The organism is Burkholderia sp. Bp9012 (genome assembly GCF_003853825.1).
In the GTDB taxonomy this organism is placed as follows: domain Bacteria; phylum Pseudomonadota; class Gammaproteobacteria; order Burkholderiales; family Burkholderiaceae; genus Burkholderia; species Burkholderia diffusa.
The window spans coordinates 226,534-282,250 of record NZ_QTQA01000006.1 but is presented as its reverse complement, the minus strand read 5'-3'; the positions used below and the strand labels follow the sequence as shown (position 1 = coordinate 282,250).

Annotated in this window: 50 protein-coding genes, 4 tRNA genes, 1 other RNA gene and 1 riboswitch (2 of these 56 running past the window's edge); of the genes, 20 read left to right on the top strand and 35 right to left on the bottom strand. The window is 66.7% G+C overall.

The genetic code is table 11. From position 1 onward, the window contains the following. The 3 genes in view from hemW to rph are tightly spaced (at most 34 nt apart) and all read right to left on the bottom strand, a layout consistent with a single transcriptional unit that may run on beyond the window. Nucleotides 1–335, bottom strand: partial view of a radical SAM family heme chaperone HemW gene (gene hemW / locus DIE11_RS10995; RefSeq protein WP_124623497.1) — the beginning only. 880 nt of this gene lie to the left of the window's left edge; only the first 335 of its 1,215 coding nucleotides appear in the window; it begins with the start codon at nucleotides 333–335; its stop codon lies beyond the left edge, outside the window. A 34-nt stretch (nucleotides 336–369) separates the two neighbouring features. Next, entirely contained in the window at nucleotides 370–999 is a 630-nt protein-coding gene (gene rdgB, locus DIE11_RS10990) for an RdgB/HAM1 family non-canonical purine NTP pyrophosphatase (protein ID WP_124623494.1), read from the bottom strand. Next, complete coding sequence (gene rph / locus DIE11_RS10985) at nucleotides 992–1,732, bottom strand: ribonuclease PH (RefSeq protein WP_059530129.1); 741 nt, start codon at nucleotides 1,730–1,732, stop codon at nucleotides 992–994. The genes rdgB and rph overlap by 8 nt, the downstream gene beginning before the upstream one ends. 175 nt (nucleotides 1,733–1,907) lie before the next feature. On the opposite strand from rph, the gene DIE11_RS10980 reads away from it, so the two are divergent. The 4 genes from DIE11_RS10980 (at nucleotide 1,908) to DIE11_RS10965 (ending at nucleotide 6,213) form a co-directional block, all read left to right on the top strand. Next, a complete protein-coding gene (locus DIE11_RS10980) occupies nucleotides 1,908–2,831 on the top strand; it encodes a YicC/YloC family endoribonuclease (protein ID WP_059598967.1) in 924 nt (307 codons plus the stop codon). A gap of 6 nt (nucleotides 2,832–2,837) precedes the next feature. Further along, nucleotides 2,838–3,521, top strand: coding sequence for a guanylate kinase (gene gmk, locus DIE11_RS10975; RefSeq protein ID WP_059598968.1), 684 nt, complete (start codon nucleotides 2,838–2,840; stop codon nucleotides 3,519–3,521). A 58-nt stretch (nucleotides 3,522–3,579) separates the two neighbouring features. Next, complete coding sequence (rpoZ, locus tag DIE11_RS10970) at nucleotides 3,580–3,783, top strand: DNA-directed RNA polymerase subunit omega (protein ID WP_006025620.1); 204 nt, start codon at nucleotides 3,580–3,582, stop codon at nucleotides 3,781–3,783. Nucleotides 3,784–3,846: 63 nt separating this feature from the next. Next, nucleotides 3,847–6,213: a bifunctional (p)ppGpp synthetase/guanosine-3',5'-bis(diphosphate) 3'-pyrophosphohydrolase gene (locus DIE11_RS10965; RefSeq protein ID WP_059598969.1), complete on the top strand. Its 2,367-nt coding sequence runs from the start codon at nucleotides 3,847–3,849 to the stop codon at nucleotides 6,211–6,213. A gap of 175 nt (nucleotides 6,214–6,388) precedes the next feature. Here the strand turns inward: DIE11_RS10965 and DIE11_RS10960 are convergent. The 3 genes from DIE11_RS10960 to DIE11_RS10950 all read right to left on the bottom strand — a co-directional run bounded on the left by DIE11_RS10960 (nucleotide 6,389) and on the right by DIE11_RS10950 (nucleotide 6,753). Beyond that, nucleotides 6,389–6,465 (bottom strand) — tRNA-Arg (locus tag DIE11_RS10960). A 67-nt stretch (nucleotides 6,466–6,532) separates the two neighbouring features. After that, nucleotides 6,533–6,609 (bottom strand) — tRNA-Arg (locus DIE11_RS10955). Between the two features lie 67 nt (nucleotides 6,610–6,676). Continuing rightward, nucleotides 6,677–6,753 (bottom strand) — tRNA-Arg (locus tag DIE11_RS10950). Nucleotides 6,754–6,883: 130 nt separating this feature from the next. Between DIE11_RS10950 and greB the strand changes: the two genes are divergently transcribed. Beyond that, nucleotides 6,884–7,447 carry a transcription elongation factor GreB gene (gene greB / locus DIE11_RS10945; RefSeq protein ID WP_059530120.1) on the top strand — a complete coding sequence of 188 codons (564 nt, stop codon included), beginning with the start codon at nucleotides 6,884–6,886 and terminating at the stop codon, nucleotides 7,445–7,447. A 101-nt stretch (nucleotides 7,448–7,548) separates the two neighbouring features. On the opposite strand, the gene DIE11_RS10940 is transcribed toward greB, so the two are convergent. Together DIE11_RS10940 and DIE11_RS10935 are read right to left on the bottom strand one after the other, a co-directional pair. Then, entirely contained in the window at nucleotides 7,549–8,691 is a 1,143-nt protein-coding gene (locus DIE11_RS10940; RefSeq protein WP_059598970.1) for a porin, read from the bottom strand. A gap of 506 nt (nucleotides 8,692–9,197) precedes the next feature. Further along, nucleotides 9,198–9,461, bottom strand: a complete 264-nt coding sequence (locus tag DIE11_RS10935; RefSeq protein ID WP_059680768.1) for a hypothetical protein — start codon at nucleotides 9,459–9,461, stop codon at nucleotides 9,198–9,200. A 393-nt stretch (nucleotides 9,462–9,854) separates the two neighbouring features. Here DIE11_RS10935 and DIE11_RS10930 point away from each other — a divergent pair, with 393 nt between their 5' ends. After that, the gene (locus DIE11_RS10930; RefSeq protein WP_006476615.1) at nucleotides 9,855–10,058 is read left to right on the top strand and encodes a cold-shock protein; all 204 of its coding nucleotides are present in this window, start codon (nucleotides 9,855–9,857) and stop codon (nucleotides 10,056–10,058) included. A gap of 161 nt (nucleotides 10,059–10,219) precedes the next feature. After that, nucleotides 10,220–11,347: an exonuclease domain-containing protein gene (locus DIE11_RS10925; protein ID WP_124623491.1), complete on the top strand. Its 1,128-nt coding sequence runs from the start codon at nucleotides 10,220–10,222 to the stop codon at nucleotides 11,345–11,347. Between the two features lie 36 nt (nucleotides 11,348–11,383). Here DIE11_RS10925 and DIE11_RS10920 read toward each other — a convergent pair whose 3' ends face one another. Next, a complete protein-coding gene (locus DIE11_RS10920; protein WP_124623488.1) occupies nucleotides 11,384–11,977 on the bottom strand; it encodes a chorismate mutase in 594 nt (197 codons plus the stop codon). 220 nt (nucleotides 11,978–12,197) lie between these two features. Then, nucleotides 12,198–12,344 (bottom strand): hypothetical protein, encoded by a 147-nt coding sequence (locus tag DIE11_RS36255; protein WP_009690993.1) that lies wholly within the window; start codon nucleotides 12,342–12,344, stop codon nucleotides 12,198–12,200. 197 nt (nucleotides 12,345–12,541) lie between these two features. Here DIE11_RS36255 and DIE11_RS10915 point away from each other — a divergent pair, with 197 nt between their 5' ends. From DIE11_RS10915 to DIE11_RS10900, 4 genes are all read left to right on the top strand, one after another. After that, nucleotides 12,542–12,931 (top strand): DUF2946 domain-containing protein, encoded by a 390-nt coding sequence (locus tag DIE11_RS10915; protein WP_124623485.1) that lies wholly within the window; start codon nucleotides 12,542–12,544, stop codon nucleotides 12,929–12,931. A gap of 127 nt (nucleotides 12,932–13,058) precedes the next feature. Continuing rightward, nucleotides 13,059–15,407, top strand: a complete 2,349-nt coding sequence (locus DIE11_RS10910) for a TonB-dependent receptor (protein ID WP_124623482.1) — start codon at nucleotides 13,059–13,061, stop codon at nucleotides 15,405–15,407. After that, entirely contained in the window at nucleotides 15,395–16,654 is a 1,260-nt protein-coding gene (locus DIE11_RS10905; protein WP_124623479.1) for a sialidase family protein, read from the top strand. The genes DIE11_RS10910 and DIE11_RS10905 overlap by 13 nt, the downstream gene beginning before the upstream one ends. Then, entirely contained in the window at nucleotides 16,651–17,133 is a 483-nt protein-coding gene (locus DIE11_RS10900; RefSeq protein WP_124623476.1) for a TlpA disulfide reductase family protein, read from the top strand. Before DIE11_RS10905 ends, DIE11_RS10900 begins: the two co-directional genes overlap by 4 nt. 88 nt (nucleotides 17,134–17,221) lie before the next feature. Here the strand turns inward: DIE11_RS10900 and DIE11_RS10895 are convergent, their stop codons facing one another. From DIE11_RS10895 to pepN, 7 genes are all read right to left on the bottom strand, one after another. Continuing rightward, entirely contained in the window at nucleotides 17,222–17,476 is a 255-nt protein-coding gene (locus tag DIE11_RS10895; RefSeq protein WP_059530096.1) for a GlsB/YeaQ/YmgE family stress response membrane protein, read from the bottom strand. Between the two features lie 225 nt (nucleotides 17,477–17,701). After that, nucleotides 17,702–17,923, bottom strand: coding sequence for a hypothetical protein (locus DIE11_RS10890; RefSeq protein WP_124623473.1), 222 nt, complete (start codon nucleotides 17,921–17,923; stop codon nucleotides 17,702–17,704). Further along, a complete protein-coding gene (locus DIE11_RS10885; RefSeq protein WP_124623471.1) occupies nucleotides 17,920–19,665 on the bottom strand; it encodes an FAD-dependent oxidoreductase in 1,746 nt (581 codons plus the stop codon). Before DIE11_RS10885 ends, DIE11_RS10890 begins: the two co-directional genes overlap by 4 nt. 175 nt (nucleotides 19,666–19,840) lie before the next feature. Continuing rightward, nucleotides 19,841–20,650, bottom strand: a complete 810-nt coding sequence (locus tag DIE11_RS10880) for a LuxR C-terminal-related transcriptional regulator (protein ID WP_124623468.1) — start codon at nucleotides 20,648–20,650, stop codon at nucleotides 19,841–19,843. 167 nt (nucleotides 20,651–20,817) lie between these two features. Further along, nucleotides 20,818–20,893 (bottom strand) — tRNA-Thr (locus tag DIE11_RS10875). 208 nt (nucleotides 20,894–21,101) lie between these two features. Next, a complete protein-coding gene (locus tag DIE11_RS10870; protein ID WP_059598981.1) occupies nucleotides 21,102–22,121 on the bottom strand; it encodes a class 1 fructose-bisphosphatase in 1,020 nt (339 codons plus the stop codon). A 282-nt stretch (nucleotides 22,122–22,403) separates the two neighbouring features. Continuing rightward, the gene (gene pepN, locus DIE11_RS10865) at nucleotides 22,404–25,097 is read right to left on the bottom strand and encodes an aminopeptidase N (protein ID WP_124623465.1); all 2,694 of its coding nucleotides are present in this window, start codon (nucleotides 25,095–25,097) and stop codon (nucleotides 22,404–22,406) included. A gap of 186 nt (nucleotides 25,098–25,283) precedes the next feature. Between pepN and DIE11_RS10855 the strand changes: the two genes are divergently transcribed. Next, nucleotides 25,284–25,985 (top strand): DUF4136 domain-containing protein, encoded by a 702-nt coding sequence (locus DIE11_RS10855; protein WP_059598983.1) that lies wholly within the window; start codon nucleotides 25,284–25,286, stop codon nucleotides 25,983–25,985. Nucleotides 25,986–26,036: 51 nt separating this feature from the next. Here DIE11_RS10855 and DIE11_RS10850 read toward each other — a convergent pair whose 3' ends face one another. From DIE11_RS10850 to DIE11_RS10805, 8 genes are all read right to left on the bottom strand, one after another. Then, nucleotides 26,037–26,609, bottom strand: coding sequence for a TMEM165/GDT1 family protein (locus DIE11_RS10850; protein ID WP_059448199.1), 573 nt, complete (start codon nucleotides 26,607–26,609; stop codon nucleotides 26,037–26,039). Between the two features lie 78 nt (nucleotides 26,610–26,687). Further along, a riboswitch (yybP-ykoY riboswitch) is annotated at nucleotides 26,688–26,825 on the bottom strand. Between the two features lie 96 nt (nucleotides 26,826–26,921). Beyond that, nucleotides 26,922–28,241, bottom strand: coding sequence for a guanine deaminase (gene guaD / locus DIE11_RS10840; RefSeq protein ID WP_124623462.1), 1,320 nt, complete (start codon nucleotides 28,239–28,241; stop codon nucleotides 26,922–26,924). Beyond that, the gene (locus DIE11_RS10835) at nucleotides 28,238–28,576 is read right to left on the bottom strand and encodes a hypothetical protein (RefSeq protein WP_124623459.1); all 339 of its coding nucleotides are present in this window, start codon (nucleotides 28,574–28,576) and stop codon (nucleotides 28,238–28,240) included. Before DIE11_RS10835 ends, guaD begins: the two co-directional genes overlap by 4 nt. Before the next feature lie 27 nt (nucleotides 28,577–28,603). Beyond that, the gene (locus DIE11_RS10830; RefSeq protein WP_124623455.1) at nucleotides 28,604–29,629 is read right to left on the bottom strand and encodes an adenosine deaminase; all 1,026 of its coding nucleotides are present in this window, start codon (nucleotides 29,627–29,629) and stop codon (nucleotides 28,604–28,606) included. Between the two features lie 18 nt (nucleotides 29,630–29,647). Then, complete coding sequence (gene xdhC / locus DIE11_RS10825; RefSeq protein ID WP_124623452.1) at nucleotides 29,648–30,652, bottom strand: xanthine dehydrogenase accessory protein XdhC; 1,005 nt, start codon at nucleotides 30,650–30,652, stop codon at nucleotides 29,648–29,650. 612 nt (nucleotides 30,653–31,264) lie between these two features. Continuing rightward, nucleotides 31,265–31,777 (bottom strand): disulfide bond formation protein B, encoded by a 513-nt coding sequence (locus DIE11_RS10815; RefSeq protein ID WP_124623446.1) that lies wholly within the window; start codon nucleotides 31,775–31,777, stop codon nucleotides 31,265–31,267. 149 nt (nucleotides 31,778–31,926) lie between these two features. Then, complete coding sequence (locus DIE11_RS10810) at nucleotides 31,927–33,303, bottom strand: amidase (protein ID WP_059598989.1); 1,377 nt, start codon at nucleotides 33,301–33,303, stop codon at nucleotides 31,927–31,929. A gap of 7 nt (nucleotides 33,304–33,310) precedes the next feature. Beyond that, entirely contained in the window at nucleotides 33,311–33,991 is a 681-nt protein-coding gene (locus DIE11_RS10805) for a GntR family transcriptional regulator (protein ID WP_124623444.1), read from the bottom strand. 277 nt (nucleotides 33,992–34,268) lie between these two features. Between DIE11_RS10805 and DIE11_RS10800 the strand changes: the two genes are divergently transcribed. Then, nucleotides 34,269–35,456, top strand: coding sequence for a gamma-glutamyl-gamma-aminobutyrate hydrolase family protein (locus DIE11_RS10800; RefSeq protein ID WP_124623441.1), 1,188 nt, complete (start codon nucleotides 34,269–34,271; stop codon nucleotides 35,454–35,456). Between the two features lie 114 nt (nucleotides 35,457–35,570). Continuing rightward, entirely contained in the window at nucleotides 35,571–36,272 is a 702-nt protein-coding gene (locus DIE11_RS10795) for a DUF2968 domain-containing protein (RefSeq protein ID WP_124623437.1), read from the top strand. 81 nt (nucleotides 36,273–36,353) lie between these two features. On the opposite strand, the gene DIE11_RS10790 is transcribed toward DIE11_RS10795, so the two are convergent. Continuing rightward, on the bottom strand, nucleotides 36,354–37,304 hold the full coding sequence (locus DIE11_RS10790; protein WP_185633740.1) for a hypothetical protein: 951 nt from the start codon (nucleotides 37,302–37,304) through the stop codon (nucleotides 36,354–36,356). Between the two features lie 350 nt (nucleotides 37,305–37,654). Between DIE11_RS10790 and DIE11_RS10785 the strand changes: the two genes are divergently transcribed. Beyond that, nucleotides 37,655–38,950 carry an MFS transporter gene (locus DIE11_RS10785; protein ID WP_124623434.1) on the top strand — a complete coding sequence of 432 codons (1,296 nt, stop codon included), beginning with the start codon at nucleotides 37,655–37,657 and terminating at the stop codon, nucleotides 38,948–38,950. Nucleotides 38,951–39,022: 72 nt separating this feature from the next. On the opposite strand, the gene DIE11_RS10780 is transcribed toward DIE11_RS10785, so the two are convergent. Then, nucleotides 39,023–40,861, bottom strand: a complete 1,839-nt coding sequence (locus DIE11_RS10780; protein ID WP_409364567.1) for a tetratricopeptide repeat protein — start codon at nucleotides 40,859–40,861, stop codon at nucleotides 39,023–39,025. A gap of 130 nt (nucleotides 40,862–40,991) precedes the next feature. Between DIE11_RS10780 and DIE11_RS10775 the strand changes: the two genes are divergently transcribed. Next, nucleotides 40,992–42,650, top strand: coding sequence for an FAD-dependent monooxygenase (locus DIE11_RS10775; protein ID WP_124623428.1), 1,659 nt, complete (start codon nucleotides 40,992–40,994; stop codon nucleotides 42,648–42,650). Between the two features lie 8 nt (nucleotides 42,651–42,658). Here DIE11_RS10775 and DIE11_RS10770 read toward each other — a convergent pair whose 3' ends face one another. From DIE11_RS10770 to DIE11_RS10755, 4 genes are read right to left on the bottom strand one after another with little or no spacing between them, the layout of a single operon-like run. Continuing rightward, on the bottom strand, nucleotides 42,659–42,910 hold the full coding sequence (locus tag DIE11_RS10770) for a formate dehydrogenase subunit delta (protein ID WP_059598996.1): 252 nt from the start codon (nucleotides 42,908–42,910) through the stop codon (nucleotides 42,659–42,661). A 7-nt stretch (nucleotides 42,911–42,917) separates the two neighbouring features. Next, on the bottom strand, nucleotides 42,918–45,869 hold the full coding sequence (gene fdhF / locus DIE11_RS10765) for a formate dehydrogenase subunit alpha (protein WP_124623425.1): 2,952 nt from the start codon (nucleotides 45,867–45,869) through the stop codon (nucleotides 42,918–42,920). A 17-nt stretch (nucleotides 45,870–45,886) separates the two neighbouring features. Further along, the gene (locus DIE11_RS10760) at nucleotides 45,887–47,464 is read right to left on the bottom strand and encodes an NADH-quinone oxidoreductase subunit NuoF (RefSeq protein ID WP_059598998.1); all 1,578 of its coding nucleotides are present in this window, start codon (nucleotides 47,462–47,464) and stop codon (nucleotides 45,887–45,889) included. After that, on the bottom strand, nucleotides 47,461–47,961 hold the full coding sequence (locus DIE11_RS10755) for an NAD(P)H-dependent oxidoreductase subunit E (RefSeq protein ID WP_124623570.1): 501 nt from the start codon (nucleotides 47,959–47,961) through the stop codon (nucleotides 47,461–47,463). The genes DIE11_RS10760 and DIE11_RS10755 overlap by 4 nt, the downstream gene beginning before the upstream one ends. A gap of 131 nt (nucleotides 47,962–48,092) precedes the next feature. Here DIE11_RS10755 and DIE11_RS10750 point away from each other — a divergent pair, with 131 nt between their 5' ends. The 3 genes from DIE11_RS10750 (at nucleotide 48,093) to DIE11_RS10740 (ending at nucleotide 50,233) form a co-directional block, all read left to right on the top strand. Continuing rightward, a complete protein-coding gene (locus DIE11_RS10750) occupies nucleotides 48,093–49,199 on the top strand; it encodes a substrate-binding domain-containing protein (protein WP_124623422.1) in 1,107 nt (368 codons plus the stop codon). A gap of 101 nt (nucleotides 49,200–49,300) precedes the next feature. Next, nucleotides 49,301–49,570, top strand: a complete 270-nt coding sequence (locus DIE11_RS10745; protein WP_124623574.1) for a hypothetical protein — start codon at nucleotides 49,301–49,303, stop codon at nucleotides 49,568–49,570. A 309-nt stretch (nucleotides 49,571–49,879) separates the two neighbouring features. Then, nucleotides 49,880–50,233: a DUF4148 domain-containing protein gene (locus DIE11_RS10740; protein ID WP_059599002.1), complete on the top strand. Its 354-nt coding sequence runs from the start codon at nucleotides 49,880–49,882 to the stop codon at nucleotides 50,231–50,233. A 260-nt stretch (nucleotides 50,234–50,493) separates the two neighbouring features. Here the strand turns inward: DIE11_RS10740 and ssrA are convergent. From ssrA to ompA, 4 genes are all read right to left on the bottom strand, one after another. Beyond that, nucleotides 50,494–50,863: a transfer-messenger RNA gene (gene ssrA, locus DIE11_RS10735) on the bottom strand. Between the two features lie 17 nt (nucleotides 50,864–50,880). Further along, nucleotides 50,881–51,597 carry an HAD-IA family hydrolase gene (locus DIE11_RS10730; RefSeq protein ID WP_124623420.1) on the bottom strand — a complete coding sequence of 239 codons (717 nt, stop codon included), beginning with the start codon at nucleotides 51,595–51,597 and terminating at the stop codon, nucleotides 50,881–50,883. 13 nt (nucleotides 51,598–51,610) lie between these two features. Continuing rightward, a complete protein-coding gene (gene ubiG / locus DIE11_RS10725; RefSeq protein WP_044844843.1) occupies nucleotides 51,611–52,309 on the bottom strand; it encodes a bifunctional 2-polyprenyl-6-hydroxyphenol methylase/3-demethylubiquinol 3-O-methyltransferase UbiG in 699 nt (232 codons plus the stop codon). Nucleotides 52,310–52,462: 153 nt separating this feature from the next. After that, the gene (ompA, locus tag DIE11_RS10720; RefSeq protein ID WP_006400736.1) at nucleotides 52,463–53,131 is read right to left on the bottom strand and encodes an outer membrane protein OmpA; all 669 of its coding nucleotides are present in this window, start codon (nucleotides 53,129–53,131) and stop codon (nucleotides 52,463–52,465) included. A 536-nt stretch (nucleotides 53,132–53,667) separates the two neighbouring features. Here ompA and gyrA point away from each other — a divergent pair. Next, nucleotides 53,668–55,717, top strand: partial view of a DNA gyrase subunit A gene (gene gyrA, locus DIE11_RS10715; RefSeq protein WP_059599005.1) — the 5' portion only. Its footprint extends 554 nt past the window's final position; 2,050 of the gene's 2,604 nt are visible here — the first part of the coding sequence; it begins with the start codon at nucleotides 53,668–53,670; the stop codon falls past the right edge of the window.

Here is a 55,717-nt window from a genome sequence, read left to right as displayed (position 1 = left end):
GGCAGCAGCGCGCGCACGTCGGACAGCAGCCGGTCGAGGCCGGCCGCCGACAGCAGGCTCGGCGTGCCGCCGCCGATGAACACCGTATGCACCTGCCGGCCCCAGACGAGCGGCAGCGCCTGTTCGAGATCGGCGCGCAGCGCGTCGAGGTACTCGGTTTCCGGAAACCGCTCGCCCTTCCACTCGTGCGAGTTGAAATCGCAGTACGGGCACTTGCGCACGCACCACGGAAAATGCACGTACAGCGCGAGCGGCGGCAGCGACGTGAGCCGTACCTGCCCGGGCGACGTGAAGGCCGCGACGACGCGCGCGCCGGTTTCCGCCGCCTGGCTCATGCGGCCTCCGGTTGCGAATGCGTGACGAAGACGATCATGCCGGTTCCTCCGCGAGCCGCGCGAGCAGTGCCTTCAGCGCGAGCGCGCGATGGCTGTGCGTGTTCTTCACGGCCGGCTCGAGCTCGGCCGCCGTCGCGCCGAGCGACGGCAGGTGGAAATACGGGTCGTAGCCGAATCCGTGTTCGCCGCGCGGCGTGTCGACGATCTCGCCTTCCCAGCGACCTTCGGCGAACAGCGGCTCGGGATCGTCCGCGTGGCGCACCAGCGCGAGCACGCAGCAATAGTATGCGCGCCGGTCGGCGACGCCGCGCAGCTGCTCGACGAGGTACGCATTGTTCGCCGCGTCGCCCTTGTCGCCGCCCGCGCGCTGCGCGTAGCGTGCGGAATAGACGCCCGGTGCGCCGCGCAGCGCGCGCACGCACAGGCCCGAATCGTCGGCGATCGCCGGTAGGCCGGTGAGCCGCGACGCGTGCCGTGCTTTCGTCAGCGCGTTCTCGATGAACGTGCCGAACGGCTCGTCCGCCTCCGGCACGGCCAGGTCGCCCTGCGGCACGATCTCGATGCCGACCGTCGAAAACAGCGCGGTGAACTCGCGCAGCTTGCCGGCGTTGTTCGACGCGAGCACGATGCGCGACAGCGGCGCCAGGTTGCGAGCGTCAGACATGGCCGGCGCCCAGCACGTCCTTCTGCAACTGCACGAGCTGGCCGATCCCGCTTTGCGCGAGGTCGAGCAGCGCGTTCATCTCGGCGCGCGAGAACGGCACGCCTTCGGCGGTGCCCTGGACTTCGACGAAGCCGCCGGCGCCCGTCATCACGACGTTCATGTCGGTGTCGCAGCGCGAATCTTCCGCGTAGTCGAGGTCGAGCACGGGTGCGCCTTCGTACACGCCGACCGAGATCGCGGCGACGTGGTCGGTGATCGGCGAGCGCGCGAGCTTGCCGGCCGCGATCAGCTTCGACACGGCGTCGTGCGCGGCGACGAAGGCGCCGGTGATGCTGGCCGTGCGCGTGCCGCCGTCGGCCTGGATCACGTCGCAGTCGATGTGGATCGTGCGCGGGCCGAGCGCTTCGAGATCGAACACCGCGCGCAGCGCGCGGCCGATCAGGCGCTGAATTTCCTGCGTACGGCCCGTCTGCTTGCCGCGCGCGGCTTCACGGTCGCTGCGCGTGTGCGTCGCGCGCGGCAGCATCCCGTATTCCGCCGTCAGCCAGCCCTGGCCGCGATCGCGCAGGAATTCGGGCACGCGTTCGGCGACGCTCGCGGTGCAGATCACCTTGGTATCGCCGAATTCGACGAGTACCGAGCCTTCGGCGTGTTTCGTGTAATGGCGCGTGAGGGCGACCTTGCGCAGTTCGTCGGCGCGGCGGCCGCTCGGGCGGGACAGGGAAGACGTCATGGGGGAATCGTGGACGGAAGAGGAAACCCCGATTTTAGCGCCGAACGGCTGCCTTGCCCGGCGGGGTGGGGCGCAAAAATGGGATAATGCGCGCTTCCCGCCCCGCGCCTTGCAATGCGCCGGGCGCCTCGACATATTCCCGCCCGAGAAGGGCACCCAGACGGCGAGACGAACCATGATCTACAGCATGACGGGCTACGCGAGCGCGACGCGCGAACTCGCGACGGCCACCGGCAACGGCGGCACCAGTGTGTCGGTCGAACTGCGCACCGTGAACTCGCGCTTCCTCGACCTGAATTTCCGCATGCCGGACGACGTGCGCGCGTGCGAGCCCGCGCTGCGCGAAATGCTGATGAACAAGCTGTCGCGCGGCAAGGTCGACGTGCGCATCAACCTGCAGCGCGGCGAGCAGAGCATCGGTGCCGGTGCGCTGAACCAGACGGCGCTCGGCCAGCTTGCCGAGCTCGAGCGCTCGGTGCTCGATTCGTTCCCGGGTGTCGGTCGCCTGCGTGCGGGCGAAATCCTGCGCTGGCCAGGCGTGCTCGCCGAGAGCGGCGTGTCGGCGGAAGCGATCCGCGACGCGGTGCTCGCGTGCGGCAAGGAAGCGATCGGTGAACTCGTCGTCGTGCGTTCGCGCGAAGGCGCGCAGCTGGCGACGATGCTGCTGTCGAACGTCACCGAGATGGAGGCGATCGTCGCGCGCATCACGCCGCTCGTGCCGGAGCTGATCGCGAAGCATCAGCAGAAGATCGTCGAGCGGCTGCAGGAGGCGCTCGGCATCGCGGCGCCCGAAGGCAGCGCGCCGATCGTCACGCGCGAGGAAGCCGCGGAACGCATTCGTCAGGAAGTGACGATGTACGGCATCCGGATCGACATCGCGGAAGAGCTGTCGCGACTCACCGCGCACCTGAACGAAACGCGCCACGTGATCGAGAAGGGCGGCCGCGTCGGCAAGCGTCTCGACTTCATGATGCAGGAACTGAATCGAGAAGCAAACACGCTCGGCTCGAAGGCGGCGGCGAAGGAACTGGCCGACGCATCGATGGCGCTCAAGCTGTTGATCGAGCAGATGCGTGAGCAAGTGCAAAACCTGGAGTAACGCAACATGACCCATCCCACTCACGACGGCCACGCGTCGCATGCGCTGCACGGCGGCGTCTATCCCGGCAACCTGTTCATGGTCATCGCGCCGTCGGGCGCCGGCAAGTCGACGCTCGTGAACGCGCTGCTGTCGAAGGACAGCGACATCTGCCTGTCGATTTCGTACACGACGCGCAAGCCGCGCCCGGGCGAGCAGGACGGCCAGCACTACCACTTCACGACCGTCGAGGATTTCCGCGCGCGCCACGCCGCGCACGAATTCCTCGAAAGCGCGGAAGTGCACGGCAACTACTACGGTACGTCGCGCGTCTGGATCGAGGAGCAGATGATGAGCGGCCACGACGTGCTGCTCGAGATCGACTGGCAGGGCGCGCAGCAGGTGAAGAAGCAGTTCCGCAACGCGGTCGGCATCTTCATTCTGCCGCCGTCGCTCGACGCGCTCGAGGAACGTCTGAAGAAGCGCGGCCAGGACGAGCCGAACGTGATCACGCGACGCCTGCTCGCCGCGGGCAGCGAGATGGCGCACGCGTCGGAAGCGGAATACGTCGTGATCAACGAAAATTTCGATCGTGCACTGGCCGAGCTCGAATGCATCGTCGCGGCGACGCGCCTGCGCTTTGCTTCGCAGTACGCGCGACATACCGAGCTGTTCATCGAGCTCGGCATCCATTTGCCCCACGCGGAATGACGCGGGGGTAGAGGGACATAAGGTAGAATAGGGACTATATTCAGAAGGAATTACCAACATGGCTCGCATTACCGTCGAAGACTGCCTGAAGCAAATCCCCAACCGCTTCGAACTGGCGCTCGCCGCCACTTACCGCGCGCGGCAGCTCGCGCAAGGCCATACGCCGAAGATCGAGAGCCGCGACAAGCCGACCGTCGTCGCGCTGCGCGAGATCGCTGCCGGCCAGGTCGGCGTCGAGATGCTGAAGAAGGTGCCGGTGTAACGCGCATCCGGCCCGTTCCAGCCATGTAGTCCACGCGCGCAACGACTCGACCTGGAGGCGAATATGAGCACCACCCCATCGTCCGCCTCCGCGGATTCGACCACCGAAGCCACGGCCCAGTCGCCTGCGCGCCAGTACATCGACGCGGTCCTCGAACAGTCCTTCCGGCATCTGTTCGGGCCGACCGCCACGCCGGAGCAGCCGCGCAAGCACGGCGTCGTTTCGATCGCGAAACTGACGGCCGCGCTTGCCGAGTATCTCCCTCCGGAAGAAATCAAAGAGGTCAAGGCGGCGTTCCACTTCAGTGACGAAGCCCACCTCGGTCAATATCGCCAGAGCGGCGAACCCTACATCACCCATCCCGTCGCCGTCGCGGAAATCTGTGCCGGCTGGAAGCTCGACGCGCAAGCCGTGATGGCAGCGCTCCTGCACGACGTGATGGAAGACCAGGGCGTGACCAAGAGCGAGTTGGCCGAACGGTTCGGCCCGAAGGTCGCCGAACTGGTCGACGGCCTGTCCAAGCTCGACAAGATGGAGTTCCGCAGCCGCGAGGAAGCGCAGGCGGAAAACTTCCGCAAGATGCTGCTCGCGATGGCGCGCGACGTGCGGGTCATCCTCGTCAAGCTCGCCGACCGTCTGCACAACATGCGCACGCTCGGCGCGGTGCCGATGGAAAAGCGCCGGCGCGTCGCACGCGAGACGCTCGACATCTACGCGCCGATCGCGCACCGCCTCGGGTTGAACAATACGTATCGCGAGCTGCAGGACATGAGCTTCGCGAACTTCAACCCGCATCGCTACGCGACGCTCGAGAAGGCCGTGAAGGCCGCGCGCGGCAACCGCCGCGAAGTGATCAGCAAGATCCTCGAGGCTGCTCAGCGCGCGATGAGCGACGCGAAGCTCGACGCGGAGATCACCGGCCGCGAGAAGACGATCTACAGCATCTATCGCAAGATGCGCGACAAGCAGCTGTCGTTCTCGCAGGTGCTCGACGTATACGGCTTTCGCGTCGTCGTCGAGAGTCCGCTCGACTGCTACACGTGCATCGGTGCGTTGCACGCGTTGTACAAGCCCGTGCCCGGCAAGTTCAAGGACTACATCGCGATCCCGAAGATCAACGGCTATCAGTCGCTGCACACGACGCTCGTCGGCCCGTTCGGCGCGCCGATCGAGTTCCAGGTGCGCACGCGCAAGATGCACGAGATCGCCGAGGCCGGCGTGGCCGCGCACTGGCTGTACAAGAACGGCGGCGCGGATCTGAACGACGTGCAGAAGCGCGCGCATCAGTGGCTGAAGTCGCTGCTCGACATCCAGAGCGAAGCCGGCGATTCGAGCGAATTCCTCGAGCACGTGAAGATCGACCTGTTCCCGGATGCGGTCTACGTGTTCACGCCGAAGTCGAAGATCATGGCGTTGCCGCGCGGCGCGACGGCGCTCGATTTCGCGTATTCGATCCACAGCGATCTCGGCAACCAGTGCGTGGCCGTGAAGATCAACAACGAGTTGCTGCCGCTGCGCACCGAGCTGAAGAGCGGCGACATCGTCGAGGTCATCACCGCGCCGTATTCGAAGCCGAACCCCGCGTGGCTCGGTTTCGTGCGCACCGGCAAGGCGCGTTCGGCGATTCGTCACTACCTGAAGACGATGCGCCTGAACGAGTCGGTGCAGCTCGGCGAGCGGCTCGTCGATCAGAGCCTGAAGGGTTACGGGCTCGCGCTCGCCGATGTAACGCCGGAGGTGTGGGAGAAGCTCGTCCAGTGGACGGGCAACAAGAGCCGCCAGGAAATCTTCGCGGACATCGGCCTCGGCCGCCGCGTCGCCGCGGTGATGGCCAAGCGCATCGAGGTGCTGATGACCGGCCGCGATGCGGACGACGATCTGCCGAAGTCCGAGCGGCATCCCGCGCACAATGCGCCGCCGGTCGTGATCACCGGCACCGAAGGGATGTCCGTGCAACTGTCGGCGTGCTGCCGGCCGATTCCGGGCGATGCGATCATGGGCTATATCGGCATCGGCCTCGGGATGGCGATTCATACGACCGATTGCCGGGTCGCGCAGCGCATCCATCGTCGCGATCCGGGCCGCTGGATCGACGTCGAGTGGGCGCCGCAGCCGGGTCGTCTGTTCGACGTCGCAGTGAAGGCGCTCGTGAAGAACACGAAGGGCATCTTCGCGCGCGTCGCGGCGGACATCACGTCGGCCGACGCGAACATCGTTCACATCGCGATGGACGAGGATCTGACGCACGAATCGACGGTGCTGCGGTTCGTGATCCAGGTCAGCGATCGCGTGCATCTCGCGAACGTGATGCGGCGCGTGCGGACCAATCCGGACGTGATGCGGATCATGCGCGAGCGCTCGACCGACGACAGCGTGCATGCGCGTCACGACGGCGGCATGCGCATCGAGCGCGAGCGGCAGGATTACTGACGTCGCGCGGTGGTCTGCGGCGGGATGCGACGGCGGCCACGGGCCGCCGTTTTCATGTGTGCAGCGGGTCGGGCGCTGTCGTGAAGTGGCAACCCGACTCGAGCGGGCGGTGGCCGAACAAAAGAGGGGGGCGGAAAAGAAAAAAGGGCCTTCCCGGAGGAAGGCCCTTCTGAGGTGGCGCGGCTGGCAGGATTCGAACCCACGACCCCTTGGTTCGTAGCCAAGTACTCTATCCAACTGAGCTACAGCCGCACGCAAAAACAAAACGCTACAACATCGAACTGAAAGGGCCTTCGGTTTGGAAGGCCCTCGAAAAAGGTGGCGCGGCTGGCAGGATTCGAACCCACGACCCCTTGGTTCGTAGCCAAGTACTCTATCCAACTGAGCTACAGCCGCACGCAAAAACAAAACGCTACAACATCGAACTGAAAGGGCCTTCGGTTTGGAAGGCCCTCGAAAAAGGTGGCGCGGCTGGCAGGATTCGAACCCACGACCCCTTGGTTCGTAGCCAAGTACTCTATCCAACTGAGCTACAGCCGCACGCAGAAGCGGAAGTATAGCAGGGTTGTATAAAAAGGGAAGCCTTATTCGCAAAAAATGTCACCCGATCCTGGGCGGCCGCGTTCGTGTACCCTTGATGCATCAGTCATCCAAGTGTTGAATCTGCATCATGAACAAGGCGTTTGTCAAAGAGTCGGACGGCGACGACGACGATCTCGACCCGAGTCAACCCGCGATTCCGGCGGGCACGAAGAATTACATCACCCCGGCCGGCCACAAGCGGCTCAGGGACGAACTCCTGAACCTGATCGACGTCGAGCGCCCCGAAGTCGTGCGGTTGGTGTCGTGGGCCGCGTCGAACGGCGATCGATCGGAGAACGGCGACTACATCTACGGCAAGCGGCGGTTGCGCGAGATCGACCGCCGGATCCGCTTTCTGACGAAGCGGCTCGATCTCGCCGAAGTCGTCGACGCGAGCCGGCAGGAGAATGTCGACCAGGTGTTCTTCGGCGCGACCGTCGATTACGCGACGCCGGACGGCGAGGATCACACCGTCACGATCGTCGGGATCGACGAGGTCGATCTCGATCGCGGCTGTGTCAGCTGGATTTCGCCGGTCGCGCGAGCCCTCATCAAGGCGAAGATCGGCGACACCGTCACGCTGATGACGCCGGCTGGTCCCCAGCCGATTGACGTGCTCGACGTTCGCTATCCGGCACCGGGCAGCGCGTGAGCGGGGAGCGGTGCATTCGCACAGCGCAGCGCTGAAACGACGAGCGCCCCGGGTGGGGCGCTTCGTCATGGTCCTTGCCGGGCGGGGACCGATCGCATTGCTCAGAAGCGGTGGCGCATGCCGGCCGTGACCGCGATCTGCTTGTTCGTCGACGACGCGGTGCCGAGCCCGTTGATGTTCGCGCCCACAGCCAGGCCGTCCGCATTGACCCGCTGGTACTCGCCCTGCAGATACAGGTCGGTGCGCTTCGACAGCGCATAGTCGGCCTGCAGGTTGAACTGATGCCAGCTGGGCGTCTGGCCGTCGAGGCGGCCGTCGGTGTACGTGTACGAACCCGCGAGCGAGAATGCCGGTGTCAACGCGTAGCGGCCATTCACTTCGTAATTGTTGAAGCGCGTGCCGCCGGTGAGCGGGATGCCGCCCGACACGCCGGACTGCCCGGCGCTGATCCTGGCCGAATCGGTCAGGCGCGTCTGCGTGAACACGAAGCCGGCCGTCGCGGGCCCGAACGTGTAGTTGAGGCCCGCGCCCCAGGTGCGCTGACGGCTGGCGGCGAACGTCCAGTCGCCGGCCACCGCGCCGGGGTCGCTGGCTGCGAGCGACAGCGCGTTGATGTTGTTGTTGAGTTGCATGTACGCGGCCGCGACGTTGAAGCCCAGATAGCTGTACGACGCGCCCACGCTGTATGCGCGGTTGTTCGAGAAATCGCTGGAATTCGAGAAGCCATACAGCGCGCCGAACTTCAGGCCGCCGTAATTGGCACTCTGATACTTGACCGAGTTGTTGATCCGGAACGAGTTGTTCAGATTGTCGTTGTCGAATGGGTGCGCGAACTGCGTGCCGCCGTATTGGGTGCCGGTCAGCGACAGCGGGCCGAGGAAATCGACGACGCTGTCGTACTGGCGGCCGAGCGTGAGCGAGCCGTAGCTTTGGTGCGCGAGGCCGACGAAAGCCTGGCGGCCGAATTCGCGGCCGTTCTGCTTGAGCGAACCGTTGTTGATGCCGAAGCCGTTTTCCAAGGTGAAGATCGCTTTCAGTCCGCCTCCGAGATCCTCGGTGCCGCGCAGGCCCCAGCGGCTGCCGTTGATCGAGCCGCTGGTCTCCTGCCACGCGCTGTGACCACCCTGGTTGTTCGTATAGGTGATGCCTGCATCGATCAGGCCGTACAGCGTGACGCTGCTTTGCGCATGGGCGGCAGTGGCACACACGCCGGTCAATGCGGCGACGATCAGGGGCTTTTTCATGATCTGTCTCCAAACAGGATGATGTCGATCGAACCTGCTGCGGGCATCGGCGGCGTCGCGTGTCGGCGACGCCGTGCGCGTTGAGCGCGGCGCCTTCGTCGGAAATCCATTTGCAGTGTACGGATGGGTCCGGGTGCAAAAGGAAATTGCTTCCGGCAATACTGTATTTTGAATCCCGCAAGAATGAGTGTATGCGCCGGGAGCCCCGGCCATCAAGACTTTGCGGCAGCGCAGCAGGCGGAGAAGGTGCTCAGGACTGCATAACGGGTGTCGTGGGCGTTGCGCGATCGCGACAGGCAATCAGTGGCGGGCGGGGCAGACCTCGCGCGATTATTGACACATCGGCAATAGAGGTTTGTGCCGAGCATGGATAATGAAAGGATGTTCTCTCGCTATACTGCGATCTCTGCTTTCCGAAGCAGACTTTTTCGTTGACGGAAAAGATCTCCAAACCTTTGTCGGCGCGACTTCCCAGTCGCGCTTTTTTTTGCCCGTCTCCCGGATCCCTATTGCTTGTACGAGCGCCGCTTGCGCTTGCCGGTCGGCTGCGTGTCATCGGCCTCGGCCAGCGGCGGCGTGTACGTCCAGTCTTCCATCACGTAGTGACGGGCGTCCAGCGGTGAGGCCAGCAGGTTCTGCCAATGATCGCCGTGCCAGGTGGGGTCGAACTCGGTGTCGCATGGCGTTTCACGAGACTCGGCCAGCGCGCGGGACTTGCGGCGTACGCGTGCGAGCCGGCTCGCAAGGCGTTTGATTCCGTCCAGCCACATGACCTTCTCCTTCCAATGCCTTGCACCAGCATCGCTACGTCCTTCGTTCTTGGCAATCCGGAAAAAACCCGATGATTTTACCGGCCCGATTTGTCCCCGGTAGGTTTTTCATGTTTTTGATTATCGGTGATTCGATGCCGGTAATATTGACAGGTTTTTGATGCGGATCAATTAATAAAAGACGATGGTGTACCGATTCCAGTGGTATTGACGTTTTTTTGATAAAGAAGGCGCCAAAAATTCCCTTGACGCACCCGGATTGTCCAATTTATAAAGTCAGCACTCCGTCCCCGGGCGGAGCGCTGGGGGTGAGTGTCGGCGCGCCGTTGCGGGATTTCGGGAAGCGGCTATAAACAGTAGCTTTTTTGATCTAATCGAGTGGGGAACGAAGGTATGGATACCGGTATCGTAAAATGGTTTAACGATGCTAAAGGTTTCGGCTTTATTACGTCCGACAATGGTGGCGAAGATCTGTTTGCGCACTTTTCCGAAATCCGGATGGACGGCTTCAAAACGCTGAAGGAAAACCAGCGCGTTTCCTTCGATGTGAAAGTCGGGCCGAAAGGCAAGCAGGCAGCGAATATCCAGGCGGTCTGACGCGCCACGCATTGCCGATCACGTCCGGCCCCCGCATCGCGGGGGCTTTTTGCTTTTTGGGGCACGAAAACCCGTGACCGGCGAATCGAATCCGCTTCGGACTGGTCGCGAACACGCCTGCCGGTGCATACTCACGGAAGCATTGTCTCTCCCGCCTTTTCATGTCCGATTTCCGTCCGTCCGATCCCGCCTGCGAACAGCCGCTCGTCTTCGTCGATCTCGAAACCACCGGTGGTTCGTCCGCCGAGCACCGCATCACTGAAATCGGCGTGGTCGAAATCGGCCCGCTGGGCGTATCGACATGGACGACACTGGTCAATCCGGGGCAATCGATTCCGCCGTTCATCCAGCAACTGACGGGCATTTCCGATGAGATGGTGCGCGACGCGCCGTCGTTCGCGTCGCTCGCGCCCATGCTGTTCGAGCGGCTCGACGGCAAGCTGTTCGTCGCGCACAACGCGAGCTTCGACCGGGGCTTCCTGCGTGCCGAATTCGAGCGCGCCGGCTTCGCATTCAATCCGGACGTGCTGTGCACGGTGCGGTTGTCGCGCGCGCTGTTTCCGCGGGAGGCGCGACACGGACTCGATGCGCTGATCGAGCGGCATGGCCTCGTTCCCGCCGCCCGCCACCGGGCGCTCGCGGATGCCGATCTCCTTTGGCAGTTCTGGCGGCAATTGCACGAGATCGTGCCGCTCGAGCGTCTGCGCGACCAGATTGCGCGCACGACGCGCCACTTCCGTCTCGCGGGCGGCATGACCGAAGCGTGGCTCGATACCGCGCCGGCCGGATGCGGCGCGTACGCGTTGTTCGGGGAGGGCGACGTAGCGCTGTACGTTGGCCGCAGCGTGCGCGTGCGGCAGCGCTTGCGCGCGCTGCTGACCGGCGAGCGGCGTTCGTCGAAGGAAATGCGGATTGCGCAGCAGGTGCGGCGCGTCGAATGGCGGGAGACCGGCAATGAACTCGGCGCAATGCTTGCGGAAGCGCAGTGGATCGCTCGTCTGCGTCCGTCATACAACCGGCGTCCCGCGGCCGAAAGCGCCCGTGCCGGCAATGTGCCCTGGCCGTTCGACGGCCCGGTCGCGTTCGAGGCGAGCGGCGAGCGCCGCCTGTTTCATGTGATCGACGGCTGGCGCTACCTCGGTGTGGCCGAATCGCTCGATGCGGCGGCGCGGCTCGTGGCCGATGGCGCGGACGGTGCAGTCGAGCCGCATACCCATCGCCTGCTGCAGACGCATCTCGCGCGCGGCCTGCAACTGATTCCGATAGCGGCGCTCACGCCTGCCGACTGAGCACCGCCGGCTGCAGCGCGCCATGGCCGCGCGTCATCAGCCGATCGCGCTGGCGCCGCCGGCCGAGCAGACGTGCGACAGCGCGATGCCGAGTGCCTGCGTCTGGGTGCGGTCGTAGCGCGTAAGCGTCTTCCAGTTCGCGATGCTGCGTGCGAGCCGCGCCTGGCAATCGGGCGCGTCGCGCAGCGGTGCGACTTGCGCGAGGCCGGCCAGCATCTTTTGCGTGAGCTGGTCGAGCGCCGGCCGCGTGCTGGTCGCGAGGTCGGGCGGCGAGCCTTCCGGCGGCCGCGTCGCGCGCCACGTTGCGAAGAGCGCGTTCTGCACGTCCTTGCTCGCGGCGATCTGATCCTCGAAGAACGTGCGCGCGAACGCGGGATCCACGCCGGACTGTGCGGCACGCTTCTCCACCGATGCGAGCAGGGCCGCTTCGCGCGGCCGGTCCTCGATCGCCTGGTGGTTCGCCCATTTCCATCGCGCGACGGGTTCGGCAAGTGCGAGCCGCTGCGATGCGAGCGCGACGAGATTGGTGAGCGCGGTGTCGTCGCCGTCCGCGCGTGCGACGTGCGGTGACGTAAAAAAGGCGACGCCGAGCGCGGCGACTGCGACGCTGGCACGAATGGCTTGTTTCATCGGAACGATCGGGAGGACCGGGCTGGCCGGAGTCGGAAAACCAGAAGAATAGACGAAGACAGTCGCGCGGCGGAACGACGCGACAGAAGAATCAGCGGACGCGCTGATCCGGCACCGTCAGGCCATTGCAGCCCGGGTGCGAAGCGATCTGCGCCGAAAACGCAGCGATGAACCGCACGATATCGATCGACACGTGGCGGTTACAGAACGGAACGTAGGTTCACTTCGGCGAGTACAGCTTGTGCTGCTCGTCGAAGAATGCCCGGACATGCTCGGGCAACTCGGCGAGGAATTCCACGCCGACGGGTTCCGGATCCGGGCTCATCACTTGCTCGGGCGGGGGCATGCGGGTTGGTCTTTCGTCCATGGTCATTTCTCCAGCAGGTTCAATAATTATCAACCTCGCGCTTGGATTTATGCCAGTGGCGAATCGTTAGATTTTGTCTCTGTTGTATTAACGGCACATGCGCAGCTGCGCACTGTGAGATGCCGACTATTGCACCTCGCACGTCGGCAACGATCGGGCCGCTTGCTATACTTGCGCGCACTTTTTCCTGGACCGCGATGAAACGAACGACGCGATGGATCGGCCTCGTATGGTTGGCGCTCGTACTGAACGTACTGTCGCCCGTCATCGGCTACGCGCGTCTCGCATCGAGCGGTTCCGGCGAACTCACGCTCGAATTGTGCAGTGCGGCAGGCGTGCGCCACATCGCCCTCGCGCAGTCGGGCGACGACCGCGGCACAACGCCGTTGGACCATGCCGGCGTGCCGCACTGCGTGTACTGTCCCGGCTTCGCGGCGAACGTGGCGCTCGGCACGAGCCTGCCTGCATTGCCGGGCTTCGTGCGCGCATTCGCGTACCGGGCGGCCGCCCCGGCCGTTCCCGTTTTTCCCCGCAAGGGCATCCGTCTCGCGCAGCCGCGCGGTCCGCCTGAAAACGTCCCGATCTGATTGATATCGTCCGCGCGCTCCGGTGGCGCGCGTGTCGCCTGCGGCCCGATCCGCGCGCCGCGCCATGTGCGCGCGGCGCGTCGGCTCGCGCACGGCGGCGTCCGGTCACGTTTTCAGGAATTCATCCATGTCGTTCACCTTCCCCGCGCGGCCGTCGCGCGGCCGGCTCGCGCTCGCCTGCGCGGCAGTTTTTGTCTGGCCTGCCGCGCAGGCGGCCACAATCGATGGCGCATCCGCCGACCCCGTGCCCGGCGGCCCGGGCAACCCGGCCGGCCGTGCCGCACCGGTTGCCGCGCCCGCGCCGACGGGCGACACGCTGACCGCCGTCAGCGTTTCCGCCCGGCGGCAACCCGTCGATCCCGATACGCCGGCCGTCGTCGAGTCGATCACGCGCGAGCAGATCGACGCGCACACCAACGTCACCACCGAGGACGCGCTGAAGTACGCACCCAACCTGATGGTTCGCAAGCGCTACATCGGCGATCGCAACAGCGTGTTCGCCGGCCGCGACTTCAACGAGTTGCAGAGCGCGCGCGGGCTCGTCTACGCCGACGGGCTGCTGCTGTCGAACCTGCTCGGTTCGAGTTATGCGTATCCGCCGCGCTGGTCGCTGATCGCGCCCGACGATATCGCGCGCGTCGACGTGCTGTATGGTCCCTTTTCCGCGCTGTATCCCGGCAACGCGATCGGCTCGACCGTGCTGCTGACGACGCGGCGCCCCGATGCGCTCGAGGCGTCGCTGTCGACGCAGTTCTTCACGCAGCGCTATCACGACGGCTACGGGTTCGCGGACAGCTTCGGCGGCAATCACCAGACCGCGCGGATCGCGAACCGCGTCGGCAAGTTCTGGTTTTCGCTGTCGCTTGACCGGCTGGAGAACGACGGCCAGCCGATGCAGTATGCGAGCCCCAATTCAGCCTACAACCCGAAGCTCGGTGCCGCGGTGCCCGTGACGGGGGCGGCTGCCGACATCGGGCCGAACGGCAAGCCGCGCACGATCGTCGGCGCGCAGACCATCGAGCGGACCGAGCAGCTCAACGAGACGGTCCGGATGGGCTATGCGTTTTCGGACCGCGTCGACGCGACGCTGACGCTTGGGCACTGGGAAAACCATTACCGGCAGCACGGCGAAACCTTCCTGCGCGATGCGGCCGGCAATCCCGTCTACGGTGGCAACGTGTCGATTGGCGGCCGGAACATGACCGTCGCGCCAAGCGCGTTCGCGCCGCAGCGCGGCGACCAGGAGAATTGGTTGTACGCGCTCGGCCTGAACGGTCGGCTGGATTCGGGCTGGCGACTGTCGGGCGTGGTGTCGGCATACGACGTATCGCGTGACGTGCTGCGCGCGGCGTCGACCGTGCAGGGCGGGGCGGGCACGCTGTTCCAGGGCGACGGCACGGGCTGGCGCACGTTCGACCTGAAGGCCGAGGCGCCGGAAGTGAAGGGCCACGCGTTCACGTTCGGCTATCACTACGACAACTATTTCCTGCGCAACGTCACGTACAACACGGCCGACTGGCTGACCGGGCCGACTACGTCGCTCGCGAGCGTCTACCGGGGCGACACGCGCACGCAGGCGCTGTTCGCGCAGGACGCGTGGCGTTTCGCGCCCGGCTGGCTCGCGACCCTCGGCCTGCGCTACGAGCGCTGGGATGCGTACGGCGGCGCGCTTGGCAACGCCAACGGCATGCTCGGCTACGCGGACCGCAACGCGAATGCGCTGTCGCCAAAAGTCGCGCTGCAATGGGACGCGACGGACGTCTGGCGCTTCCGGCTGTCGTTCGCGACCGGCACGCGCTTCCCGACGGTCGGCGAACTGTTCCAGGGCACGATCTCGAACAACGCGATCGTCAACAACAACCCGAACCTGCGGCCGGAAAAGGCGATCGACTGGGACTTCACGGCCGAGCGCGACGTGGGCGTCGGCGTCGTGCGCGCGAGCGTATTCCAGAGCGACCTGCGCGATTCGATCTACAGCCAGACGACGGTGTCGGGCGCGTCGACCGTCACCAACATCTCGAACGTCGATCGCGTGCGCGTACGTGGCGTCGAACTTGCATTCAGCGGCCAGAGCGTCGGGCTGCGCGGGCTCGACATCGACGCGAACGTGTCGGCGAGCAACGCGCAGATTCTGGCCGACGCCGCGAATCCGGCTTACGTCGGTTCGCGCTTTCCGCGCATCCCGCGCATGCGCGCGAACCTGCTCGCGTTGTACCGCTTCGACGAACACTGGCTCGCGAGCGTCGGCGTCCGCTACTCGGGCCGCCAGTTCAATACGCTCGACAACAGCGACGTCAATCCGGACGTGTACGGCGGCACGAGCATCTTCACGGTCGTCGACCTGAAGGCACGCTACCGGTTCGACCGTCACTGGGTCGCGTCGGTCGGCATCGACAACCTGACTGACCGCCGCTACTACGTGTTCCACCCGTATCCGGGCCGCACTTTCTTTGGAGAACTGAAATGGTCGCTGTGAAATCGTTCGCGGCAGGCTGCGCGCTGTGGCTCGCGGCGCTGTCGCCCGCAGGTGCGCACGACGCGCCGAACACTGTCGATCCGCATGCGGCGCACATGAGCGTGCAGGCCGCGCCGGCACAGCAGAAGCAGCCGCTCGCGACCGGCGCCGCATTCGACGTGCGGCACAGGCTGTGGGTCGCATGGGTCGAAGGCGCGCACGTCGTCGTCGCGCACTCGGATGACGCGGGCCGCACGCTGTCCGCACCCGCGACCGTCAACGCGATGCCCGAGCCGATCTACACGAGTGCGGAGAATCGCCCGAAGCTCGCGACGAGCCCGGACGGTAGCGCGGTATACGTGTCGTGGTCGATGCCGCTCGAGGCGCCGTACACCGGCATGGTGCGCTTTTCGCGTTCGCTCGACGGCGGCGCGACCTGGAGCGTGCCCGTCACCGTGCATCGCGACCGGCAGGCGATCACGCACCGCTTCGACATGATGGCAGTCGATCCGGCGGGCAACATCGCGATCGCGTGGATCGACAAGCGCGATCTCGTTGCGGCGAAGGCGGCGGGGCGGGCGTACGACGGTGCGGCCGTCTACTACGCCGTGTCGCGCGACGGCGGCGTGTCGTTCGAGCCTGAGCGCAAGGTGACCGATCACACATGCGAATGCTGCCGCATCGCGATGGCGATCGATCCGGCCGGACATATCGAAGCCGTGTGGCGCAACGTATTCCCGGGGCAGATCCGCGACCATGCGCTCGCGGTGCTGCCCGTGTCGGCGTCGGAGCCCGTCGCGCCGGTGCGCGCGACGTTCTCGAACTGGCACGTCGAGGCGTGCCCCGAGCATGGGCCGGCGCTCGCGATCGCGCCGGACGGCACGCGCCACATCGCGTGGTTCGGCGTCGTCGACGGCCGCGCCGACGTGTTCTACTCGCGCATCGGCGCCGATGGGAGGCCGCTCGGCACACCCTGGGCGTTCGGCGCGAATCCGGCGGTACCGGCGGAGCAGGCATCGCATGCGGCGCTCGTCGCGCGCGGTGATGTCGTCTGGCTCGCATGGAAGGCGTTCGACGGCGACACGATGCAGATCAAGTTGCGCCGCTCGGACGATCGCGGCGAGCACTGGTCGGCGCCGCGCGTGATCGCGTCGACCTCGGGTGCGAGCGACAACCCGCAACTGCTCGACGATGCAGGACGCCTCTACCTGTCGTGGCGTACGCGTAACGACGGCTATCGGCTGATTTCCGTGGAGGGGGCGCAATGAAACGGCTGCTGGTGTCGATCTGCGCCGTGCTTGCGAGCCTGCCCGCATGGGCCGGTGAACTGCAGCCGCTGCGCGCGGCCGAGGTCGCGAAGTTGTACGCGACGGCGCTCGAGCGGCCGCTCGCGGTCGAGATCTGGTCGCTCGATTGCGGCTACTGCCGCGAGAACGCCGCGCATCTGGTCGCGTGGCAGCGCCGGCATCCGGACGTGCGCCTCGCGATGGTCTCGATGGACGCGTACGACGACAACGGTGCGGCGATCGCGCAGGCGCTCGCGCAAATGAACCTGCCGCCGCAGGTCGCGCAGTATGCGAACGCGGAGCCGATGCCCGAGCGTCTGCGGGCGGCACTCGATGCGGGATGGCGGGGAGAAATGCCGCGTACCGTGTGGATCGGACGCGATGGCGCACGCGAGGCGCGCAGCGGATTGCTGACGACCGACGTGCTCGACGGCTGGTTGCGGCGCGGCAAGCGCCAGTGAAACCGGAAGGCGGCGCGCGGGCAATGCCGCGCGCCGCTTCGATGCAACTACGAAACGAAAGCGCGCCCGAAGGTGCGCGAGAAGATCGTCAGGCCGCGCGCCTGAACAGACGGATCACGAACAGCAGGATCACGGCGCCGATGACCGCGACGATCACCGAGCCGATGAAGCCGCTGCCGAGGCTGATGCCGAGCACCCCGGCCAGCCAGCCGCCGATCACCGCGCCGACGATCCCGACGATGATATCGACGATCAGGCCGAACCCGCCGCCCTTGACGAGCAGGCCCGCCAGCCAGCCGGCGATCGCGCCGATGATGAGCCACATAATCAAGCCATGAGTCATGGTGATCCTCTCCTAGTGTTGAGTCGAAATGACCGGACGTCGGCTGTTTCGCCGCAAGCTGCATGAAGGCGGCATGCGACCCGCCGTGCCGCCCACGCAATGTAACGCGATAGACGGGTCGGAATCGTTAAGTAATGTTATGCACCCTTATCGGGATTTTCCAGGGGATTCGTCTGCCTACGAAATGAATCTGTAAGAAATGGATGGTGGCACGCAAGCGGTGCGTCATGTATCACATCGTCCATGCGTCGCCGCCGGTGCACCCGTGTCGGGCAGGCCGTCGCCGGCGTCCGCGATCAGGCGGGTGATGGTTGCCGCGTCGCCGATCGCCTCGATCGCCAGCAGCGCGAAGCGGGCGAGAAAGAGCGACGCGTCGGTTTCGCCGATGCGGGTCATCGTGCGGCACAGGTTGGTGTAGAGGACGTCGCGTTCGGTGTCGGTCATCATGCGTTCTCCTGAGGATCGGCTGACGTGTGCGGGTGAAGTGCGCGCTCGAGTGCGGCGCTCAGGTCGGTGGTGCGCGCATCGTGCCAGCGGCCGAGCACGTGTCCGTCCGGACGCACGAGATAGACGGTGCCGTCGCGCGCGCCGTACAGGTCGAACAGCCGGCCGTCGACATCGTAGCCGCCGCCTCCGGGGTGTTGCGGTGCCGCATGCCGCGCGAGCGTGACGAGCGCGAACGGTATGCCGGTGTCGTGCAGGCGTCGTTCGAGATCGGCGAACGACGGATCGGGCGCACCGTCGCGCGTAAAGCGGAACGCGGTGAAGCGCGAGCCGACGAGATCGGTCAGGTGGCCGCGACGCGCGCCGTTGTCGTTGCCGATGTCGCTCGACGTCTGCAGCATCAGCGGGCATTCGGCGAGTACCATGCCGGGCGCCGGCCCAGCCGAGAACGCATCGCGTTCGTCCGCATTGAGCGGCGACGCCGTGTAAGCGATGGCCGATGTCTGACGCGGATTGATCAGCGAACGCAACGCCGGATGCCGGACCGCGAGCGTCAGCACGGCCTTGCGCATCAGGTCGAACGCAAACGACGGCGGCGCCATGAACTCGGTGCTCTTGGTGCCGTAGCGCAGGTTCTCGTGCGTTGCGAACACGCGCTCGTCCGAATAGCTGTCGAGCAGTGCGTCCGACGCGAGCCCGCGAATCACGTACGCCAGTTTCCAAGCGACATTGTCGGCGTCGTCGATGCCCGAGTTCGCGCCGCGCACGCCGAAGATCGGCACGAGGTGCGCGGCGTCGCCGCAGAACAGCACGCGGCCGTGCCGGTAGCGTTCGAGCGTCAGCGCGTTCGCCTTGTAGATCGTGATCCAGATCGGCGACCAGTCTCCGCGCTCGCCCATCATGTCGAGCAGGCTCTGCACACGCGGGATCACGTTTTCGGGTTTGACGGCCGCTTCGGGATCCTCATCGTCGCGCAGCTGGTAGTCGATCCGCCACACGTTGTCGGGCTGTTTGTGGACGAGCACGGTCGAGCCCGGGTTCGACGCCGGGTCGAAGTAGGCGAGCCGCTCGGTCGGCCGATCGCTGTCGAGCGCGATGTCGACGATCACGTAACGGCCTTCGTAGCTGGTGCCCTGGAGCGACAGGCCGAGCGCATCGCGCATCGTGCTGCGCCCGCCGTCGCTCGCCACGGCCCAGTCGGCATCGAGTGCGTATCCGCCGAGTGGCGTATCGACGTCGAGACGCACCCCGTCCGGGCGCCGCGTGACGCCGGCGACCTTCGTCTGCCAGCGGATTTCGATGAGCTCGGGGCGGCGCAGCGCGGCATCGAGCAGGAACTGCTCGATGTGATACTGCGCGAGGTTCACCATCGGCGGCAGCTTCTGGTTTTCGTCCTGCGGCATCGTGAAATGCAGCACTTCTTCGTGACGATGGAAGCTGCGTCCGCCGCTCCACGGCAGTCCGACGCTGAGGAAACCGTCGAGTGCGCCGAGCCGCTCGATGATCTCGAGGCTGCGTCGCGAGATGCAGATGGCGCGGCTGCCGTGACAGACCGAATCGTCGGCTTCGAGCAGCACGCTGCGGATGCCGTGATTGGCGAGGCCGAGCGCGACCGCGAGGCCGACCGGCCCGCCGCCGACGATCGCGACGCGGTGCCGCTGCATGTCGACGCCGTCACTGCAGGTCGGCAGGTGCGCGGGATGGCGCGCGGCGACGAACGGATATGGCTTGAATTCGATGCCCATCGTTGGCTTCCAGGTTGCACTGTTTGAATGCGCACGCTCGACGACGCGATGCGTGCGGCAGGCTGGATGCAGTATGGAAGCCGTACCGAACACCGCTGTCCCCATTCCGGGTACAGCGCTCGGCCGGCGGCGGGCCGGGACTTACCCCGACGCGCTCAGGATCGGCAGTCGACGTTCAGGGCTGCAGGCACAGCGCGAACAGCTGGCGCTGGCTCGAGATGCCGAGGCGTCGGTACGCGCGTTTCTGGTAGGTGACGACGCTGGAGGCCTTCACGCCGATCGTCTCACCGATCTCCTGCGCGGTCTGGCCTTCGAGCACGCCGCGGAGCACGTCGAGTTCGCGCTTGGACAGTGCCGGGCATGCGCCGCGCAGCCGCGCGAGCATCAGGTGCGGGATGCCGATCTGCGCCGCGCCGGCGAGCGCATAGTGATGCCGCGCGGCCTGCGCGATCAGCGGTGCGAGCGTTTCGATGGCCGCGATCTCGCGTGGCTGGAACGCGCCGCTGCGACGCGCGCGATACAAGTTGATCGACAGCCAGGTCGAGTCGTTCGGCTGCATCAGCAACGCGACGCGATCGGACACGTCGGGGCCGCGGTAGCAGGCCGCGCGATATGCGTCGTGGCAGATCTCGTCGCCGGCCTGCTGATGCAGCACCACGTCGTGGCGGTGCGTGCCGCGACCGGCGGCCGAGACGATCTTCTGGTTGCCGTCGAGTGCATAGAAATGCCGCGCGTAGGTGTCGGCGACGTCACGCAGGTAGCGGCCGCCGCGATGATCGGCGACCGAGATGGTGCGTGGACGGTTGCCGAATTCGTACGCGAAGATCGTGCACTGCGTGACGGACAGCGCATCGTCGAACAGCTTCAGGATTTCCGCGGCGAACGCATTCGGCTCGCTGCCGCCGATCACGGTAACGAGACCAGTTGCGCGGGACACGTCCAGTTGCCCGCCGAGGTTCGGTCGCTCGAGGCGCCAGATGCGCATGATGCGGAGGGGGGGAGGGCCAGGTGATCCGACGATTGTAATCGGCGGGGCGCGGTGCGGGAGTCGGGGGATGCCCGCACGCGGAAATGACGCGGAGGTGGTGCAGGACTTCGTGGCCGCAAAAGAGAAAAGGCCTGATAAGCGATGCTTATCAGGCCTTTATATCTTGGTGCCGGAGATAGGAGTCGAACCTACGACCTTCGCATTACGAATGCGCTGCTCTACCAACTGAGCTACACCGGCAGCAGAGAAATGAAATTATATGGTCAAATCCGAGATCTTGGCAATAGGTTTTGCGAAATTTTTTTAGCTTGCTGCTGCTGTTTCGCGAAACCATCGATCCGGCGGACTTCCCGCTTTCACTTCACTGCGATGCAGCCTGTCAGGGCCACATCGCGAAGGCGCGATTGTACTGGCGTCTCGCACCTCCGTCTAGTGCAGCAGTGCAAATTTATTTGCCTTCGCCTTCGTTGTGATAGCCGGTCACGCGCTCGACTTCGTTCTTCGAACCGAGGAACACCGGGACGCGCTGGTGCAGGCCGGTCGGCTGCACTTCCATGATGCGCTGCGTGCCGGTCGTCGCGGCGCCGCCGGCCTGTTCGACGATGAACGACATCGGGTTCGCTTCGTACATCAGGCGCAGCTTGCCCGGACGATCGGGCGTACGCTTGTCGGCCGGGTACATGAAGATGCCGCCGCGGTTCAGGATCCGGTGCACGTCGGCCACCATCGACGCGATCCAGCGCATGTTGAAGTTGTCGCCGCGCGGGCCTTCCTTGCCGGCGTTCAGCTCGCTGACGTAGCGCTGGACCGGTTCGTACCAGTGGCGTGCGTTCGATGCGTTGATCGCGTATTCGCGCGTATCGGCCGGGATCTGCATGTTGCTTTGCGTGAGCACCCACGAGCCGACTTCGCGGTCGAGCGTGAAGCAGTTCACGCCGTTGCCGGTCGTCAGCACGAACACCGATTGCGGGCCATACACCGCGTAGCCGGCCGCGACTTGCTCCGTGCCCGGCTGCAGGAACGATTCCTCGGTGGCCTGCTTGCCGTCCGGGCAACGCAGCACCGAGAAGATCGTGCCGATCGACACGTTCACGTCGATGTTCGACGAGCCGTCGAGCGGGTCGAACACGAGCAGGTATTCGCCGCGCGGGTAGTTCGCGGGGATCGGGAAGAACGTTTCCATTTCTTCCGACGCCATCGCGGCGAGGTTGCCGCCCCATTCGTTCGCGTCGAGCAGGATTTCGTTCGACAGGATGTCGAGCTTCTTCTGCACTTCGCCCTGGACGTTCTCGCTGCCGGCGGTACCGAGTGCATCGCCGAGCGCGCCCTTCGACACGTTGTAGCTGATCGCCTTGCACGCGCGGGCGACAACTTCGATCAGCAGGCGGAGGTCGGCGGGGAGGTTGTTGGTCTCACGCTGCTGCTCGATCAGGAACTTGGACAGCGTGGTGCGGCGGGCAATGGACATGACAGACTCCGAAAGGCCAAAGAATCCTTGAATTGCCGCAATTTTACCCGGCGCGCCTCCCGACCCGCCGCCTTTTTTCGTCTGGTTACAGGGGCGGTCGGCTGACTCGGCCGGGTTCCGGCGTGCGTGACGCGGCGGATCGGCGCGGAAGCGGCGGGAAATCCGGATGCCCGAACGCATGGTCCTGCTCCGACCCCGTCAACCTTCAGACGACAAAAAAGCCGGCGTCGCAACGGGGCGGCGCCGGCCTCGTCGCACGCGAGGCGAATCGCGTGCGTGACGTTACGCAAGAGCCTTTTCGACGATCTCGCGCACGTCGCGCGATTTCGCGCCGGCGGCGACCTGCTCGAGCGCATCGCGCATCCGGTCGCGCAGCGCCGGCGTGAAGCGGCGCCACAGTTCCAGCGAGCGGGCGAGGCGCGCGGCGACCTGCGGGTTGATCGCGTCGAGCGCGAGCACCTGTTCGGCCCAGAACGCGTAGCCCGAGCCGTCCGCCGCGTGGAATTGCGCCGGGTTCGCCGCGCAGAAGCTGAAGATCAGCGAGCGTGCGCGGTTCGGGTTCTTCAGGTTGAACGCCGGGTGGGCCATCAGCGTGCGGACCTTCGCGAGCGTCGGCTGCGCGGCCGTGCCGCGCTGCGCGGCCTGCATCGCGAACCACTTGTCGATCACGAGCGCTTCCTTCTCGAAGCGACGGTAGAAGTCGTCGAGCGCGCGCGTGGCCGCGTCGTTCGCGCCCGATGCCGCAGCGGACAACAGCGCACCGAGCGCGGCGGCTCGATCGGTCATGTTGTTCGCCGCGTCGTACTGCGCGGTCGCGATGCGCACGGCGTCGGCCGGATCCTCGAGTTCGGCGAGATACGCGAGCGCGAGGTTCTTCAGCGCACGGCGGCCGGATGCGTCGGGCGTCGGCTCGTACGCGCCCGGCGTCTCGTGCTGCGCGTACGCGGCGAGCCACTCGGCGCGCAGCGCGGTCGCGAGCTGGCGGCGCACGAACTGGCGCGCGCGATGCACGGCGGCCGGATCGGCTTCCGCCATCTGGTCGGCCAGATAGGTTTCCGACGGCAGCGTCAGCGCGAGTTCGCGGAACGCGGGCGACAGGTTTTCATCGGTCAGCACGCGGCGGAACGCGGCGACGAAATTCTCGCCGAGCGTGAGCGGCTCTTTTGCGGCGGCACGCGCGGCGAGCGTCAGCAGCGCACGCGTCGCGAGGCGCTGGCCGGCCTCCCAGCGGTTGAACGGGTCGCTGTCGTGCGCGAGCAGGAATGCGAGGTCGTCGTCGCTGTAGTCGTACTCGACGATCACCGGTGCCGAAAAATTGCGCAGCAGCGACGGCAGCGGTTGTTCCGGCACGTCGACGAACGTGAAGGTCTGCTCGGTATCGGTGAAGTCGAGCACGCGCGTCGTGCCCGCCGCCGCGGCTTCGCCGTCGAGACGCAGCGGCAGGTCGCGGCCGTCGCGGCCGATCAGGCCGATCGCGAACGGGATCAGCAGCGGCCCTTGCTGCGTTTCGCGCGCGGCCGGCGACGCATCGCCGTAGCCCTGCGCGAGCGTGAGCGTGTAACGGCGCGTGGCCGGGTCGTAGGCGGCCTTCACCGACACGCGCGGCGTGCCGGCCTGGCTGTACCAACGCTCGAACTGCGCGAGGTCGCGCCCGTTCGCGTCGGCCATCGCGTGACGGAAGTCGTCGCACGTCACGGCATGACCGTCGTGGCGCTTGAAGTACAGGTCCATCCCCTTGCGGAAGCCGTCGCGGCCGAACAGCGTCTGGTACATCCGCACGACTTCCGAGCCTTTCTCGTAGACGGTCATCGTGTAGAAGTTGTTGATCTCGACGTAGCTTTCCGGGCGCACCGGGTGCGCCATCGGGCCCGCGTCTTCGGCGAACTGCAGCTGACGCAGCACGCGCACGTCCTCGATGCGCTTGACCGCGCGGGCCGCGGATGCGACGTCGTCGCCCGCGGCCATGTCGGCCGAGAATTCCTGGTCGCGGAACACCGTCAGCCCTTCCTTCAGGCTCAGCTGGAACCAGTCGCGGCAGGTCACGCGGTTGCCGGTCCAGTTGTGGAAATACTCGTGGCCGACCACCGATTCGATGTTCGCGAAGTCGGTGTCGGTCGCGGTCTCGGGGTTCGCCAGCACGTACTTCGTGTTGAAGATGTTGAGCCCCTTGTTCTCCATTGCGCCCATGTTGAAGTCGCCGACCGCGACGATCATGAAGCGGTCGAGATCGAGCTCGAGGCCGAAGCGCTTTTCGTCCCAGCGGATCGAGTGGATCAGCGAATCCATCGCATGACGGGTCTTGTCGAGGTCAGCCGGCTCGACCCACACCTGCAGCAGTTTTTCCTTGCCCGAGCCGGTTGTGATCTTCTCCTCGATCGCGACGAGCTTGCCCGCGACCAGCGCGAAGAGATAGCTCGGCTTGCGGAACGGGTCTTCCCATTTCGCGAAGTGGCGGCCGTCGGGCAGCTCGCCCGAGTCGACGAGATTGCCGTTCGACAGCAGCACCGGATACGCCGTCTTGTCGGCGCGCAGCGTGACCGTATACGACGCCATCACGTCAGGGCGGTCGAGGAAGTAGGTGATGCGGCGAAAGCCTTCCGCCTCGCACTGCGTGAAGAAGTTGCCGCTCGACACGTATAGGCCGGACAGCGTCGTGTTCTGGTCCGGCGCGCACGCGCTGTCGAGCGTGAGCTCGAACGCATCAGGCACGTTTTCGACGGTCAGCCCATGCTCGTGCGCGCGCACCGCGCCGTACGGCGCGCCGTCGAGCCGTGCGCCGAGGAATTCGAGCGCTTCGCCCAGCAGCTCCAGATGCGGGGTGGGCGCCGCGTCCGGATTGCGGCGCACGCGCATCGTATTCCTGACGATCGTGCGGGCCGGCGCGAGATCGAATTCGAGCGCGACGGAATCGATGAGGAAGGCCGGCGGCGTGTAGTCGGCGCGGCGGATCACGGTGGAAGAGGCGTTGTCGGACATGGTCGTCGAGATCGGTGGAATGGGGATCGGGCCCGCGACGCGGGCCGGGCGAACCGGGTCATTGTACAAAGGCTGGCGGCTGCGTGCCGGGCGAACTTTTTACCGGTTCCGGGAGTCCGCGTATTATCGGCATCCCGTGCAGTTCGCGCGTTGCGACGCACGGGTGACGGATCGACGAGGATCGACATGAAACACGATTGGATTTTTCGCGGTGCGGGCTGGGCGGCGGTGCTGTGCGTGACGCTGCTGACGGGCTGCACCAGCTACGTGACGACGCAGGTCACGGCATTCTCCGACTGGAGCGGCAGCGACGCGACACGCACTTATGCCTTCACACGCACGGATGCGCAGAAGCACAGCATCGAGCAGTCGACCTACGAGCCGATCGTCGCGAACGAACTGTCCGCGTATGCATTCAGGCAGGTGCCGGCCGCGCAGGCCCGCTATCTGGTCGGGCTGGCCTACGGGGTCGGCAGCGATCTGGTGACGGTGCCGCAACCGGTTTACTACGACCCGTGGTTGATGGGGCCGGGGCCGTACTGGCGCGGCGGGCCGTGGGGCCCGTGGGGGCCCTGGGGGCCGATGCCGGCAGGCTACGTCGCGCAGACCTACCAGGTCTTCGACTACACGCTCGGCATCCGGATCACCGAGCGCGCGACCGGCAAGGAAGTCTATAACGTGACCGCGCGCACCACCGGCGACAACGGGGCGTTGCTGTATGCGATGCCGTTCCTCGCGCGCAGCGCGCTCACCGATTTCCCGTTGGCGAACGGTGCGATCCGCACGGTGCGGCTGCCGGTCGACAAGCGCGGCGGGCCGGCCGCACCGGCCGCCAACGAGCGTGCGGTGCCGGCCGTGCCGGCATCGGGCGCGGCGGTCGCGAAGTAGCGCGGTATCGACACCGGCGCGGCCGCCCGGTCGCGCCACTTGCTGCGTGCGTCAGGCCCCGACGCCCAGCAGCGCCAGCGCGCCGAGCACGACGAACAGCACGGCCGCGATACCGTGCACCAGCTTCGTCGGCAGGCGGTGCGCGAAACGGTCGCCCAGCAGGATCGCGGGCACGTTCGCCAGCATCATCCCGAACGTCGTGCCGGCCACCACGCCGATGTAATCCTGGAAGCGCGCGGCGAGCGCGACGGTCGCGATCTGCGTCTTGTCACCCATTTCCGCGAGGAAGAACGCGACGAGCGTCGCGCCGAACACGCCGAGCCGCGAGCGGTTGGCATTGGCTTCGTCCGCATCGAGCTTGTCCGGCACGAGGATCCACAGCCCCATCGCGATGAACGAGAACGCGAGCGCCCAGCGCATGATCGACGGCGTGACGAGCGCGCCGAGCCATTCGCCGAGCGCACCGGCGAAACCGTGGTTCACGAGCGTCGCGACGAGCACGCCAAGAATGATCGGCACGGGCTTGCGGTAGCGCGCGGCCAGCACGAGAGACAGCAGTTGGGTCTTGTCGCCGATTTCAGCGAGGGCGACGGCGCCGGTGGAGATCAGGAAGGCTTGAGACACGTATGGGGTTCCACGGGCCGATGTTGTGCGTGCGAGCGACGATCCGCCGCGCGCCGGACCCTGATGCGGCGCGCAGTGAACCATCGGTCTCGCCAGGCCTTGGTGGCTGCGTCCGCCATGGCCGAAAGGCCAAGTCTGTTGACGGACGCCTCCGTCACGATGCGCGCCGTTGGCGCGGGACATCGAGCGGAGCGGCTACTCCCCAATGAGCGGCGAATTCTAGCACGGCGTGCGGCGCGCGCGGTGCGAATCCGGTTGCTCCGGCCTGCCTCGCGACGCACGCCGGGGCAGGCATGGGCAAGCGCGCGTCAGTTACGCGGCGGCGGTGCGGCGCGCGGCACCGCGCTCGTGCACGAGTTGGCCGGCCGCATAGGTGCGGTACACGGCACGGTCGTCGCCGAGCAGCGCGAACGCGAACAGCAGTTCTTCCAGCGACTCCGCGCGTTTCGTGCGGCGTGCGAGCAGCGGCGTGGCCTGCGGGTCGAGCACGACGAAATCGGCCTCGGTGCACGGCGCGAGCGTGCCGACCGTATCGGCGAGATCGAGCGCCTGGGCGGCGCCGGCCGTCGCGAGCCAGAACATCCGCGTCGCCGTCAGGTGGTGGCCCGACAGCCGCGCGACCTTGTGCGCCTCGTTCATCGTCTGCAGCATCGAGAACGACGTGCCGCCGCCGACGTCGGTGGCGAGCGTGACGGGCACGTCGAATTCGCCGGCCTTGTCGAAGTCGAACAACCCGCTGCCGAGGAAGAAGTTCGACGTCGGGCAGTGCGCGACGACGGTGCGCGTCTCGGCCATCCGGCGGCGGTCCTCGTCGTCGAGGTGGATGCAGTGGCCGTACACCGCGCGCGGGCGCAGCAGCCCGTAACGGTCGTAGATGTCGAGATAACTGCGGTGGCCGGGGAACAGCTCGGCCACCCATTTCACTTCATCCACGTTTTCCGCGACGTGACTCTGCACGAACACGTCCGGATGGCGACGCGCGAGTTCGCCGCATGCCTCGAGCTGCGCCTCGGTGGATGTCGGCGCGAAGCGCGGCGTAAGCGCGTACATCTGGCGGCCCTTGCCGTGCCAGCGGCCGATCAGCTCGGCGCTGTCGTCATAGCCCGATTGCGCGGTGTCGCGCAGGAACTCGGGGCAGTTGCGGTCCATCAGCACCTTGCCCGCGATCATCCGCAGGTCGCGCGCGTCGCTCGCCGCGAACAGCGCGTCGGCCGATTGCTTGTGCACGGTGCAGTAGACGAGCGCGCTCGTCGTGCCGCAGGCGAGCAGTTCGTCGACGAAGAAGTCGGCGACTTCGCGCGCATGTTCCGGATCGCCGAACTGGCGCTCGGTCGGGAACGTGTACTTGTCGAGCCAAGGCAGCAGGCCGGGCGCCGGCGACGCGATCATGTCCGTCTGCGGATAGTGGATGTGCGTGTCGATGAAGCCGGGCACGATCAGCTTGTCGCGCAGGTCGTGGACGACCGCGTCGCGCGCGAGCGTCGCGGCGAGCTGCGCATACGGGCCGGCCGCGACGACCTTGCCGTCGTCGACGATCAGGAGACCGTCGGTCTCGTGGTTCGCGGCCTGGCTCGACTGCGCCGGGTCGCCGTTGAAGGTGAGCAGTTGGGAACGGAAAGCGGTTTGCGTCATGACGAATGGTCCTGCATCAAGGTAAGGCGAACAGAAGAAAACGGTCGGCGCCGCGCGGGCGACGGCATGGCGGGCGCTGCTCGGGCATGCGCGATGCGGCGAAGCGCGAAGGCCGGGGCGCGGCGGAAGGCGATCGCGGTGGCATTAGCGACCGGCGCGGCGGCGAGCTGCATGACGAGCCGCAACGACAGGCTTCGGCGCGCGACGCCGCACAACGCCGTCGCCACGCGGGCGACTGGCGCGACGCGCGCGTGCGTGCGCGGTGCACGCACGCGGCCGAAGTGGCGCAGGGCCAAACCGGTCGCCACGAAGCGGATGCCGTCGATGTGTTTCATCTGTCTAGCGAACCTCGATGCCAGCCGTCACGCGGCCTGCCAGTACGAATCGAGACGCGCGATCAGCGCATCGCGCTGCGTGGCGTCGACGAACGACGCCTCGAAGCCGTTGCGGATCACGGTGTGCACTTCGGCGTCCGTCAGCTGCAGCCCGTCAACCGTCGCGAAGTAGTTGTCGTTCACGTAGCCGCCGAAATAGGCCGGATCGTCGGAGTTGATCGTCACCGCGACGCCGCGATCGAGCAGTGCCTTCAGCGTGTGCTTCGCCATGTCGTCGAACACGCACAGCTTCAGGTTCGACAGCGGGCACACGGTCAGCGCCGTGCGCGTGCGCGCGAGGCGTTCGACGAGCGCCGCGTCCTCGATGCTGCGCACGCCGTGGTCGATCCGGTCGACCTTCAGCACGTCGAGCGCTTCGTAGATGTAGGCGGGCGGGCCTTCCTCGCCCGCATGTGCGACGAGCTTCAGCCCGAGCGCACGCGCCTTCTCGAACACGCGCGCGAACTTCGTCGGCGGATGGCCCAGCTCGGACGAATCGAGACCGACGCCGATCAGTCGGTGGCGATAGCGTTCGAACAGCGGCAACGCGGATTCGAACGTCGCGAGCGCATCTTCTTCGGACAGGTGGCGCAGGAAACACAGGATCAGCTTGCTCGACAGCCCGCGCTGCTCGGCATCGGCGAGCGCGCGGTCGATGCCGGCAACGACCGTCTCGATCGGCACGCCGCGTTCGGTGTGCGTCTGCGGGTCGAAGAACAGCTCGGTATGGACGACGTTGTCGGCGAGTGCGCGTTCGCAGTATGCGGCCGTCATGTCGTAGAAATCCTGCTCGGTCAGCAGCACGCTCGCGCCGGCGTAATAGATGTCGAGGAACGACTGCAGATCGGTGAACGCATACGCGGCGCGCAGCGCGTCGATCGACTCGTACGCGAGCTTCACGCCGTTGCGCTGCGCGAGCGCGAAAATCAGTTCGGGCTCGAGCGAGCCTTCGATATGGATGTGCAGCTCCGCTTTCGGGGCGCGGGCAATCTTGTCCTTGAATGTCGGGGTCATGGCGTTGTTCTTGGTCGGTCAGAATGTAGGGGAAGCCAGCGCGGGCGCGTTCGCCTCGACGGCCTGCAGCAATTGCGCGGCCACCGAGATCGCGATCACTTCGGGCGCCTTGTCGATGATGCCTTCGACGCCGATCGGGCAGCGCATCCGCGCGACCTGGGCCGGGTCGATGCCGATCGCCGCCAGCCGATGATCGAACTGCACGCGCTTGGTGCGCGAGCCGGTCATCCCGAAGTATGCATAGTCGCCGCGCCGCAGGATGCGCTCGGCCAGCACGAAATCGAGTGCGTGGTCGTGCGTCATCACGACGAAGTACGCATGCGGCGGTGCCGTATCGACGGCATCGGCCGGGCTGGCCACCGCGTCGATCGCGAGATTGCCGATCCCGGCGAGGGCGTCGGCCGGCGGGAACACCGCGTCGGGCCCGTCGATCCAGTGCACGTGGCACGGCAGCGTCGCCAGCACCTTCACGAGCGCGGTGCCGATGTGTCCCGCGCCGAACAGCACGACGGGGAACGCATACGGCGCGATCGTTTCGGTCATCAGCGACACGCCACCGGTTTCCCACAGCAGGCAATCGGCGCGCGCCGCGGGCGATTCGGGCTCGCTCAGCAGCGGCGCACCCGGCGAGGGGCCGAATGATACGCTACGCACGGTTGCGGCGCCCGCCGCGACGCGCTTGGAGAGCGACATGATCCAGCCGAGGTCGCCGACGTCGAGCCGCTCGAACGCGAGCACGACCGCTCCGCCGCAGCACTGGCCGAGGCTCGGGCCGAGCGCGAGCCTTTCGAGCCGGCGTGCGTGGGGCACGTGCGCGCCGTCCTTCAGCAGGTGCCGCGCGATCTCGATCGCCTTCCATTCCAGATGACCGCCGCCGATCGTATGGCGGGCCGTGTCGCGCGTGACGAGCATCTTGGTGCCGGCCTCGCGCGGCGCGGAGCCGTCGGTGTGCGCCACCGTCACCAGCACGGCCGCTTCGCCGTGCGCGAGCAACTGCTGCAGATCGCCGAGCCAGGCTTCCATCAGCACGCTCCGGTCGGGACGACGCGGCGCGACGCGCGGCGCGGGGTGGCGGGCGCCGCGGCAACGAGGGCGGACGAAAGCGACGCGGGCCGGCTGCCCGACTGCGAATTCGGTGCGGTGGCCGTGCGCCGAAGGCGCGCGCGAACGACGCCGCGGGACGTGCGGACGCCATGAGGGTGACGGATGCGGATGGTTTGCGTTGTCATGATGAATCCAGTCGACATTGCGGATCGGGCGCGCGTTACGCAGGAGGTGAGGCAACTGGCCTCGCGCACGTAGATCGCCATCCAGTCGCGAAGATAGCACCGCAAGGCGGCGGAAACATTGCCGGGCGGTGATCCGGGCTATCAGACGGCGATCATGTCGATCATAGGCCCGCCGTGCGGGATCGGGGCGCCGATGCACGGGCATCGGGCCGAAACGCATGCGCGGCGGGGCGTGCGCGCGGCTGTCGCGTGAGGTGCGTTCGCCCTGAAATCCGGGTTGCGGCGGGGTAGGTGTTTACGCGCGGCCGGCATGTGCGGCCGCGTGGGGCTGCGCCGGTGCGGCCGGGTGAGCAGCGCGAAGCGCCTGCGCGGCCTCGACCGGTCGGCCGGAACGTGGCGCGTCCGGTCAGCCTGCCAGCTTGTGGCGATGGCGCCAGAGGCTCGAGGCGACGGGAATCAGGATCGCGGCGAAGCCGATCAGCGCCCAGCCGGGCAGCAGGATGCCGAAGATCGGCGGGTAGACGGTCTCGCACAGGCCCGCGACCTTGAACATGCCGGGGAACCACTGGGCGGGCGGCAGGCTGTCGACGATCGGCTGCAACGTGTCGAAGCCGCAGCTGAAGCCCGGATTCATCTGGATCGAAAGGTGCCGCGCGGCGGTGCCGACGCCGCCGGCCGCGGCGATCGCGATCAGCAGCTCGAGCACCCAGATGCCGCGCCAGTTGCGCATCCCGGCCGCCAGGAACGCGAAGATCCCGATCGCCGCGAAGAAGTAGCGCTGGATGATGCACAGCGGGCACGGATCTTCGTTCTTCACGTACTGCAGATAAAGCGCGCCGGCCAGCAGGGCGATGCACACCCATCCGAGCAGCATCAGCAGGCGGCGTTCACGGCGGAGTGCGAGCGTGGAGTCGTTCATGTCGGCGGGATTCCTGTCGTTGGTCGGTCCGATAAACAATCGCGCGATTTTAGCGCGAACGATCTGGCACGAAACTGACAGCGCGCATGCGGCACCCCGCCGCAGCCACTTCGTCCGGGGCATCTTCCCCCGTCATTGCGCCCGAGCGGTCACCGGATCGTGTTCAGCACGGCCTCGACCGCCTGGCCGATCGCGAGCAGCGCGTCGTCGCGATGCGGCGCGGCCGCGAGCATCAGGCCGACCGGCGCCGTATCGCGCGGATGGCACGGCAGCGACAGCGCGCAGGCGTCGAGGAAGTTGAACGCGCTCGGGTTGCGAAGGATCAGCGCGTTGGTGCGCGTAAAGGCAGCGTCGTCCGCTTCGAGTTCGGCGATGCGCGGCGGCACGACGGGCACCGTCGGCGCGACGAGTGCGTCGAAGCGCGACCAGACCGTGTGCGCCGCTTCCTCCAGCATCGCCTGGCGGGCGGCGAGCAAGTCGAGATAGTCGGCCGCGCTCGCCGGCTCGCCCTTCAGGATCCGCGAAAGCACGCGCGGGTCGTATTGGTCGCGGTGCTGCGCGAGCAGCGGGCGATGCCACGCGTATGCCTCGATCGGCGAGAAGCCGAAGCGGTTGATGTCCGGCAACCGGTCGAGCGCGGAAAAGCGCACTTCCGTGACGATCGCGCCGGCGGCTTCGAGGTGCTTCAGCGAGGCGTCGAGCGCGGCGGCGACATCGGCATCGACGCCGTCCGTCACATAGTTGGTCAGCACGCCGAGCCGCACGCCTTCGAGCGGCCGCGCGGCCGGTACGTGCGGCTCGAGGCCCGCGAGCATGCGGTCGACGAGCGCGCAACAGGCGACCGTCAGGCCGATCGGGCCGAACGAGTCGAGCGTGGTCGACAGCGGCACGCCGCCTTGCGTCGGGATCCGGCTCGCGGTCGGCTTGAAGCCCGTGAGCCCGCACAGTGCGGCCGGAATGCGGATCGAGCCGCCGGTGTCGGTGCCGAGCGCGACGGCCGCCATCCCGTCGGCGACGGACGCGGCCGCGCCGGACGACGAGCCGCCGGCAATCCGCGCGTCGCCCGGCACGTCGCGGCGGTATGGTGAGCGCGGCGTGCCGAAGTGCGGATTCAGGCCGAGCCCCGAGAACGCGAACTCGCTCATGTTGGTGCGGCCGACCAGCACCGCGCCCGCGCGCTTGAGCCGCGCGACGGCGACCGCGTCGGCCTTGGCGGGCGGTGCGCCGTCGAGCACGCGCGAGCCGGCGCGCGTCACCTGGCCCGCGACGTCGAACAGATCCTTGACCGACACGGGGATGCCCGCGAGCGGCGACAGCACGGTGCCTGCGGCACGCAGACGGTCGTGGGCATCGGCGGCCGCGCGCGCGTTGTCGGCGTCGACTTCCGTAAAGACGGCGGCACCCTGGCCGGACGGATCGGCGATCCGGTCGAGCGCGACGTCGACGAGCGCGCGGCTCGTGGTCCGGCCGGCGGCGAGGTCGGCGGCGAGCTGGGCGAGCGGAGGGAAGGGCGTGAAGGTGGTCATGGGCGGTTCAGGGGCGAAGACGTTGGACAAGAGTGGCGCGAAACGAATCGATATGGCGTTCGACGGCCGTGCGCGCGCCGGCGGCATCGCGCGCGGACAGCCGTTCGAACAATTCGAGGTGTTCGCGCTGGACGTCGGACAGGTGGTGCGGCTCGGACAGCGTGACGAACCAGAAGCGCAGCGAGCGTTCGTGCAGCGCGCGCAGGATCTCCGCGAGCACGGTGTTGCGTGCCGCCGCGGCGATCGCCTGATGAAACGCGCGATCGAGCTCCATCATGCCCTCGACGTCGTGCGCGTCGACGCAGGCCTGCCCGTCGTCGAGCAGCGCGGCCATGCGCGCGAGATCGTCGGGCGTCGCATGGCGGGCGGCGAGTTGGACGCAATGCGCTTCGTTGATGCGGCGCACGTCGATCACCGCGACGATGTCGTCGAGCGACAGCGGCCGCACCATCAACCCCTTGCGCGGCATTACGGACAGCAGCCCTTCGAGCACCAGCCGGTGGACGGCCTGATGGACGGGCGTGCGGCCGATGCCGGTGCGGGCGACGAGGTCGGCTTCGTTGAGCGCGGCGCCGGGCTTCAGGCGCATCGTGATGATGTCGCGCTGAATCAGCGCGTACGCGCGGTCGGCGAGGCTGACGGCTGATGCGGCGGGCCGGTCGTGGAGGACGTCGGTCAGGGCGTTCATGCGGGCGGCGGCGCGGTGGCCGGGGAGGGCGCAATCATGGCGCAGGCGATCGGTAGCGTGGGCGATTCGTGAATATTATTGTGATATATCACTGATGTCCAGTGTGCCCGGGCGACGATCGAGATCGTCGAATGAGCCCGGTGACACGCCTGGCGGCGGATGCGACGAGTTGCAACAATATCGACAGGATGTTGCTCGTTTACCGCGCGATCGTGCACTGAAGCATAATGAATCCTCGTCAATCCACCACGCGCGAGCGACGTACCAGACCATCGTCATGAGCGAAATCACGCCTTCCCCGGCCGGTCTGCCCGGCACCTCTTCCGCTTCTACCGATTCCCCCCGTTCCAGGCCGGCGCACACGCCGGAGGCGTCTGCCACGCAGGCTGCCGCTGCGCAAGTCGTCGCGGCGGACGGTGCGTCGCCGGTCACCGCGGCGTCCGAGCCGGGCGCCGCAGGCACGACAGGTGCTGCAGCCGAAGGCGCTGCAGTGCCGCCGAAACCCGGTGCCGCGCCGCCCGGTTTTGGCGCGCAGCCCGATTTCGACACGCCGCGTTCGCCGCCCGCGAGCGCGCAGAACGCGCCGCCGGCATACCTGAAGCAAAGCGACACGCCGTGGTCGGTGTTCGGGCGGATCATCGCGGCACGCGCACGCCGGATCTTCGATCGCGCCGGCCAGCGGATCACGCAGCGTACGCTGCGCATCGGCGTGTCGGCGCGGATCTTCCATCCGGAGCCGGGCGCGAAGGGACTGCGCGGCAAGACACTGCAGTATCTCGAGGAATCGATCGCGCACTGGGTGATGTCGCGCGACGTGCTCGTGTTCATGATCCCGACTGTCGGTCACCAGGGCATGCTGCATCCGAGCAACATTCGCCTGCGCGACTACGCGAAGCATCTCGACGGCCTGCTGCTGCAAGGCGGCGCCGACGTGTCGCCGCAAACCTACGCGGCGTCGGATGCGCGCCCCGAATGGCCAGGTGACCGCGTGCGCGACATGTACGAGCTCGAGCTGTTTCACGAGTTCGTCGAGTCCGGCAAGCCGGTGCTCGGCGTGTGCCGCGGCTGCCAGCTGATCAACGTCGCGTTCGGCGGGTCGCTGTACCAGGACATCGCGACGGACGTGCCGACCGCGAATGCGCACGTGAGCGAGCATTACGACCAGCATCGCCACGCCATCCGCTTCCCCGACTCGTCGACGCTCGCGAGCATGTTCCCCGGGCGCAGCGAAGCGATCGTGAACTCGATTCACCATCAGGCGATCCGCGATCTCGGCCGCGATCTGAACATCGAGGCCGTGTCGGCCGGTGACGGGATCATCGAAGGCATTCGCTACCGGCGTGCACCGTTCGTCGTCGGCGTGCAATGGCACCCGGAGTTTCATCGTGCTGGCGGCGCCGAGTTGCTCGACTGCACGCCGCTGCTCGATGCGTTCCTGCGAGCGGCTCGCGATACCCGCCTGTAAGCCGCTCTTGTATCGCCGCGCAGGAAGGCTGGCCGCATCCCGATAAATTCGAGATGCGGCCGTTTCGTTTTGAACGATAATCGCGACTCCCGATTCGTTCGCCGGAGTCTGACGTTGGTCTTCCGAGATTTTTCCCCTGCACGATGCGCAACGTGGATCGTTGCGCTGGCCGCCTGCGCGCACGCGGGCGCAGCGTGGTCCGACGCGACCGCGCCCGTCGCGGGCACGCGCCCCGCGGTGACGAGTCTGAGCGGCGATGTCGCGACTGCGGCACCGGCCTCCGCGGCATCCTCCACGGATGCCACCGCGCAAGGCAACGTCGCCGAACTCACGCAGATGCTGCATGACGGACGAATCGTCGAGATGCGCACCACCTACAACGGCAGCTATGGCGCAAGCCTGATGTTCGATCCGAGCGAGATGACGTATTACGTCGCGCTGTTTCAGGACAAGCATCTGTGGCGCGTGATCAGGTCGCAGGAGAAAAGCCGTGCGGAGATGGTGTACGCGAACTTCGTCCAGCAGACGGTGCAGCTCGCGGACGTCGAAATTCGTCGCACCGAACTCGAGGCGCAGAAGACGTTCCTCGAACGCGTGATCGCGCTGCAGGCGAATCGCGCGCAGCAACTGCAGGCCGATCTGAATGTCGCGCGCGGCCAGCAGGCCGAGGTGGCGCAGCGGCAGAAAGCGGCGCAGGAGCAGACGCGGGCGCTGCAGATCGAGAAGCGGGCCGCGCAGGTGCAGTTGCGTGATCTGCAGGAGCAGGTGCGGCAACTCGAGCGGCAGTCGGAAACGGGGTTGCCCGCGCACAAGTGACGATTCGGTGCGATCGACCGACGGACGGACGAACGAAAACCCGGCGAAGCCTGCTTCGCCGGGTTTTTTGTTGGGCGCGTGTCAGCGGATGAGCGTATCCGGTCCGTCGGTCAGGCGGCGGTGGGACAGTTGTGCTGTCCAGTCGAAACCGGCGCCGGGCGCGTCGGCCGCCGGTGCCGCGCGATCGGGGTGCAGTGCGTTCACCATCGCGATAAGCGTGAGCGGGTCGTCGAGCGGATCGAGCGGGGCTCCGGGACGCGCAGGCGAACCGACGCGATCGGGCGTCGGCGTGCGCGACGCGTGGCGCGTGACCGATGGGCGCGCGGCGAGTCGCGGCGCGGAATGTGCGTGCACGCGTGCCGTTGTCGTGCGCCTGTGGTCCGGCCGATGCGGCGTCGGCGGCGCTGCGATGGCGACGCGCTGAACGTTCGGTGTCATCTCGGAGCGTCGCGGCGCTGGATGGGTCGTCGCGCCGCGTGTGACGGGCGCGCCTCTGGAAGGCGTCGCAAACGGCCGCGCTGCGACGGGCTGCGCCGGTGCGACGGTCGGCATGGCGGGCGCCACCGCGGCCGTTTGCACGGCACCCATGGACTGCACGGCATGCTCCGGCACGACGCCAACGATCTGCGTCGCGGGCGCAGGCGCGAAACCCGGTAACGGCTCGTGCGCGGCGATCAGCCAGCCGATGATGCCGAGTGCGCCGATGCTCCAGCAGGCGGCGTGCCGCGCACGTCGGTCATGCGCGCGACCGGCGGCATGCTCGATGTGCTGGCCGGCGGCGCGCGCCGCAACGTCCGGTACACCGGCAGACACCGGGCGCGTGGCGGGCGGCGATTGCCAGCGACACGCGCGATGCGGTGCTCCGACGTCGATGCATGAGGTCTTCAGGATGGCTGCGCAGCGCGTGCCGAGTCGGGTGCCGGGCGCGCCGCTGAACGTCCATTCGCGGCCGAACGGCGGCACGCCGTCGAGCGGTGCGACACGAGGGCGGGCAAGCGGACCTTCGACGGAAACGAGGAGCGTTGGGATCATGAGGGCGGTACGCGATGCGACACAGGCAACGATGCCGGCCGCGGCGCGAATAGCGTGGCAAGTTGTGAAATTGTGGTCAGTCGACGGCGACCGGTCGATCAGATCAATCTGATTTTTTGTACGCGTTTCGAGGCGATTCGTACCAGTCGAACGCGGCGACGGTGATCGCGGGCCCGGCCCAAGGCAATTGTCGGCTTCGCGTGGCATCATTTGCCGTCCATGCCGGCGTGTACATCATTGTGCTGCGTGCCTCCGGCTGGCAGCGATGTTCGTGCGTGCCGGTCCGGTGCCACACGCATCGTCGGATCCACACGGCGCCGATGTCGCGCCATCCGAGCCGAGAGAACAACATGTCCACAGCAACACACGCCGTCGCGCAGGAATCGAAGGTTCGTACCGTGTTCCGGGTCGTCAGCGGCAACTTCCTGGAAATGTACGACTTCATGGTCTACGGGTATTACGCGTCGGCCATCGCGAAAACCTATTTTCCGAGCGGCAACGCGTTCGCGTCGCTGATGCTGTCGCTATCGGTGTTCGGCGCGGGCTTCCTGATGCGCCCGGTCGGCGCGATCGTGCTCGGCGCGTACATCGACCACCACGGCCGCCGCAAGGGGCTGATCCTGACGCTCGGACTGATGGCACTCGGCACGCTCACGGTGGCCGCGATACCCGGCTATGCGACGATCGGCGTGCTCGCGCCGGTGCTCGTGCTGCTCGGCCGGTTGCTGCAGGGCTTTTCCGCGGGCGTCGAGCTCGGCGGCGTGTCGGTCTACCTGTCGGAGATCGCGACGAAGGGCAACAAGGGGTTCTACACGTCGTGGCAATCGGGCAGCCAGCAGGTGGCGGTCGTGTTCGCGGCGTTCGTCGGCGTGCTGCTGAACCGCGCGCTGCCAGTCGAGGACATGACCGCGTGGGGCTGGCGCATTCCGTTTCTGATCGGCTGTCTGATCGTCCCGTTCCTGTTCCTGATCCGTCGTTCGCTGAAGGAGACCGACGAATTTCTTGCGAAGCGTCATCGTCCGACGATGGGCGAGATCATGCGTTCGATGCTCGAGAACTGGGGTGTCGTGATTGCCGGCATGGGAATGGTGATCATGACGACGGTGTCGTTCTACATGATCACGGCCTACACGCCGACGTTCGGCAAGGAAGTGCTGCACCTGTCGTCGCTCGACGCACTCGTCGTGACCGTCTGCGTCGGCCTGTCCAATCTCGTCTGGCTGCCGCTGTCCGGCGCGCTGTCGGATCGCATCGGCCGCCGCCCGGTGCTGATCGCGTTCACGGTGCTCACGCTGCTGTCGGCCTACCCGGCCGTGCTGTGGCTCGTGGCCGATCCGTCGTTCCTGCGGCTGCTGGCGGTCGAGCTGTGGCTGTCGTTCCTGTACGGCTCGTACAACGGCGCGATGGTCGTCGCGCTGACCGAAGTGATGCCGGCCGACGTGCGCACGGCCGGCTTCTCGCTGGCGTACAGCCTCGCGACGACGATCGGCGGTTTTACGCCGGCGATCTCGACGTTGCTGATCCACCAGACCGGCAACAAGGCGGCGCCGGGGCTGTGGTTGAGCGTCGCCGCGATTTGCGGGCTGATCGCGACGCTCGTGCTGTATCGCACGCCCGAGGCGCGCAACCAGTACAAGGCGGCTTGACACCACCTGCGTCGCATCACGTCGAACGAAAAAAGGAGCGCGCCGCGCTCTTTTTTTTCTGCGTTCGGCCACTCAGGCGTCGCGCAACGCGTCGGCGACTGCCGCCGCCACGTCGAGCCATTGCCCCGGTGCGGACTGGCGGGCGAGCTTCGCGTGCGGATACCAGGGGCAGTCGTCGCCGGTGAACCAGCGCCAGTCGGGTGCGAACGGCAGCATGATCCACAGCGGCTTGCCGAGTGCGCCCGCGAGGTGCGCGACCGCTGTGTCGATCGTGACGACGCCGTCGAGTCGTTCGATCAGCGCGGCCGTATCGGCGAAGTCGTTCAGCCGCCCATCGAGGCGATGCACGCGCGGATGCGCGTCGACGCGCGCCCGTTCGTCTTCGTCGAGCGCCGGCTGCAGCACGACCCAGTCGATGTCCGGCAGTGCGAGCAGCGGTGCGAGCGCGTCGAACGGCATCGAGCGGTTTTCCTGCGCTTGCCGGCGCCCTGACCACGCGAGACCGAACTTGCGCTTCGACTGGCCACCGACCGAGCCGCGAAAGCGCCGGCGCGCGCTGTCCGGCGCGTCGAGGTAGCGCTTGCCCGCGACGATGTCGGCCGGCTGCAGGCCGAGCAGGAACGGCAGGCTCATCAGCGTGCACGCGACGTCCGCCGCCGGCGGCTTCGCGGCGCCCTGTGCGACGAGCGTCACGCGCCAGCGTGCCGCGGCCGGCGTGAGCAGCGCGACGAGTTCCGGCTGCACTTCGAGCACGACGCGCGCGCAGCGTGCGCGCGCGAGCGGCACGAAGCGGACGAACTGCAGCGTGTCGCCGAAGCCCTGTTCCGCGCGGATCAGCAGCGTGCGCGACGCAATCGGCTCGCCTTGCCAGCGCGGCAGCGTGCCGAGCGGCGTTGCGCCCGGCGTGTCGTGACGCGCTTCGTATGCGGGCAGGCCGCGGGTGAAGTCGCCCAGCGTAAGCAGCGTGACGGCGCGATGCAGGTGCGCGAGTTTGAGGTCGGGAGCGACGCGCAGCGCCTGGTCGAACGCGCGCAGCGCCATCTCGTGCGCGCCGAGTGCGTGATGTGCGTTGCCGAGGTTCAGCCACGCGAGACTGAACGACGGATCGAGGCCGACCGCCCGTTCATAGTAGGGCAGCGCTTCGCGCTGGCGTGCCTGCGCGCACAGCGCGTTCGCGAGCCCGAAAAGGGCGAGTGGGAATGGCGGGTGCAGCGCGAGCGCGGCTTCGAATGCGGCGGCGGCTTCGCCGTGACGGCCGACCGCCTCGAGCGTGTTGCCGAGATTGAAATGCGCGGCGACGAAGCGCGGCTGCGCGGCGATCGCCGCCCGGAAGTGCGCGATCGCGTCGTCGGCCCGGCCCATCGCGTTCAGGGCCATCGCGAGATTGTTGTGCGCACCGGCATGCCCGGGCCGCAGCTCGAGGGCGCGATGGAATGCGGCGAGCGCGTCGTCGTGACGGCCGAGGGCATTCAGCGCGTTGCCGAGGTTGTTGTGGATCGATGCGTCGTCGGGCGTGAGCCGAAGTGCGCGGCCGAACGCATCGACGGCATCCTCGTGGCGCTGCAGCGCCGCATACGCGTTGCCGAGGTTGTAGTGCGCGAGCGGAAATTCGGGCGCGAGCGTCAGCGCGTTGCGAAAGCGGTCGATCGCTTCGTCGAGTCGGCCGAGCGCCTTCAGCGCGTTGCCGAGATTGAGCTGCAGCGCGGCATCGTTCGGGCGCAGCTCGACCGCACGCCCGACGAGATCGGCCGCCTCGGCATGCTGGCCCTGCTGATGCCGCAGCACGCCGAACAGATGCAGTGCGTCGGCGTCGGCGGGATTGGTGGCGAGTGCGGTGCGATAGCCGTGCTCGGCCTCGGCGAGGTGGCCCGCGCGGTGCGCGGCATACGCTCGGTCGAATGCGGAATCCATGACGCGAAAACTGACGGAAAGCGCGTATTTTCCCACACTGCGCGGGGGTACCCCAGATCGGCCGATTGGCATATGGCCCCGTCACGCGGAGCGGCGTAGACTTGCACAATCGCGTGTCATCGAGGTTCTCATGGCTGACACACCGCTCGATATCCCGCCCGTGCTGATCGTCGGCGCGGGCCCGACTGGCCTTGCCGCCGCGATGGCGCTCGCGCGTGCCCGCGTGCCGGTGCGTATCATCGACCGGCTCGCCGCGCCCGCACCGTATTCGCGCGCGATCGGCATCCAGGCGCGCACGCTCGAACTGCTGGAGCAGCATCGCGCGGTCGAACCATTTCTCGCGTTGGGCCATCGTGCGCATGCGGCCGTACTGCACGCGGACGGCCGCGTGATCGCGCGGCTCGATTTCGATCCGCTGCAAACGCGCTATCCGTATTTGCTGTTTCTCGACCAGAGCATCACCGAGCGGCTGCTCGCCGAGCACCTGGCCGGGTTCGGTGTGACGGTCGAACGCGGCGTCACGTTGACCGCGTGCGACGCGGGCGGTACGTCGCTCGACGTGACGATCCGCGGCGCCGACGGTCTTGAACAGGCGTTCGCACCGTCGTACCTGATCGCCGCCGACGGCGCGCACAGCACGGTGCGCCATCTGCTCGGCCTGGGCTTCGCCGGGCATGCGTTCGAGCAGACCTTCCTGCTCGCCGATTTCGCGGCGATACCCGACTGGCCGGACGAGGAGATCCACCTGTTCACGACGCCGGACGGCATCGCGGGGCTGTTTCCGATGGGTGGCGGCCGCTACCGGCTCGTCGCCGACCGGCCGCCCGGCGGCGACGCATCGCCCGATGCGCCGGCCACCCCGACGCTCGACGAATGCGAGGCGATCGTGCGCGCTCGCGTCGGCGCGTCGATCGCGCCGAGCGATCTCGCGTGGTCGGCGTATTTCCACCTGCATAGCCGGATGGTCGACCGGCTGCGTCACGGGCGCGTGTTCTTCGCGGGCGACGCCGCGCACGTTCACAGCCCGGCGGGCGCGCAGGGCATGAACACGGGTATCCAGGAAGCGTTCAATCTCGGCTGGAAGCTCGCGCGCGTGCTTTGCGCAGGCACGCCGGAGCGGCTGCTCGACACGTATCACGCGGAGCGCCATCCGATCGAGCGTGATGTATTGCGGCAGACCGGCTTCATCACGCAGATCGTCGAAGCCGACCACGGCGCGATGAAGCTGCTGCGCGATCATGTCGTGCCGCTGCTGGCGTCGTTCGGGCCGGTGCGCGACGCGGTGCGCCGCACTGTCAGCGAGCTCGGCGTGCAATACCGGAAAAGCCCGCTCTCGCTCGAACGCGTGCTCGATGGCGGGCCGCGCGCGGGCGAGCGTGCGCCCGACGCGCTCGTGCACGTCGTCGACGGGCCGCTCGGCCGGGCGCCCGGGACCGCGAGACTATACGACCTGCATGACCCGGCGAGCTTTACGCTGCTGCTGCTCGAGGAGCCGGCAAGTGCCGACACGGGCGACACGGGCGATGTAGCGCCGATGCCTGCGGACGCGCAGGCGCTTGCGCAGGGGCTGGAGCGGATCATGCCAGGTGCCGTGCGAACGTGGCGCGTCGCCGATGCCGAAAGCGACGGCGACGATGGGCTCGCGCAGGTATACGGCCGTTCGAGGCCGTCGTTCTACCTGCTGCGTCCCGATGGCTACATCGCGGTGCGCGGCCGTACCGCCACCGACGCGAACGCGCTGCTGCGCCATTGCGAAAGCTGGTTCGCGGGCATGCCGGTGCCCGCGTAGCGCGGCGCTCAGGCGGTGGCCGCGGCCGGCACGAGCGATGCGCGGTGCGCGGCGATCGCGTCGCGCACGATCGGCGCGGCGCGTTGCGCGGCTTCGCTCGACGGATCGTCTAGCGCGGCGAGTAGCGCGCGCCGCATCCGCGGTTCCCAGAAGCGCCGGATGTGATCTGCGATTCCGGCCAGCGCTTCTTCGCGATCGGGCATCGATTCGAAGAACGCGCCGATCTGGTTGGCCATGTCGATCAGGTGTCCGTTGTCCATCGCGTCCTCACTTGCCCGTCGTCGCGGCAGCCGGCGTGGCGGCGCGGCGCTCGAGCAGATCGAGCTGCTCCGAGTTGAAACGTGCATACGCGCGCTGCCAGTCCGACGGCTGCGCAACCGGCATGACCTGCACGGCCGTGACCTTGTATTCCGGGCAGTTCGTGGCCCAGTCGGAGCTGTCCGTCGTGATCACGTTCGCGCCCGACTCGGGGAAGTGGAACGTCGTGTACACGACACCCGGCTGCATGCGGTCGGATACGAGCGCGCGCAGTACCGTCTGGCCGGCCCGCGATTCGATGCCGACCCAGTCGCCGGTCCGGATCCCGCGATCCTCCGCATCGTGCGGATGAATCTCGAGGCGATCCTCTTCGTGCCACCGGACGTTCTCGGTCCGGCGCGTCTGCGCGCCGACGTTGTATTGCGACAGGATGCGGCCCGTGGTCAGGATCAGCGGATAGCGCTGCGTGACCTTTTCCGGCGTCGGAATGAACTGCGTAATCACGAACCGGCCCTTGCCGCGCACAAACGCGTCGATATGCATCGTCGGCGTGCCGTCCGGTGCATCTTCGTTGCACGGCCACTGGATGCTGCCGAGCGTGTCGAGCTTCTTGTACGACACGCCCGAGAAGGTCGGCGTGAGCCGCGCGATCTCGTCCATGATTTCCGACGGATGCGTGTAGTGCATGTCGTAGCCGAGCGCCTGCGACAGCAGCAGCGTCACTTCCCAGTCGGCGTAACCCGCGAGCGGCGGCATCACCTTGCGTACGCGAGAGATGCGGCGCTCCGCGTTCGTAAACGTGCCGTCCTTCTCGAGGAACGTCGAACCCGGCAGCAGCACGTGCGCGTATTTCGCGGTTTCGTTCAGGAAGATGTCCTGCACGACGATGCATTCCATCGACGACAGCGCGGCCGCGACGTGCTGCGTGTTCGGGTCCGACTGGACGATGTCCTCGCCCTGGCAGTAAAGCCCCTTGAAGCTGCCGTCGAGCGCCGCGTCGAACATGTTCGGGATGCGCAGCCCCGGTTCCGGTTGCAGCGTGGCCGACCATGCTTCCTCGAACTGGCTGCGCACGATTGCGTCGCTGATGTGCCGGTAGCCGGGCAGCTCGTGCGGGAACGAACCCATGTCGCACGAGCCTTGCACGTTGTTCTGGCCGCGCAGCGGATTGACGCCGACGCCTTCGCGACCGATGTTGCCAGTCGCCATCGCGAGGTTCGCGATGCCCATCACCGTCGTCGAGCCTTGCGCGTGTTCGGTCACGCCGAGGCCGTAGTAGATCGCGGCGTTGCCGCCGGTTGCATAGAGGCGTGCGGCCTCGCGCACCAGTTCGGCCGGTACGCCCGTCACGTCCGCGGTGGCCTCGGGCGAGTTGTCGGCGCGCGACACGAAGTCGCGCCATTGCTCGAACGCGCGCGTGTCGCAGCGTTCGGCGACGAATGCCTCGGCGACGAGCCCTTCGGTGACGATCACGTGCGCGAGCGCGTTGACCATCGCGACGTTGGTGCCGGGGCGCAGCTGCAGGTGGTGCGTGGCCTTCACGTGCGGGCCGTCGACCACGTCGATGCGGCGCGGGTCGATCACGATAAGCTTCGCGCCTTCGCGGATGCGACGCTTCATGCGCGAGCCGAACACAGGGTGGCCGTCGGTCGGGTTCGCGCCCATCACGACGATCACGTCGGCCTGGCCGACCGACGCGAAGGTCTGCGTACCGGCCGATTCGCCGAGCGTCGCCTTCAGGCCATAGCCGGTCGGCGAGTGGCACACGCGTGCGCAGGTATCGACGTTGTTGTTGCCGAACGCGGCGCGTACCAGCTTCTGCACGAGGTAGGTTTCCTCGTTCGTGCAGCGCGACGACGTGATGCCGCCGATCGAATCGCGGCCGTATTTCTGCTGCAGCTTGCGGAATTGCGTCGCCGCGTACGTGAGCGCTTCTTCCCAGCTGACTTCGCGCCACGGGTCGGTGATCTTCTCGCGGATCATCGGTTTCGTGATGCGGTCCTTGTGCGTTGCGTAGCCCCACGCGAAGCGGCCCTTCACGCACGCATGACCTTCGTTCGCGAGGCCGTTCTTGTGCGGCGTCATGCGCACGACCTGCGTGCCCTTCATCTCGGCCTTGAGCGAGCAGCCGACGCCGCAGTACGCGCAGGTCGTGACGACCGAGTGCTCGGCCTGGCCGAATTGGATGACGGACTTCTCCTGCAGCGTGGCGGTCGGGCACGCGGCGACGCAGGCGCCGCACGATACGCATTCCGATTCCATGAACGATTCGCTTTCGCCGGCGGCGACGCGCGATTCGAAACCGCGCGCGGCGATCGTCAGCGCGAACGTGCCTTGCGTTTCCTCGCATGCGCGCACGCAGCGGTTGCAGACGATGCACTTCGACGGATCGTACGTGAAATACGGATTCGATTCGTCCTTCTGCTCGCGCAGGTGATTCGCGCCGTCGAAACCGTAGCGCACTTCGCGCAGCCCGACCACGCCCGCCATGTCCTGCAGCTCGCAGTTGCCGTTGGCGGGGCAGGTGAGGCAGTCGAGCGGGTGGTCGGAGATGTACAGCTCCATCACGTTGCGGCGCAGCGACTGCAGCCGGTCCGACTGCGTGCGCACCTTCATCCCGGCTTCGGCGGGCGTCGTGCACGATGCCGGATAGCCGCGCCGGCCCTCGATTTCGACCAGGCACAGGCGGCACGATCCGAACGGTTCGAGCGAATCGGTCGCGCAAAGCTTGGGCACGTTGACGCCGGCTTCGATCGCGGCGCGCATCACCGACGTGCCGGCCGGCACCGTCACCGGCTGGCCGTCGATTTCGAGCGTGACGTCGGTATCGGCATGCCGTTGCGGCGTGCCGTAGTCGGTTTCGTCGAACGGATCGCGCACGCGCGCCTGGGCGGCGCTCTTGCACGCGCATTGGCCCGAGCCGCAGCCGCCTTGGCGGACGTTGTTCGTGTCGAGGGACATTCAGGGCTCCTTCTGGGTCAGGCCGCAGCCTTGACCGGACCCGACGCGGCTTGCTTGCCGGCGGCGAGCCCGAAATCTTCGGGGAAATGGTCGAGCGCGGACAGCACCGGGTAAGGCGTCATCCCGCCCATCGCGCACAGCGAGCCGGCGAGCATCGTGTCGCACAGGTCGCGCAGCAGCGTGACCTGTCGCTCCGACTTATCGCCCTGGCGAATGCGTGCGATCGTCTCGACGCCGCGCGTCGATCCGATCCGGCACGGCGTGCACTTGCCGCACGATTCGATCGCGCAGAACTTCATCGCGTATTCGGCGAGCTCCGCGAGATTCGACGTGTCGTCGTGCAGCACGATGCCGCCGTGGCCAACGACCGCGCCGATTGCCGTGTACGCCTCGTAGTCGAGTGGCACGTCCCACTGGTGATCGGGCAGATAGGTGCCGAGCGGGCCGCCGACCTGGGCGGCGCGCGCGGGCCGGCCGCTTGCCGTGCCGCCGCCGTAGTCGAACAGCAGCTCGCGCAGCGTGACGCCGAACGCGAGCTCCACGAGCCCGCCGTAGCGGATGTTGCCCGCGAGCTGGAACGGCAGCGTGCCGCGCGAGCGACCCATCCCGTAGTCGCGATAGAACGCGGCGCCGCGCGCGAAGATCACCGGCGCGGTCGCGAGCGTGATCACGTTGTTGATCACGGTCGGCTGGCCGAACAGGCCGGCGAGCGCGGGCAGCGGCGGCTTCGCGCGCACGACGCCGCGCTTGCCTTCGAGCGATTCGAGCAGCGCCGTTTCCTCGCCGCACACGTAGGAGCCCGCACCCTTCGCGACGTGCAGGTCGAACGCATGCGCGGAGCCGAGCACGCGTTCGCCGAGCCAGCCGGCTTCACGGGCGCGCTCGATCGCGGTTTCCAGTGCCGCGATCGCGTGCGGGTATTCACTGCGCACGTAGATGTAGCCGAGCGTCGCGCCCGTCGCGATGCCCGCGATGATCATCCCTTCGATCAGGCAGTACGGATCGCTTTCCATGATCAGGCGATCGGAGAACGTGCCCGAATCGCCTTCGTCCGCGTTGCAGACGATGTATTTTTGCGTCGCGCTGGCCTGCCGGACGGTGCGCCACTTGATGCCGGCCGGGAAGGCAGCGCCGCCGCGGCCGCGCAGCCCCGATTCGATCAGCAATTCGCACGCGGCGCCGCCGTCGAGCGCGAGCGCGTTCTTCAGGCCGGCGAGGCCGTCGTGCTTCAAGTAATCGTCGATCGACAGTGGATCGGTCAGGCCGATGCGCGCGAACGTGAGGCGCTGCTGGCGCGCGAGATAGGGCAGGGCGTCGACTACGCCGACGCCGCTCGGATGCGCGCCGCCGTCGAGCCAGTTCGCGTCGAACAGGGCGGGCACGTCCGCGGCTGACAGGTTCGCGTAGCCGACGCGACCGGCGGCCGTGCCGACCTCGACGAGCGGCTCGAGCCACAGCAGCCCACGCGAGCCGTTGCGGATCAGTTCGATCGCGACGCCGCGCCGCTCGGCTTCCGCAACGATCGCGGCGGCGAGCGCGTCGGCGCCGAGCGCCAGCGCTGACGAGTCGCGCGGAACGTAGATGCGGGTCGTCATGCTGCCTCCGAAGTGTGCGCGGTCGCGTCGGCGAGCAGGGCGTCGAACTTCTCCGGCGTGACCTTTGCGTGCAACACGCCGTTGACCGTCATCGACGGCGATTGCGCACACAGCCCGAGGCAGTAGACCGATTCGAGCGCGATGTCGTCCGGCGCGTGCGCGTCGGCGCCATCGCCGTGCGCCGCGTCGAATCGACAACCCGTGCGCGCTTCCGCGTGCGCGGCCAGCGCTTCGCAGCCCATGCTGCGGCACGCCTCGGCGCGGCACATCTGGATCGTCACGCGCGCGGGCGGCGCGGTGCGGAAGTGGTGATAGTAGGTGAGCACGCCGTGCACTTCGGCGCGCGACAGGTTCAGCGCCTTCGCGAGCGGCGCGACGCAGCCTGCCGGCACGTAGCCTGCATCGTCCTGGATCGCATGCAGGATCGCGACGAGCGAGCGGCCGGCACGCGCGTGGCGCTCGACGAGCGCGTCGGGCGCAGGGGAATTCGGGGACATCGGTTATGCTCCTCCAAAGTCTCATATGTGCCGTCAATTCATATAGTGCACATCGGGACTTCGTCCTGATTGATTTTAAGCAACGATAAGCGGAAGATTTCGCAGTCGCAATAGGAAATCGGAGTACATAATTGATTCGAATCGAATGCGACGCGTATCTGACCGTACGCGACACGGAGGGCCGGACGGCGAGCCTGTCGGACGTCGCCCCGTTGCTGGAGCTCGTGGCCGATACGGGCAGCATCGCGCAGGCCGCGCAGGCGAAAGGTCTGTCGTATCGGCACGCGTGGGGCATGCTGCGGACGCTTGAGGCGTGCGTCGGCGGCGAGTTGATCGAGACGGCACGCGGCAAGGGATCGACGCTGTCGGAGCTGGGGCAGGCGGTCGTCGACGCGCAGCGACTCGCGCGAAACCGTCTCGATGGGAACCTGCGCGCGCTGGCAGCCGAGGTGGCGAGCGACCTGAACCGGCGCCTCGCGCAGCGCGACGGCGCCGTGCGCATCCATGCATCGCACGGCTACGCGGTTGCGACGCTCGTCTCCGCGCTTGTCGACGCGCAGGCAGCCGTCGACATCAAGTATCGCGAGAGCGTCGAGGCCGTGCAGGCGCTCGCGCGCGGTGAATGCGAGCTGGCCGGTTTTCATCTGCCACGCGGCGCGTTTCGCGAACAGTGCGCACAGATCTACCGGCCGTGGCTCGACGACACCCGTCACGTGCTGATTCATCTGACGCGTCGCCAGCAGGGGCTGTTCGTGCCGCGCGGCAACCCGAAGCAGGTCAGCGGGCTCGCCGATCTCGCCCGCAACGACATCCGTTTCGTCAACCGGCAGCCGGGGTCAGGCACGCGCATGCTGCTCGATCTTGCATTGCGCGCGATCGGCATCGATCCCGAGCGTATCGACGGCTATGCGTCGGCCGAACTCACGCACTCGGCGATCGCCGCGTTCGTCGCGAGCGGGATGGCCGATCTCGGCTTCGGCGTCGAGCCGGCCGCCCATCACTTCGGGCTCGATTTCATCCCGGTCGTCGACGAGGACTATTACTTTGCGTGCGAACGCGCGCAGCTCGACTCGCGACCGCTCGCCGGCGTGCTCGCCTTGCTGCGCGATGCGCGCTTCGTCGACCGCGTCGCGCATCTCGACGGCTACGATCCGGCCGCGTGCGGGACGCTGACCGGCATCGCGGACGGATTCGCCGGTATCGTCGGGAGCGGTATGCCGGACGGCAATGTACGGTAACGGGGACGCGCGCGAACCGCGCTGCAGCAGCGAGGGATTTGCGCTACGCTTGCCGCTTGATCAACGTTCCAACAAGCACGCCGTTCAGGCGTCATCCCGCCATGAAACTATCCGTTCCTTTCTCCGCGGCAGCGTTGACCGCAGGGCTTCTTGTTGCCGTTTCGCCGTTGGCGCTCGCGCAGAATTCACCCGGCCTGCCCGGCGGGATCCTGAGCGACCAGTTCCGCCTGAACGAGCATCCGCAGATGCCGTTCGCGGCGTCGGCGCCGTCGCAGAAATACCAGAACGGCAAGAAGTCGGCATTGCGCCGCAAGGGCGATTTGGGGGACCCGAACGGCTGCAACCTGAAGTGTCCGATGGACACACAATAAGCAGGCGCTGACGCGCCGGGTTGTCGACGCCGCGATCGTTTGTCCGAACCGCGCCGATGCCGCGCGGTTCCTTTGGAGCCCCGCAGGGTGTGCTGCCCGGCGGGGCTTATGCTTTGTGGTTCGGCCTCGCATAGTGTGATCGTGCGGGGCTGGACCGGATCCATACCATCCTAGGGTTAACCCTTGTTTCGGGAAGGATGTCTTCCTGAAACCTGCCTTATTCTTAAGCACGCGCCTACATAAACTTCGGTTTGTCAGCGATGAACGGGTGTTCACCGCGAAATCAGACAAATCTGGAGGTAGGTCATCATGAAGTCGCTCGTTCAAGCCGTTGTCGTTGCTGCTGCTCTCGTTGCCCCGGTCGTGTCGTTCGCGCAGTCCGGCTCGGCACTCACCCGCGCACAGGTTCGTGCCGAACTGGTTCAGCTCCAGCAGGCCGGTTACAACACCGCCCGCGGCGAAGATCCGCATTATCCGGAAGCGATCCAGGCCGCCACGGCGCGTGTCGCAGAGCAACAGCGCAGCGCGCTCGCCCAGGCGCAAGGCGCCGACGCCAGCGGTTATGGCGCGCAGGTGCAAGGCGCATCGGCAGCGGGTTCGCGTGCGATCGGCGTGCGTCCGGCCAGTGCAGAAGAAATGAAGTCGCTGTATCGCGGCAGCTAAGCTGCACATCGCCCGGTGAGGCCGTGCTGCGCGTGCGATGACGCGTCGCGTGCCGGGCAGGGTGTCGTCCGCCGCGGTCGATCACCGTGCGGGCGACGCCGAACATCCGTCACCTCCTGCCGTCGGAATGCTGGCGGCATTCCGCCCGGCCCGTCCGGGGCTGGGCGCTTTTTCGGAAGGCGCGGGACGTTCGGCTTCCCCGGCAACAAAAAACCCCGCAGACTCGCGTCGTGCGGGGTTCGTGCGTCAAGCGCGAAATTTGGTGGAGGCGGCGGGAATCGAACCCGCGTCCAGAAGCGCTCCACGACTAGTTCTACATGTTTAGTTCAGTCATTTGATTTAACCGCAGCGACGCGGACGAACACGCTGCACTACGGCGATTCGCTAGATTTTCGACCCTGGCGTCGCGACGCCGACAGGGCTTAACTGACGTAAATGACCTCTGGCGGTATTGCTACCGGTCTTGCGACACTAGCCCGTCAGTGAACTAGGCAGAGGACGGCGGCCGTTAGGCTGCCAGTGCGAACGTATCGTCGTTTGCAGTTACGATTTTCCCATTGATTAACGAGGTGACGGGTCCTCGACATGCCCTAGCCGCTTCACAACCCCTGTCGAAACCAGGTCGCCCCCGCGGATAAGATCCATCATTATAGCCCAACATGGCGCAGCAGTTCGCGCAGTTCCTGCGTCGTGCCGACGAGATGCTGCGCCTGCCAGTCAGCCGGCGCGACGCCGTCACCGCAGTAGCCGTACGCGGCCGCGACCGTTGCCATCCCCGCCGCGCTGCCGGCCTGGATGTCGCGAAGATCGTCGCCGACGTAGACGATGCGCTCCGGCGCGAGCGTCATTTGTTCCGCCGCATGCAACAGCGGGGCCGGATGCGGTTTCGAGTGCGGCGTTGTGTCGCCCCCGACGATGCAGGCCGCGCGCGGCGCGAGGCCGAGCAGGTCGGCGAGCGGCGCGGTGAGACGCATCGCCTTGTTCGTGACGATGCCCCAGCGCACGCCGCGTCCATCGAGTTCGTCGAGCACGTCGCCGATGCCGGGGAACAGCACTGTGTGCACGCAGATGTCGGTCGCGTAATTGGTCAGGAACTCGTCGCGCATCGCATCGTAGCCGGGCGAATGCGGATCGATTCCGAATGCGCCGCCGAGCAGGCCCCGCGCACCGGCCGATGCCAGCGGCCGCAGCACGTCGAGCGACGTTTCGGGCAGGCCGCGCACGCGCTGCATCTTGTGGACTGCAGCGGCGAGATCGGGCGCCGTGTCGGCGAGCGTGCCGTCGAGGTCGAACAGCACGGCATCGCAGTGCAGCAGGCGCGGCGCGTCGAATGCGGGCCGCTCGGTCGAAAGGGGAATCGTCATGCCGGTCGGAGGGTCACGCGCCTCGGCGGCACGCGACGAGATAGTTGATGTCGGTGTCGTTCGACAGCGCGAAGCGCTTGCCGATCGGGTGATAGGTAATACCCTTGATCTCCACGATGTGCAGATCGGTCCCGCGCACGAAGCTCGCCAGTTCCGATGGGCGGATGAAGCGCGCGTAGTCGTGGGTGCCCTTCGGCAGCATCTGCGCGATGTACTCAGCGCCGATTACCGCGAACAGGTAGGACTTCAGGTTGCGGTTCAGCGTGGAGAAGAACACCCAGCCGCCCGGCTTCACGAGCGTCGCGCACGCGGCGACGACGCCGGCCGGCGAAGGCACGTGCTCGAGCATCTCCATGCAGGTGACGACGTCGTAAGTGCCCGGCTCGCGTTCGGCGATCGCTTCGGCGGCGATCGCCTCGTAGTCGACCGTGATGCCGCTTTCGAGGCTGTGCAGGTCGGCGACGCCGAGCGCTTCGGTCGACAGGTCGATGCCTTTCACCTGGGCGCCGAGCCCGGCCATTGATTCGGACAGGATGCCGCCGCCGCAGCCGATATCGAGTGCGCGCTTGCCGGCGAGGTGCGCATGCGAATCGATCCAGCCGAGCCGGACCGGATTCAGGTCGTGCAAGGGCTTGAATTCGGCATTCGGGTCCCACCACCGATGGGCGAGGTCGCTGAATTTCTGGAGTTCGTGCGGATCGGCGTTGGTCATGTCGGCAAACGGGCTACGGAAGGAGGGCGGTGCGTCGGTACGTCAGCCCCGAGTATATAAGGGGGGCGCACAACGAGGCCAGCGAGCGCCTGGACGGGCGTCAAAGAAAAAGCCCCGCCGGAGCGGGGCTTTGAAGCAGTCGAAAACCGCGGCTTACTGCGCCGGAACGGTCGTCTTCTGAACTTCTTGCGTACCGACCACTTCGACTTCCACGCGGCGGTCCGGTGCGAGGCAGGCGATCAGTTGCTTGCGGTTCTTCTGGTTGCAGCCGGTCGTGACCGGGTTGCGCTTGCCCTTGCCTTCCGTGTAGATCTTGTTGGCCGGGACACCCTTGCTGACCAGGTACGACTTGACAGCTTGTGCGCGGCGCAGCGACAGGCGGTCGTTGTACTTGTCCGAACCGATGCGGTCCGTGTAGCCCGTAGCGACGACCACTTCCGTGTTCATGCCCTGGATCTTCGAAGCCAGTTCGTCCAGCTTTTGCTTGCCCAGCGGCTTGAGCGTTGCCTTGTCGAAGTCGAACAGTGCGTCGGCTTGGTACGTGATCTTCTGGCTCGTGATGGCCGGAGCAACCGGAGCGACCGGCGGCTGCGGTGCCTGGGCGACCAGTGCGCCATCGCACTTCGCGTTGGCGGTGGCCGGCGTCCAGAACGCGTCACGCCAGCAGAGCTCGTTCGTGCCGTTCATCCACACCCATTCGCCCGTGCCGTTCACCCAGTTGTCGTTGACGGCTTGACGCGACGCCGGCACCGACTGTGCCGAAGCGGATGCAGCCATAACTGCGGTAGCTGCAATGAACGCGAGCTTTGAAAGTTTATTCATATTTCTCCTCTCGAAATTGAGATTACCGCAGGTTTACTGCGAGCCTGTTGACGGTGACAAGTCATACATTGCTCGAAGTATAACATTGGTGCGGCACAAAAAACGCGGCACCGCTCTGTGTAGACTTCGAGCAGCGTCTAACTTTCAGTGCGTTGGCATTTTGCCATATCGTTCCCTTCCTACGAAAAAAAATCCTCCCCACCCCAAGATCGCTTCAACTTTGTGGTGCATGCGCAACACCTGCCTGCCGTAACTTTCAGAGATTGTCAAGAGTGTGTCCGCGAAATTGCATGAAAGGCCGCAAGGGTTTACGCGCATGCGTGACAAGGGTCCGAGCGCCCTGGGCTTCCTGAATGGGGCGCGATCATGGCCGGTCCGGGACGCCTTTGCCATGGGCCGTGATTTTTGCTGTTTACATATAGAGGGGGTGGCGAATTGGCGGCTGATGCGTGCATGTTAGAATCTCGCGTTGCGTTGCGCATGCAGCGCCCACGCGAAAGGCGTTCGCCGTCTTCGCTCCGAAACGATACGGATACATGGATCAATTCGCCAAAGAGACCCTGCCCACCTCCCTAGAGGAGGAAATGCGCCGTTCGTATCTCGATTACGCGATGAGCGTGATCGTCGGACGTGCCCTTCCGGATGTCCGCGATGGCCTGAAGCCCGTGCACCGGCGCGTATTGTTCGCGATGCACGAACTGAACAACGACTGGAACCGCGCGTACAAGAAATCGGCGCGTATCGTCGGTGACGTGATCGGTAAGTATCACCCTCACGGCGATACCGCGGTGTACGACACGATCGTGCGGATGGCGCAGGACTTCTCGCTGCGCTACATGCTGATCGACGGACAGGGCAACTTCGGCTCGATCGACGGTGACAATGCCGCGGCGATGCGTTACACCGAAATTCGCATGGCGAAGATCGGTCACGAGTTGCTCGCCGACATCGACAAGGAAACGGTCGACTTCGAGCCGAACTACGACGGCAACGAGATGCAGCCGTCGGTCCTGCCGTCGCGCATCCCGAACCTGCTGATCAACGGCTCGTCGGGTATCGCGGTCGGCATGGCGACCAATATCCCGCCGCACAACCTGAACGAAGTCGTCGACGCGTGCCAGCACCTGCTGAACAACCCGGAAGCGACGATCGACGAGCTGATCGAGATCATCCCGGCGCCGGACTTCCCGACGGCCGGCATCATCTACGGTGTCGCCGGCGTGCGCGACGGCTATCGCACCGGGCGCGGCCGCGTCGTGATGCGCGCGGCCACGCACTTCGAGGAGATCGACCGCGGTCAGCGGATGGCGATCATCGTCGACGAGCTGCCGTACCAGGTGAACAAGCGCTCGCTGCTCGAGCGTATCGCCGAGCTCGTCAACGAGAAGAAGCTCGAAGGCATCTCCGACATCCGCGACGAGTCCGACAAGAGCGGCATGCGTGTCGTGATCGAGCTGAAGCGCGGCGAAGTGCCGGAAGTGGTGCTGAACAACCTGTACAAGGCGACGCAGCTCCAGGACACGTTCGGCATGAACATGGTCGCGCTCGTCGATGGCCAGCCGAAGCTGCTGAACCTGAAGGAAATCCTGCAGTGCTTCCTGTCGCATCGACGCGAAGTGCTGACGCGCCGCACGATCTACGAACTGCGCAAGGCCCGCGAACGCGGCCACGTGCTCGAAGGTCTCGCGGTCGCGCTCGCGAACATCGACGAGTTCATCGCGATCATCAAGGCAGCGCCGACGCCGCCGATCGCGAAGCAGGAGTTGATGGCGAAGCCGTGGGATTCGTCGCTCGTGCGCGATATGCTGACGCGCGCCGAGGCCGAGAACGCGTCGGCGGGCGGCCGCTCCGCGTACCGTCCGGAAGGCCTGAACCCGGCGTTCGGGATGCAGGCCGACGGGCTGTACCGTCTGTCCGACACGCAGGCGCAGGAAATCCTGCAGATGCGTCTGCAGCGCCTGACCGGTCTCGAGCAGGACAAGATCATCGGCGAGTACCGCGAAGTGATGGCGCAGATCGCCGACCTGCTGGACATCCTCGCGCGCCCCGAGCGGATCACGACGATGATCGGCGAGGAGCTGACGGCGGTGAAGGCCGAATTCGGCGACGCACGCCGCTCGAAGATCGAGCTGAACGCGACCGAACTGAATACCGAAGACCTGATCACGCCGCAGGACATGGTCGTCACGATGTCGCACGCGGGCTACGTGAAGTCGCAGCCGCTGTCCGAGTATCGCGCGCAGAAGCGCGGCGGCCGCGGCAAGCAGGCGACGCAGATGAAGGAAGACGACTGGATCGAGACGCTGTTCATCGCGAACACCCACGACTACATCCTGTGCTTCTCGAACCGCGGCCGCGTGTACTGGGTCAAGGTCTATGAAGTGCCGCAGGGCTCGCGCAACTCGCGCGGCCGTCCGATCGTCAACATGTTCCCGCTGCAGGAAGGCGAGAAGATCAACGTCGTGCTGCCGGTCAAGGAGTTCTCGGCCGACAAGTTCATCTTCATGGCGACGTCGCTCGGCACCGTGAAGAAGACGCCGCTCGAAGCATTCAGCCGCCCGATGAAGAAGGGCATCATCGCGGTCG

What these genes read in the sequence shown, in the direction of transcription:
- rdgB (WP_124623494.1), bottom strand. Translation starts at nt 999, where the DNA reads ATGTCTGACGCTCGCAACCTGGCGCCGCTGTCGCGCATCGTGCTCGCG.
- rph (WP_059530129.1), bottom strand. Translation starts at nt 1,732, where the DNA reads ATGACGTCTTCCCTGTCCCGCCCGAGCGGCCGCCGCGCCGACGAACTG.
- DIE11_RS10980 (WP_059598967.1), top strand. Translation starts at nt 1,908, where the DNA reads ATGATCTACAGCATGACGGGCTACGCGAGCGCGACGCGCGAACTCGCG.
- gmk (WP_059598968.1), top strand. Translation starts at nt 2,838, where the DNA reads ATGACCCATCCCACTCACGACGGCCACGCGTCGCATGCGCTGCACGGC.
- rpoZ (WP_006025620.1), top strand. Translation starts at nt 3,580, where the DNA reads ATGGCTCGCATTACCGTCGAAGACTGCCTGAAGCAAATCCCCAACCGC.
- DIE11_RS10965 (WP_059598969.1), top strand. Translation starts at nt 3,847, where the DNA reads ATGAGCACCACCCCATCGTCCGCCTCCGCGGATTCGACCACCGAAGCC.
- greB (WP_059530120.1), top strand. Translation starts at nt 6,884, where the DNA reads ATGAACAAGGCGTTTGTCAAAGAGTCGGACGGCGACGACGACGATCTC.
- DIE11_RS10940 (WP_059598970.1), bottom strand. Translation starts at nt 8,691, where the DNA reads ATGAAAAAGCCCCTGATCGTCGCCGCATTGACCGGCGTGTGTGCCACT.
- DIE11_RS10935 (WP_059680768.1), bottom strand. Translation starts at nt 9,461, where the DNA reads ATGTGGCTGGACGGAATCAAACGCCTTGCGAGCCGGCTCGCACGCGTA.
- DIE11_RS10930 (WP_006476615.1), top strand. Translation starts at nt 9,855, where the DNA reads ATGGATACCGGTATCGTAAAATGGTTTAACGATGCTAAAGGTTTCGGC.
- DIE11_RS10925 (WP_124623491.1), top strand. Translation starts at nt 10,220, where the DNA reads ATGTCCGATTTCCGTCCGTCCGATCCCGCCTGCGAACAGCCGCTCGTC.
- DIE11_RS10920 (WP_124623488.1), bottom strand. Translation starts at nt 11,977, where the DNA reads ATGAAACAAGCCATTCGTGCCAGCGTCGCAGTCGCCGCGCTCGGCGTC.
- DIE11_RS36255 (WP_009690993.1), bottom strand. Translation starts at nt 12,344, where the DNA reads ATGGACGAAAGACCAACCCGCATGCCCCCGCCCGAGCAAGTGATGAGC.
- DIE11_RS10915 (WP_124623485.1), top strand. Translation starts at nt 12,542, where the DNA reads ATGAAACGAACGACGCGATGGATCGGCCTCGTATGGTTGGCGCTCGTA.
- DIE11_RS10910 (WP_124623482.1), top strand. Translation starts at nt 13,059, where the DNA reads ATGTCGTTCACCTTCCCCGCGCGGCCGTCGCGCGGCCGGCTCGCGCTC.
- DIE11_RS10905 (WP_124623479.1), top strand. Translation starts at nt 15,395, where the DNA reads ATGGTCGCTGTGAAATCGTTCGCGGCAGGCTGCGCGCTGTGGCTCGCG.
- DIE11_RS10900 (WP_124623476.1), top strand. Translation starts at nt 16,651, where the DNA reads ATGAAACGGCTGCTGGTGTCGATCTGCGCCGTGCTTGCGAGCCTGCCC.
- DIE11_RS10895 (WP_059530096.1), bottom strand. Translation starts at nt 17,476, where the DNA reads ATGACTCATGGCTTGATTATGTGGCTCATCATCGGCGCGATCGCCGGC.
- DIE11_RS10890 (WP_124623473.1), bottom strand. Translation starts at nt 17,923, where the DNA reads ATGATGACCGACACCGAACGCGACGTCCTCTACACCAACCTGTGCCGC.
- DIE11_RS10885 (WP_124623471.1), bottom strand. Translation starts at nt 19,665, where the DNA reads ATGGGCATCGAATTCAAGCCATATCCGTTCGTCGCCGCGCGCCATCCC.
- DIE11_RS10880 (WP_124623468.1), bottom strand. Translation starts at nt 20,650, where the DNA reads ATGCGCATCTGGCGCCTCGAGCGACCGAACCTCGGCGGGCAACTGGAC.
- DIE11_RS10870 (WP_059598981.1), bottom strand. Translation starts at nt 22,121, where the DNA reads ATGTCCATTGCCCGCCGCACCACGCTGTCCAAGTTCCTGATCGAGCAG.
- pepN (WP_124623465.1), bottom strand. Translation starts at nt 25,097, where the DNA reads ATGTCCGACAACGCCTCTTCCACCGTGATCCGCCGCGCCGACTACACG.
- DIE11_RS10855 (WP_059598983.1), top strand. Translation starts at nt 25,284, where the DNA reads ATGAAACACGATTGGATTTTTCGCGGTGCGGGCTGGGCGGCGGTGCTG.
- guaD (WP_124623462.1), bottom strand. Translation starts at nt 28,241, where the DNA reads ATGACGCAAACCGCTTTCCGTTCCCAACTGCTCACCTTCAACGGCGAC.
- DIE11_RS10835 (WP_124623459.1), bottom strand. Translation starts at nt 28,576, where the DNA reads ATGAAACACATCGACGGCATCCGCTTCGTGGCGACCGGTTTGGCCCTG.
- DIE11_RS10830 (WP_124623455.1), bottom strand. Translation starts at nt 29,629, where the DNA reads ATGACCCCGACATTCAAGGACAAGATTGCCCGCGCCCCGAAAGCGGAG.
- xdhC (WP_124623452.1), bottom strand. Translation starts at nt 30,652, where the DNA reads ATGGAAGCCTGGCTCGGCGATCTGCAGCAGTTGCTCGCGCACGGCGAA.
- DIE11_RS10815 (WP_124623446.1), bottom strand. Translation starts at nt 31,777, where the DNA reads ATGAACGACTCCACGCTCGCACTCCGCCGTGAACGCCGCCTGCTGATG.
- DIE11_RS10810 (WP_059598989.1), bottom strand. Translation starts at nt 33,303, where the DNA reads ATGACCACCTTCACGCCCTTCCCTCCGCTCGCCCAGCTCGCCGCCGAC.
- DIE11_RS10805 (WP_124623444.1), bottom strand. Translation starts at nt 33,991, where the DNA reads ATGAACGCCCTGACCGACGTCCTCCACGACCGGCCCGCCGCATCAGCC.
- DIE11_RS10800 (WP_124623441.1), top strand. Translation starts at nt 34,269, where the DNA reads ATGAGCGAAATCACGCCTTCCCCGGCCGGTCTGCCCGGCACCTCTTCC.
- DIE11_RS10790 (WP_185633740.1), bottom strand. Translation starts at nt 37,304, where the DNA reads ATGATCCCAACGCTCCTCGTTTCCGTCGAAGGTCCGCTTGCCCGCCCT.
- DIE11_RS10785 (WP_124623434.1), top strand. Translation starts at nt 37,655, where the DNA reads ATGTCCACAGCAACACACGCCGTCGCGCAGGAATCGAAGGTTCGTACC.
- DIE11_RS10780 (WP_409364567.1), bottom strand. Translation starts at nt 40,861, where the DNA reads ATGGATTCCGCATTCGACCGAGCGTATGCCGCGCACCGCGCGGGCCAC.
- DIE11_RS10775 (WP_124623428.1), top strand. Translation starts at nt 40,992, where the DNA reads ATGGCTGACACACCGCTCGATATCCCGCCCGTGCTGATCGTCGGCGCG.
- DIE11_RS10770 (WP_059598996.1), bottom strand. Translation starts at nt 42,910, where the DNA reads ATGGACAACGGACACCTGATCGACATGGCCAACCAGATCGGCGCGTTC.
- fdhF (WP_124623425.1), bottom strand. Translation starts at nt 45,869, where the DNA reads ATGTCCCTCGACACGAACAACGTCCGCCAAGGCGGCTGCGGCTCGGGC.
- DIE11_RS10760 (WP_059598998.1), bottom strand. Translation starts at nt 47,464, where the DNA reads ATGACGACCCGCATCTACGTTCCGCGCGACTCGTCAGCGCTGGCGCTC.
- DIE11_RS10755 (WP_124623570.1), bottom strand. Translation starts at nt 47,961, where the DNA reads ATGTCCCCGAATTCCCCTGCGCCCGACGCGCTCGTCGAGCGCCACGCG.
- DIE11_RS10745 (WP_124623574.1), top strand. Translation starts at nt 49,301, where the DNA reads ATGAAACTATCCGTTCCTTTCTCCGCGGCAGCGTTGACCGCAGGGCTT.
- DIE11_RS10740 (WP_059599002.1), top strand. Translation starts at nt 49,880, where the DNA reads ATGAAGTCGCTCGTTCAAGCCGTTGTCGTTGCTGCTGCTCTCGTTGCC.
- DIE11_RS10730 (WP_124623420.1), bottom strand. Translation starts at nt 51,597, where the DNA reads ATGACGATTCCCCTTTCGACCGAGCGGCCCGCATTCGACGCGCCGCGC.
- ubiG (WP_044844843.1), bottom strand. Translation starts at nt 52,309, where the DNA reads ATGACCAACGCCGATCCGCACGAACTCCAGAAATTCAGCGACCTCGCC.
- ompA (WP_006400736.1), bottom strand. Translation starts at nt 53,131, where the DNA reads ATGAATAAACTTTCAAAGCTCGCGTTCATTGCAGCTACCGCAGTTATG.